Consider the following 55022-nt stretch of genomic DNA (forward strand, 5'->3'; position numbering starts at 1 on the left):
TTCGCCACTGCGTTTCGCCACTGATTAATCGCCTGTACGTAGACTTAGGCCCTTTTAACAGGAGGTATTATGCAACGCCAAGAGATGATAGATAAGTTACATAATCGCTTGCAAGACTGGAATCAAGAAATTGATAAACTCGAAGAAAAAGCGAATGTTGCTTCGGCAAATGCAAAAGCAGAGTACCGAGAGTCAATTGAGCATTTGCGCGCAAGAAAAGAGCAAGCGAAAACACGCATTAATGAGCTGCAGCATGCCAGTGACGATGCGTGGGACGACATTAAACAAGGCGCCGAACAGGCACTGACGTCTCTCAAAGATGCCTACGACTCAGCTAAACAAAAATTCTAGCGAATACGATAGGATTGAGACAATTCGCTCCAAAATCTTTGCCGCTCTCATCGGAGCGGCTTTTTTTTGCCTCTATGTTAAGGTAATAGCTCTATTTTACTGAAAAGGAGGGATTATGCAGGCTCGTGCGCTTTTTGTTGCGATATTGAGTGTTTTTGGTGCCATGTGCGCCATTCAATTTGGCGCATCCTTTGCCAAACAGCTTTTCCCTCTGGTGGGCCCTATTGGGACCACTGCCCTGCGTGTCGGCTTTTCTGCCCTCATTTTGTGGCTCGTCTTTCGCCCTTGGCGTCAGTGGCCACGCGCGCGACATTGGCGAGCGATAACGGTATATGGTGGCTGTCTTGGTGGCATGATGATGCTGCTTTATTTGTCTATCGAGACTATTCCGTTGGGGATTGCCGTCGCACTTGAGTTTACCGGTCCTTTATTGGTGGCTTTAATCTCTATTCGTCGCGCCAGAGACAGTCTTTGGATCGTGCTCGCCGTTGGCGGTGTTATTACTCTCCTCCCCGATTTGTCAGGCGTGGATGCCTTGGATCCAAAAGGGGTGGCTTACGCATTAGCGGCGGGCGGCTGCTGGGCTGGCTATATCCTATTTGGGCAAAAGGCAGGAAATTTAGCGCCAGGCGGCGGGACGGTTGCTCTGGGGATGAGCATTGCTGCCCTTTATCTCGTACCAGCGGGCTACATTGCGACTGACGGTGCGATTTTTCAATGGCAATTGATACCCTTGGGGATCGCTGTCGCCCTTGTCTCTAGTGCTATTCCTTATTCTCTGGAGATGATAGCGTTACGCAACATGCCCAAACAAACCTTCAGTGTGATGATGAGTTTAGAGCCTGCTGTTGCCGCCATGGCTGGGCTACTCGTGCTCGATGAACAACTGGCCCTGCGTCAATGGCTCGCGATTGGCATGGTGATCAGCGCATCACTAGGCAGCACGTTATCGGCTAAACGGCGTTAAAAGACAGTCGATCGAAAAGAGCGCCGACCATCGGCGCTCTTTTTTGTCATCCCATCGTGTTAGCAACACGGACTCACTTGAGTGCTAGCTTGCCTCGCTTAATGGCAGTGCGTGTACTTTAACGCGCTGCTGCTCGATGTATTGGCTAATCGCATCAGCCTGTTCTTCAGTCAGATACAAGCCTAATTTGGTGCGACGCCATAAGGCATCTTCCGCATGCTGAACAAACTCATATTGCACCAGATAGTTAATTTCCACCTGGTAAACCCCATCAGCAAACCGATGACCCATCTCCGCTTCACTGTGACAACCTCTCATTAGTTGATGTGTGCGGGTACCGTAGGTATCGACAAATCGCTGCGCCGTATGATGGCTTAACCACGGATAACGTTGTTTAATCGACAGGGCGAGCTCATCCCGTGTGCAGCTGAAATCACCACCGGGAAGCGCACCGCTAGCCGTCCAAGGCTGACCCATCTTGTCAAAGAATGGCTCGAGTTTGCGCATCGCAGACTCCGCCAGCTTACGATAAGTCGTGAGCTTACCGCCAAAGATGGAAACCAACGGCGCTTGATTGCCTTGTTGCTCCAACTCTATGGTGTAGTCGCGTGTCATCGCCTGTGGCGAGTCCGATTCATCATCACACAATGGTCGCACGCCACTGTAGCTCCAAACGACATCCTGAGGCTGAATTTGGTGAGTAAAGTGCTGATTGACGACATCAACTAAGTAATCAATCTCAGCCTCGTCAATTTTTGCTTCTCGGGGATCGGCTTTATGCTCCACATCCGTGGTACCAATCAATGAGAACTTGTCGAGATATGGGATCACGAAGACGATACGGCCATCATTATTCTGCAGAATATACGCTTGTGGGTCTTGATGAATACGTGGCACAACAATATGAGAGCCTTTGATCATTTTGATCCCACGCGGCGATTTTTCGTGGAGACTGTCATCGTAGAATTGCTTCACCCAAGGGCCAGTCGCGTTCACCAATGCCTTGGCTTTGCGCTCAAAGCGCTCACCGGTATGTGCGTCCTCTAGCGTCACTCGCCAAATCGTGTTTTCACGCTCTGCCGCGACCACTTGGCAGTAATTGCGCACCTCTCCCCCTTTTTCACGCGTATATTGCGCATTGAGTAAGGTTAAGCGCGCATCATCCACCCAAGCATCTGAGTACTCAAACCCGACTTTCATGTCTTTGTTCATGTAGCCAGTTTTACGCAAATCAACCTTGTGGCTGCTCGGTAATGTTGAGCGCTTACCAAGGTGGTCATATAAAAATAATCCACAACGGATCATCCAGGCTGGGCGCAGATACGAGCGATGCGGCAAACGGAAACGCATCGGAAACGCAATATGGGGCGCCTTGTTGATCAGTACCTCACGTTCGGCCAGTGCTTCCGAGACCAAACGGAACTCATAATGCTCGAGATAGCGCAATCCACCATGAATAAGCTTCGAGCTCGCGGATGAAGTGGCCGATGCGAAATCTTTGGCATCGTACAGACCCACATTGAGTCCACGACCCGCCGCATCAGCAGCGATACCGGCACCATTAATCCCGCCCCCAACCACGAGGATGTCGAGAAGTGCGTCTTGATGAGAATTATGCGTAGTCATTTTTAGCCGACCTTGTTCAAATATGAGCGAACGAACATTAACTGATGAGTATAACTGTATATCAACTTTCGTTTTCGGTCACTATATATGTTCGAAAAATTATTATTGACTGTGACAAGTGTAGAAGAAGTGTTAAGAAAAAGGCGTTCATGTGAACTAAAAAACCGTCTGGCGAGTAGCCCTATGCCTTTATAGGCGGAGAAAAAACGCAGTAAAAGAGAGGAACACGATCAATCGGCCGGCGACAGGGCAATATGAAAAAAGGCGCGAAAACGCGCCTTTCATTATAAAGAGTGATATCAGGCTTACACATCTTCTTCTTCATTATGCAGCTCAGCCCACGCTTGTGCGCATTTTACTGCCCGCTTCCAACCACGATAGCGGCGATTGCGTTTTTCTTCGTCTCGATGTGGTTCAAAGCTTCGGTCCAGTTTGGCTTTATCTTTTAGCTCATCCAGGCCATCCCAGAAACCGACCGCCATACCCGCAAGGTACGCCGCGCCTAACGCGGTGACTTCTGTCACTTCCGGACGATGCACGTCGGTGTCGAGCACATCGGCTTGGAACTGCATCAAGAAGTTATTGGCAACGGCGCCGCCATCAACACGTAACGCTTCAAGCTTAATACCTGAATCCGCCTGCATGGCATCCAATACATCACGCGTTTGATAGGCAATGCTTTCTAGGGTTGCGCGAATGATATGGTTAGAGTTCACACCACGGGTCAGCCCCACAATGGTACCGCGAGCGTAGGCATCCCAATAGGGTGCTCCCAAACCGGTAAACGCCGGGACAACATACACGCCATTCGATGTATCAACTTTGGTGGCAAAGTATTCAGAGTCATGGGCGTCTTCCACCACTTTTAGCTCGTCACGGAGCCATTGAATTGAGGCACCACCCATAAAGACCGCGCCCTCAAGCGCATAGGATGGTTCGCCCTGCGGGCCACAACCAATGGTAGTCAACAGGCCATGGCTCGATGTCACCTTCTCTTGCCCGGTGTTCATTAGCAAAAAGCAGCCCGTTCCATAGGTGTTTTTCGCTTGGCCGGCTTCAACACACATTTGTCCGAATAGGGCTGCTTGTTGGTCACCCGCAATCCCCGCGATAGGAATACGCGTACCGCCTTTACCACCGATGTTCGTTTGTCCATAGACTTCGGAAGAGCGGCGCACTTCAGGGAGCATTGAAGCAGGGATCCCAAGCTCATCGAGCATTTTTTGATCCCAGCACATATCATTGATATTGAACAGCATGGTGCGTGATGCGTTAGTATAATCAGTCACATGCACACGCCCTTGAGTCATCTTCCATACCAACCAGGTATCCACAGTACCGAATAGCAGTTTACCGGCTTCTGCGTCTTCGCGCGCACCTTCTACGTTGTCCAAGATCCATTTCACCTTGGTGCCAGAGAAGTAAGGGTCAAGGACTAACCCAGTATTATCACGCACATAAGACGCCAATCCACGCTCGCGCAAGTCATGACAGATGTCAGCAGTACGGCGGCATTGCCACACGATGGCATTGTAAACCGGTTTACCGGTTTCTTTGTTCCACACAACCGTGGTTTCACGTTGGTTAGTAATCCCGATCCCAGCAATCTCATCGCTACGAATGCCGGTTTTGCCCAGCACTTCCACCAGCGTTGAGCTTTGGGTGGCATAAATTTCCATTGGATCGTGCTCAACCCAACCTGCTTGCGGATAAATTTGCGTAAACTCGCGCTGAGATACACCGACGATATTGGCATCGTGATCCATAACCACTGCACGTGAGCTGGTGGTGCCTTGGTCGAGAGCAACAATATACTTGTTCGCTGACATAATACGGTTTCCTTCTATCTCTCTTATTTTAGTCTGTATCGCGACATTTCGCGCCATGTGTCATTGCACATTGCTCAATGTCGCGCATTGCTTTATTTCATGCTGAGCGCCATTGGACACAGTGCTAGGTTAGGCGTTGACTTCTCGCGTCTCCGTTTCAGCCAGCTCATCGTCGTCACATTGGTTAGGGATCGTACAGCCATGTCCTGCTTGGGGCAGATATGGGGCAATCGCTTTCGGATACAGCCAACCGCCAAAGCAGGCACCCAAAATAGGGGCAACAATAGGGACAATGAAGTACGGGATATCACGCGCGCCCGTCAGGGCATAGTCCCATCCAGCGAGGTAAGCAAACAGCTTCGGACCAAAGTCACGCGCTGGATTCATCGCAAACCCGGTCAATGGACCCAAAGAGCCACCAATGACGGCAATAAGAATACCGATTAGCAGCGGATTCATTGGACCACGAGCCGCACCATTGTTTTCATCACCCAGTGCGAGAATACCGAACATCAGTACCGCAGTGATCACAAACTCTACCGCCATGGCGCCCGTAAATGACAAGGCAGGATGCGCATAGGTCGAGAAGATCCCCGCCGTCGACAAGGCCTCAGGGCTACTGCGCACCATGTTGTTTGCCAGCTCAAACTCGACAAAAAGGTTACTATAAAGGCTATAGACGAGCGCAGCCGAGGCAAACGCGCCAAGCATTTGTGAAATGATGTATGGAACAACTTTACTCTTATCAAAGCCGTGGAACGCGGCGAGTGCAATGGTGACCGCGGGGTTAATGTGCGCGCCGGACACCCCTGCGGTACAGTAAATGGCGATGGCGACACCAAAGCCCCATACAATACTGATTTCCCACTGACCAAAGTCAGCGCCGGTGAGCACTAAAGCGGCCACGCAGCCCACACCAAAAAAAATGAGTAAGCCCGTGCCGATAAACTCGGACACGCACTCTCCTAATAGAGTCGACGATGCCTTTTTCATATGATTATCCTTGTCACTGTTAGTAGGGTTACACGTTCAAAACCACACTATCATTTTGCATAATCACAGCATCTCGAAAACAAACTCACAACAAAAATGAGCGTTCGAGCATAATTTTATGTCTCAATACTGACATTTTTGTTAACCACATCATCATTTGAGCAAGTTCGCGCACAAAGTGAACAAGTGGAGCTTGGGCAGCTTGGAAGGCAGGCGGCGCGTCGCTCGCCCCGCCTGTTGCGGCATTAGCCGGCTGGAGAGAATGTTTGCTATTTGTTAATTCATGGTTGCTTAGCGATACCGATGGTATCTAGATCAATCCCCTGCTCTTTCGCAAGCGATTCGAGTACGGGAAGTAAAGGACCCAATTGCTCATTGAGCGTCTCGCGCACCGTGTCGACCATGACTTGCGTCTGGCGCTCGATTTCGAGATTCACTTGATCCCCTTCCACCTTTCGCTCGAACGTTGTCATTCGACGTGTTTCAGGAATAAGCCAAACGTCAAACCAGCCTTGGTCTTTGTTCGCCTCTGCGATGGTCAAACTCGCACCATTGATGGCAATATAGCCTTTGGAAAAAACATAGCGCATCCATTCAGGCTGTACCGAAAAGCGCAAACGATAATTTTCTTCTTGTACCAGCACATCGGATAAGGTCGCACGGCAATCCACGTGTCCAGATAACGGATGTCCACCAATTTCAGCGCCATCTTTCGCGGCACGTTCAGCATTCACCGCATCCCCAGCTTTGATGCTTTTTAGTGTCGTAATCGCGAGACTTTGTACCATCACATCGAAGCGAACCAGCGTTTGTTCAAGCTGCTCAGTCACTGTCAAGCACACACCATCGATGGCGACACTGGCTCCTACCGCTAACCCCTCACAAAAACCATCCGGGAAACGAATATCGAATGTTCGAATACCTTGATGATCGCGGCAAACTTCAATATGTGCCACCGCTTGAATAATTCCGGTAAACATGGGCATATCCTATTGAGCATTTCCCAGTATCATACTGCTTGGCAACAAAAATGACCAATGCATAACTGATAATCAATCTCATTAACATTGCTAGTTACCCAGAGCTGGCGTATAGTGCGCGCTTTTATATGTCAGTGAAGTAGTATCAATATGCCATATCGCTCTCTACGTTTTTCCATTTTGGCAGCCTTTGCCGTTAGTGCCCAAACCGCCAGTGCGACCACAAACTCCTCTTCTAGCCGCATTGAAACTATAGAGATACAAGGTGAGCAATTAAACCACCCTATCACCCTCACCTCACCCGGAAAGTCGACGTTAGAGCTAGACGATATCCAACGTGAACAGGCGCATAATATCGGAGAATTGGTAATGAAGATGCCTGGCGTCTCACTCGACGCTGGCGCACGTCCAGGCAGTGAACGTATCAATGTGTGGGGCTTTTCGCATCCCTCGGCACTGTCTGTTCGGGTCGATGGTGCCCCCGTCGGCTTTCAACAGTATCGCTATGGTAGCTTTTTCATCGATCCTCAGTTACTACGATCCGTGCGCGTGGTAAGAGGCGATCATAATGTGCGTGCCAGTGTGGGGGCTTTTGGTGGCAGCTTTATCATGGAAACCAAAGAAGCGGCTGACTTTCTTGACCCTGATTCGTCGATTGGCGCGATGGCTCAAGCCGGCTTCAACAGTGTGAACCAACAATGGAAGCGCAGTGTGACCACTTATGGTGCTTCTGACGCTGGTTGGTCAGTGCTGTTGCACGGCTCTCGACGTGATGCCGATGATATCGAACTGGGCAACGGTGATGTCTTTACGTTCTCTGGCTACCGTCAACACAGTTTGCTGGGTAAGATTCGCTACCAGTCAAACGCGCACAATATGATGCTCAGCCACACCCGCTATGACGACCAAGGGAGAAAGCCGTGGGCGAATCGTCGCGGCACCATGCCTTCAATTAGTGATTACAAAATCAATAAATATGGTAGCTACGAAGCCGCATTATTCGCCACCTCAGTAGATAATCACTATCGCGAATATACCAGTACGTTGAATTATCACTATCAACCGTTTAACGACAATATCGACACCCGTGTCGTGATCGCGCATTCACAAAACCATCGCTATTGGGAGCGCCCAGATAGTACCTATCAGTCTTACATCACATCAGGCCAATACGGCCACCAAGTCTGGTTGTCCTATGAGCGTTGGTTTGCCGAGATCACCAATACCAGTTACCTCGGTGATCACGAAGTCATGATCGGGGCCCAGTATCAAGATCAAGACCGAGACTCACACGTCTACAACCATACGTATCGTAAAAAGCCATCGAAAAACAACGGCTACTACACACCCAACTTTGAACCATCGGGCGCGCAACAAACAGCCAGTGTGTTTGTACAAGATAAGTACTTTATTCCCCCAGATCTCGAACTCACCGCCTCACTTCGCTATAGCCATATTCGATCACAAGGTGTGCCAAACCCAGCGCCTGATTACAACGATCCATCAGTCGGCCATGATTACAGCGCTATCAGCCACCAAGGCTGGGAGCCCCGTGTTGCATTGACTTATGATGTCAGTGCATCAACACAGCTTAAAGCGGCTTATGCCTATGGAATGAAAGCGCCAACCATTGACGAGTTATATACGGTGCAATATGCCAAGGCCTCAAAACGGGCATCTTCAAGTCGCGACCTTTCCGTCACTCGTATCAATGCGTATCTGTTGGGCTTGTCTGATAAACGTCAAAATGTGTTAACTGCAGGCGATCATCTCGCCTCCGAAGTCACACTATTCTGGAATGATATTATTCATGATGTTGCCCAGCGCCGAGGTGTCAATGCGACCAAGCAAAAAGAGGGCTATTACACCAACTTGGACGGGCGCTATACCTACGGTTTCGACGCACAACTGCAATATCGTCTCGGCAAGTGGTCTGCCGATGCGTCTGTCTCTATGGTGCGAGGTAAACACAAAGGTTCGTTGCGCGATAGCACTGGCGACGACGAATACTGGTATGAAAACCCACCACTCAATGCCATGTTAGGAATTGGGCACCAATTAACGGATACCATCCAAATCGGGTGGCAAGGACAATACTGGGACGAACAGGACCGCGTTCCTAACGAGCCTTCTTTACACACAGCCAACGTAGCCAGTGACGCCTACTTTTTCCAAAACCTGTATGGAGAATGGAAACCCAGCGATGATTTCGTGCTTCACGCAACCATCGTCAATCTTACCGATCAGTATTACACGCCTTATCTGTCTGCCGGTGTGCCAGCCGCTGGCCGAGATATCCGCATTAATGCCACGATGCGTTTTTAACCAATCGGGAGAAGCCCAACTCGCAAAGCCGGACACACGTTCGGCTTTGTCCGTTCATGCTGGCACAATTACCCTTAAATATTTAAGGGTTTATTTTTGATGGAAATCACGTTATTGATACACATCACATTTCCTCCTCGACAGCTTCGGAGGCTAGTTAATGACGACCATTGCCGTATTTAGCGCCAAATCTTATGACAAGGCCGCCTTCTCCCATGTGAATGCTGCGTTTGATTATACGTTTGAGTTCCATGATTTCTTACTCACTGAAAAAACCGCCAAAATGGCGCAAGGTGCGCAAGCCATTTGTGCTTTCGTGAACGACGACCTTTCTCGACCTGTTTTAGAAATTCTGGCAGATTCAGGGGTTTATTTAGTTGCATTACGTTGCGCGGGGTACGATCGTGTCGATTTGGATGCTGCCAAGTCGTTGGGCATCACCGTGGTCCGTGTCCCCGCTTACTCGCCTGAGTCGGTCGCCGAGCATACGGTTGGCATGATGATGTGCCTCAACCGCCGTTTTCATAAAGCATACCAACGCACCCGAGACGCTAACTTTGAGCTGGATGGTTTAGTTGGGTTTAATTTCCATGGTAAGACAGCTGGGATCATCGGCACGGGCAAAATCGGTATTGCTACCATGCGCATTCTTAATGGGCTAGGCATGCGTATTCTCTGCCACGACCCCTATGAAAACCCCGAAGCCATTGCGCTTGGTGCTGAGTATGTCTCGAAAGAAACGCTGTATGCCCAAAGCGACATTGTTTCCCTGCATTGCCCAATGTCTCAAGATAACTATCACTTGCTTAGCGCCGACGCCTTTGCGCAAATGAAAGATGGCGTGATGATAATCAATACCAGCCGAGGCGAGCTACTCGACTCGGTTGCCGCCATTGAGGCACTTAAACAGGGGCGCATCGGATCGTTGGGACTCGATGTTTACGATAATGAGCGTGAACTGTTTTTCCAAGATAAATCGAATGATGTGATTGTCGATGATGTGTTCCGTCGCCTTTCAGCCTGTCACAACGTGCTGATCACCGGCCACCAAGCGTTCTTGACCAAAGAAGCACTGCACAATATCGCCGAGACGACTTTAACCAATATTCAAACCGTTCTGGGCGGGCAAACCTGTCAAAACCAGATCGCTGAAGTCGAAGATCGCAGCGATTAACCTCGCGTGTTTCACGGATTCACCCATATAACAGGCCTGGATATTCAGGCCTGTTTCCGCTCAATGATCACGGGATAACGTCAGTGCTACATGGCTTCCATAAAAATCTTGGCGATTTCGTCGTGTGTTGCTTGTTTCGGGTTAGTGAAGCCACACGCATCTTTCAACGCATTTTCAGTCAGCACATCAATATCTTCTTGTTTGGCACCTAATTCATTCAAGCCAGCTGGAATTCCTACGTCCGTTGAAAGCGACTGAATGGCTTGGATGGCGGCTTTCGCCCCCTCATCGGCCGTCATATTCTCCGTATCCACGCCCATTGCGGTGGCAACATCACGCAAACGCGCGGCGCAAACCTGCGCGTTATAGCGCTGAACATGAGGCAACAATACGGCATTGCACACGCCATGCGGCAAGTCATAAAAGCCACCAAGCTGGTGAGCCATCGCGTGAACATAACCCAGTGACGCATTATTAAATGCCATGCCCGCCATAAACTGGGCGTAGGCCATTTGCTCGCGCGCGTCGATGTTTTGTCCATCCGCCACAGCGGTGCGAAGATTCTCTTGGATTAACGTCATCGCTTTTAACGCCACTGCATCGGTAATGGGTGTCGCGGCGGTAGACACATAGGCTTCAATCGCGTGAGTGAGCGCATCCATACCTGTGGCCGCCGTTAATGAGGCGGGTTTAGCCAACATTAACTCAGGGTCGTTGACCGAAATGATAGGGGTGGTGTGCTTATCCACAATCGCCATTTTGATATGACGCGCTTCATCGGTGATGATACAAAAACGTGTCATTTCCGATGCCGTTCCTGCCGTTGTATTAATCGCGATAAGCGGCAACTGCGGTTTGGCAGATTGATCAACCCCCTCATAGTCGCCTATTTGCCCGCCATTAGTCGCCACCAGGGCAATCCCTTTAGCGCAATCGTGTGGTGAGCCACCACCGAGTGAAATCACGCAATCACACTGGCTCTCTTGCAACAAGGCCAGACCTTGCGCCACGTTATCAGTCGTCGGGTTCGGCTGTGTGCCATCATAGACCACACAATCGACCTGCCGGCTATCAAGCAGTGTGGCTATTTGTTTTACCACACCAATTTGACTCAATACCTTATCTGTCACGATCAGGGCTTTTTTGAATCCGTGTGACTGAATCGCGTCTGCCGCTTCTGCAAGGCACCCTGCCCCCATAAGGTTAACGGCTGGGATAAAGAAAGTGCTCGACATGATCGTTGGCTCCTTTTGTAGGGATAACAGGGTTGTCACAGAGACTGTGCTCCCCTTTTGATTTGATGCCTTTTTGTAACACGTGGTTTGTTCGTCACATTTTGATCCAGCGCAATTTGCTTGACAGGATGCAGAGCTAAAAAGGCAGAATTGAGAGTTGTGTCATCGGCGTGCTCAATATCGTTTAAAACGGCAGCAACAATTCATTTTTTTGACACTTTCTTGAAGAACACTGTCTAACGTGCGATAGGTTATGGTAGCTAACGCGTAAATAGAGAGAAGACAATGGGAAAAAAATACAAACTCACCGCTGTGGCAGTATTGACGGCATCTTTGGCGCTCACCGGGTGTGAATCGATGTCTAACACCCAAAAGGGCGCAGCCATTGGTGCCATCACCGGGGCTATCGCGGGTAAATCGACATCCAATCATAAGGATAAGCGCGCATTTATTGGGGCCGCGATTGGTGCCATCGGAGGGGCTGCGGTCGGCAACTACATGGATAAACAAGAGCAAGCTTTCCGTGAGGAACTGGCTGGTTCTGGCATCCAAGTGGTCCGTGAAGGGGATAATATTCGCTTGATTATGCCGTCAAACATCACGTTTGGGCTTGACCAAGACGCCATTGCTGCCGACTTTTATCCGACCCTCAATGCCGTCGCTAAAGTGATGCGTAAATACGATAAAACCTTTTTAAGCATTGAAGGGCACACGGATAACACCGGTGCCGCCTCTTACAACCAACGCTTGTCAGAGCGCCGTGCAATGAGTGTTAAGGGCTACCTTGCCAGCCAATCGATTGACAGCGCACGCCTGTATACCTCGGGATTTGGTGAAACCCGTCCTCTGGTCGCGAACAACAGCGCCTCAAACCGCGCCTTGAACCGTCGCGTCGAGATCCAAGTCGTTCCTAATACCCAGTAATCATGAGTCCGGCGCGTTCATCGTACGTGAGCGCGCCGAATAAACAGACTACAAAGCATCTAAGTTTTCGAGCAACGCTTCTGCATGACGTAAGATGCCATCACGCTGGGTCGGCGCCATTTTGTCCCAATTTCTATAAGGCATTGCTGTACGCGGGTTATGCGCAAATCGCTCGCGATGCCGATGCATAAAATGCCAATAAAGTGCGTTGAGCGGGCACGCTTTCTCGCCGGCTTTGTCCTTCACCGAATAATGACAATCACCGCAATAATCACTCATGCGATGAATATAGGCCCCACTGGCGGCATAAGGCTTAGTCGCCACAAGCCCGTTATCGGCAAACTGGGTCATCCCTCGGGTGTTAGGCATCTCAACCCACTCAATCGCGTCGATATAAATCAACAAATACCAATCATCTACCTCATCCGGCGCGACGCCCGCCAATAGGCAAAAGTTGCCCGTCACCATTAAGCGTTGGATATGATGCGCGTATGCGGTCTGCAAGGATTGCGTGACCGCCTGTGAGACACAACGCATTTTGGTATCGCCCGTCCAAAAAAAACGAGGAAGCGGCCGCTGCGCGGATAATGCGTTCTTGTTAGCGTAGGCAGGCATGTTTGTCCAATATACCCCGCGTATATACTCTCGCCAGCCTAGAATTTGACGCACAAACCCTTCAATTTGAGCAAGGTTAATCGCCTCCTCCGCTCGAAAGTGGCTAATCGCCGTTTCAATCACCTGCATTGGATGCAATAGCTTGGCATTTAACGCAAAGGATAGACGGCTGTGATAGAGGCTCCATTGGTGTTCGCTTTGCCCTGTCATAGCGTCTTGGAATTGACCAAACAGGGGCAGACAGTGACGACAAAAATGATCCAACAACGTTTTAGCCTGTGAACGGGTCACAGGCCAGAGCAAGTCTGGCGCAGGCTCTCCGATCGTCGCCACGTGATGCCGTTCAATACGCGCCAAAATATCGCGTACATCATTGCTAAATATTAAGGGGGTTGGAATAGCCGCTAAATCACTTTTCTTGAGTTTATTACGATTGTCTTGATCGAAGTTCCACCGCCCTCCCTCTGGAGATTCTCCCTCCATCAAAATGCCAAACTGCCGTCGCATATCGCGATAGAAATACTCCATTTTGCGATGTTTATTGGCAGTGAACTGCTTGGATATTTGATCGAACGGCAGTAAAAAGTGCTCGGTATCCACGCATGTCACTGTGACAGGCTGGGGTAAAGCCATCTCTTTTAATTGCTCGTCTAGCCGGTATTCGTCCGGGCGTTGATATTCAAACGTTTTGATCTGATAGTGCTCGCACAGATCAGCCACTAACGCCGGTAAGTTTTCGTAATTTTGCGTGTCATCCAAGGTTAGGTAGCAAACATGATGCCCCGCTTGACTCAGGGCATGGGAAAACGCTTCCATGCCAGCGAAGAAAGCGCACACCTTTTGGATATGATGTTTGACATAGGTTGCTTCTTGCTTGAGCTCGGCAACAAGATACAGCACATTTTCATCGGTCTTTTTGTACCATGAGTGGCTGGCGTTGAGTTGATCACCTAACACAAGACGCAACGTTGAGTACTGGCTATTGGTCACTGGCACCTCGGTATTTATCAAATAAGCTTTAAGCGATACGCAGCAAACCACATTTTCGATGATTAACCCTGGCGGGTGCTTGAATCTTAGGGAAAACCCTCTACATTAGAGCCAGTATTGATCACCCATGCGGCGGCGAGGCGAGGCGATGAGAGCATTCTTTGTCGGGCTTTTTTTACTCCCAATAGCAATGATAGTGGCTGAGCCAGCGCGTGCCATGAATGAACCGGCAAGCCAATTTGTTCAAGATCTTCGCTTTCATGGCTATATCGACAATTATGGCAATGTGAAACTTCGCTTTGCCCCGATTACCGCTTTACCGGCAGGTTTTAAGACCAAAGGTTACTTGGATATTGAAGCCAGTGATATCGTACGTCTCCCGCGTGGGCTTGATATTGGTGGTTACTTTAATGCCGCCAATACAGCAATTAGACAACTCCCAAGAATGAAAGTGGGGGGATATATCAACCTCACCAATACCGCCATTAACCGCCTTCCTCCTAATTTAGTCGTGCGGGGTGATTTAAGCCTCGTCAACACACCGCTTACGCAATTACCGCGCCGTTTGTTTGTGGAAGGAAATCTATACCTGACAAATTCACCCATTGAGCGCATTCCTGACGATATCTACGTAGGCGGAAATCTCTATATCCGCGGTACCAATATCCAGTCAGTCAGCCCCGATCTTCGTATTGAAGGCCAGGTGCTTCCTTCTTTAAATCAATGATCTCGCGCTCGGCGTTGATCGAATTAGTTGTCAATCCGTACGTTAATCCCGAGCCTAGTTTTTAAATTACAGTCAAAAAAACGGTCCACTATGATTATCTTACATCATCTAGAGCAATCGCGATCGCAGCGGATTGTCTGGTTATTAGAGTCGCTGGCGATTCCGTATCAGCTGGTACGTCACTACCGTGATCCAAAAACCAAACTTGCGCCTCGCGAACTGAAGAAGATACACAGTTTAGGGAAAGCACCCATCATCGAAGACGGCGATGTGGTGATTGCCGAGTCAGGGGCGATCATTGAATATCTTATCGACAAGTACGGCGATGGCACGCTAACCCCCAACACGGATAAAGAAAAGGGCCTGTACCGCTATTGGATGCATTATGCGGAAGGCTCCCTGATGCCGCCGTTGGTGATGTCTTTGATCTTTAGCAAGATCCCAGAATCACCGATGCCATTCTTTATTCGTCCCGTGGCAAAAAAGCTGATGAAAGGCGTCACTGAACAGTTTCTCGCCCCTCAGCTTCGCGATCATTTTGCGATGATTGATTCACATCTCGCCAAACACACCTGGCTGTGTGGAGATACGCTAACAGCGGCCGACATTCAGATGAGCTTTCCGTTACTAGCGGCGCGCAAGCAATTGGATGCTCAAAAGCACGCCAATATTCTTCGCTACCTTGAACACGTTGAGCAACAGCCTGGGTATCAAAATGCCTTGTGTGTTGTCGGCCCTCTACAAGCGTTATAAAACCACCCAACGCTTATGTGGGCAGCGTTGATGCTGCCTGCATCACCCAGCGTTGATAACCGGGTCGGTCACTCAATTGTTGATACCAACGGGAAACATTGGGTGGTAGCACCCAGTCGCTTTGCTGGCTAAGGCAATGGATTAAACTTCCCACGGCAATATCTGCCAACGTCATGCGATCTGAGGTGAGATACAGCTGGTCGTCGAGTGCATCATTGACTCTCTCTAACTCATAGCGGCATTGTTCCATCGCCCGTTGCTTCGCTTGCCCCTCATCGGAACCGTCAGGGGTAGAGGCAAACAAAGCGGCTTTGATGACTGGCTGGAAAGAAGACAAACACCAGTCCATCCAGCGCTCATAACAGGAACGTTGAAAGGCACAATCGGGATACCACATTTTATTGCCGTAACACGCGACGAGATAACGCAATATAGTGTGTGACTCCCAAACACTATTGGAACCATCTTCGAGCACGGGCACCTGGCGCATCGGACACCGCTGTGCGACCGCTTGCGCATCGTGCCGATTGTGGTGAATATCCACTTCTTCTAGCGCGATACTTAAATCTAACTCATCGATTAGCCACATCACTTTCTGAACATTAATCGATAGCGGGTGCCCATAAACTTTCATTTTGCTCTCCTTGTCACGCGATAAAGCAGTTCCTTGCTCGGCTGCACCTTCGAGGCTCGCACAATCCTTTTTCCATAGCAAGTAATCGGGTAGATCAGCCAAAAACCTCAAGACTTGACCAATAATGCACCACAACAGCAACAGGTTGCACCTCGTTATAAGCTTTTTGTGATGTTTCCTTCTGAAACGGATACGCCAAATTACGGTGGGCTTATCCAGCTATGTCACATTTCTTTCATCACGTATTGGCCTACCCGGGTATCAGCGTTAATCTATTGATTGTTAAGACTTATTAACAAAACACTCAACCAAGGAAGGATTATGAAAACAACGGTATTAGCCAGTGCGCTAGCACTCGCATTGAGCGGCTCGGCGCTTGCCGCGCAAGTCCCTGATGACGTCACCCTTGCCGAAAACCAAACGCTTATCTGGGGTGTCGCGGGGGAAGTACCCACGTTAGACCCTACCAAGTCCAGTGATACCGCCAGCAATAAAATCATCTCGGATTTGTTTGAAGGATTGATGGTACGCAATCCAAATGGCGACGTCGTACCTGGCCTCGCCAAAGACTGGGAGGTAAGCGAAGACGGGCTCACCTATACATTCCACCTTCGCAAAGCAAAATGGTCTGACGGTGAGCCCATCACCGCAGACGATGTAGTGTATACGCTACAGCGTGTGGTTGACCCGGTCACTGGCGCGCCTTATGCCTGGTACCTAGGGACTGCCAATATCCAAAATGCCAAAGCGATCACCGACGGTGAAAAATCCGCTGAGCAGCTTGGCGTCAAAGCCATCGACGATCACACGGTAGAATTTACCCTTGAGCGCCGCACGCCCTACTTCCCGAATATGCTCACCCACTCGTCCACCTATCCGGTGCCACAGCATGCATTGGAAGCTTTTGGTGATAGCTGGACCCGCCCAGATAACATGGTCAACTCAGGCGCTTACAATCTCACCAACTGGGTCATCAACGAACGAATTGATTTAGCCCGTAACCCACTTTATTGGAATAACGACGAAACGGTGATTGATAAAACCTCGTATGTCGCTTCCAGTGATGTCAACGCTGAATATAACCGCTACCGTACCGGTGAAATTGATATCACTTCTAGTTTTCCACTTGAGGCCTTTGATCAGATTAAAAAGGAACGCCCTAATGAACTGATCACTATGCCGTCTCTGGCGACTTACTATTATTTGTTCAACACAGAGAAAGCGCCCTTTGACGATGTGCGAGTCCGTAAGGCGTTGTCGTATGCGATTGATAGAAACATCATTACCGACATTATCCTCGGTCAGGGCCAGCTTCCGGCATATAGCGCCACACCGCCAGCCATCAACCATTTTGAGCCACCTAAGCTCGAGTGGGCGGAAATGAGCCAAGATGAACGCTATCAAAAAGCCAAAGCCTTGCTGGCAGAAGCCGGCTATACCCAAGATAACCCACTGGAATTTGAGCTGGTCTATAACACCATGGAGTCACACAAAAAACTGGCGTTAGCCGTGACGTCTATGTGGAAGCGTCATCTTCCTGTCAATGTCAATTTGGCCAATCAAGAGTGGAAAACTTTCTTACAAAAAGTCTTACAAAAAGACTTTGATGTCGCCCGCGACGGTTGGATAGGTGATTACAACGAAGCGTCCACGTTCCTGAGCTATTTCAGTAGTGATGGTATGAACAAAACCAGTTGGGGCAATGAAGATTATGACAAGGCACTTGATCAGGCTCTAACGGTCGCGGAGCCCGAGAAGCGAAAAGCGTACTACCAAGAGGCAGAGCGTATTTTCGCCCGTGACATGCCGGCGATCCCATTGTATTTCTATACCCGTAGCGTGATTAAGAGTCCGAAAGTGGGCGGGTATAACACCGATAACCCCAACAAGCTAAGGTATACACGTAACCTGTATATCACCAAAAATTGATCGCCTCTGAATAAAGGCAACCTATCAATGAGGCCAACGCCACGCTCTGACGCGTGGCGTTTTTATTCATACGCACAAACAAAAAAAGCGCCAGCCTTTCGGCTAGCGCTTCTTTTTAATTTGGCTCCCCCAACTGGACTCAACGGGGGCGCCCAGCCCAGTGACATATTCCGCGCAGCGGAACAGTTAAAAAAATTTGAGAGCCTTGATTGAAACGACTCTCCGCACGACAGACTAGATTCCAAGGTTATTCAAATTCGCGAGAACACTTTGGGAATTCGAACAAAAAAGCGCCAGCCTTTCGGCTAGCGCTTCTTTTCAATTTGGCTCCCCCAACTGGACTCGAACCAGTGACATACGGATTAACAGTCCGCCGTTCTACCAACTGAACTATGGGGGAATCGTCTTTTGCGACAACGAGCGAGATGATAGGCAATCCATTATCTCGGTGCAACCCTTTTTTCAATAAATCCCCACACACTCGGCTCGAATGGCTAAAAAGGCAACAAATCAGACGATTAAACTATCGTCTTTGCACTGACGTAGGTAAAAGTGCAAATATACAACCCAGTAGCTGACTTCGAGGACTCAGAGACATTGGATAAAGACGCACTCCCACTGTTTATTGCCGGCCCCATGCTAAGACGTACCACACAGCATGAAGTGACCTTATGGTCAGTGCTAACACAAAAGCCCGATGATGGTACCGTGTCCGTTTATCAGCACCACCAGATATTAGCATCCATGCCATTGTCAGCCGGGCATTGGTTTCGTATTGGCGAGCGCGCGTGGGTCGTGCTTCATCATCTCCGGTCAGCCCATGGGTTTCCCGTCGATAGCCCATTGTCATACGACATACAGATCAACCACAGTGGAATGGCAGACATCCAACCGGAGCTCTTGTATGACAACGAGCAAGCTCCCTCCTTTTGTATTCCCTCAAAAGCCACCCACATCGCGCATGGCTCATGCCGACACCCACACCACCACTGCGATGATGCCCTCGTCACTCTCGACCAACACTTGGCCACGACCCCCATGACACACTGGCCTAATATGTTGATTATGAGTGGGGATCAAATCTACGCAGATGACGTCGCCACGCCGATGCTGCAGCGTATTCGCCGGTTAATTGCCGTATTAGGCCTTAAAAATGAGTATTTCGAGGCCGCGCCCATTGTCGACTGCCGTGCCTTGGATACACACCCTGACAGCTATGTTCAACGCGGCAAGCTCCTCCCTAGCCAGCGCGCGGAAAAGGGCGGCCGTTTAGAGAGACTGTTTGGTCAACCACTGCCTATTTTTACATCCAAAACCGTCTCCAATCACTTGATAAGCTTTGCAGAACACGTCGCCATGTATTTGCTGGTTTGGGCGCCCGCTTCTTGGGCGCTAACAGACGGACCTCATCTTCATTCCCCTAGTCAACTGACCGACAGTCAACGCGAGCGCTATCAACAAGAAACACTCGCACTCAATGCGTTTCGTTCCGGTTTAACCGGCGTGCAGCGACTATTCGCACACCTATCAACCTATATGATCTTTGATGACCATGACATCACAGATGATTGGAATATCACCGTCGGTTGGGAGCACGCCGCGTATCTCAATCCCTTTTCTCGTCGTATTATCGGCAATGGCCTGATGGCTTACTGGTTGTGCCAAGGTTGGGGCAATGCGCCCGATAACTTTAACCAAGACTTTATCACTACCGCCCGCCAAAGCGCCTATCAGCCCATGAGTGTTTGCGATCTGGACACACAAACAGCGACGCATCAGGCCATGGTGGAGCAATGTCTACGCTTTGAACACTGGCATTACACGGTGCCAACGACGCCACATCTCGTTGTGTTAGATACACGCACTCGTCGCTGGCGATCCGAGTCACGAATGAATAAACCGTCGGGCCTGATGGACTGGGAAGCGCTGATGGATTTTCAACATGATCTGTTAAGGCATGATAGCGCGGTGATCGTCTCTGCCGCACCCATGTTCGGTGTTAAGTTTATTGAAGTATTGCAACGAGTCGCGACCTGGCTGGGCGCGCCGACTGTCGTCGATGCGGAAAACTGGATGGCACACCCAGGGAGTGCCAATACGCTACTCAGTATTTTTCGCCATCAACGGACACCCACCAATTATGTGATTTTATCTGGGGATGTGCATTACTCGTTTGCTTATGATATCCGAATCCGATTTCGCACCCATAGTCCGCGTTTGTGGCAAATAACTGCCAGTGGTTTCAAAAACCGCTTCCCCGAGCCACTGCTCAGCTTTTGCGAGTGGTGCGATCGCGTTTTATTCAGCCCACTGTCTCCACTGAATTGGCTCACGAAACGTAAGCGTATGCGCATTGACCGGCGCGACCCTGATACGCCAGGCCCGAAGCGTCTCGTCAATGCCAGCGCCGTGGGATTGGTCACCCTGAATGAAGATGGCTCTCCACGCACCATTAGCCTTCTGAAGACCGATGGTCAACGCGTCTCTTTTCCGGAAAAGACAAACACATAGACAGCTCGCCTGCTACATCACGGTGATTATCATCGATGAAATTTGGATAATCGCGGTAAGCAGGCCTAACCTTATTAAAGGTAGGCCGATAACAGGAGGTTTTATGCAAGGAGAAAACCACGCACTCGTTTTTGATTTCCCAGAGCACCGCGATCGTATCCATCATCTGAAACAATATGACCCAGCGTTTCAGCTCGATGCACAACGCTACCATCAACTCGATCATCATATTCGTGGTTTAGAGATGAACCAAATCCCTACCAGCGACGATGTTTTTACCGCCATGAAACGACAGCGCGCGCACCTCAAAGACCGTCTATACCAAAAACTACGCACGCACTAACAGGAGCTGACAATGCATATGTTGCATCGACTCTGCCTGTTGGTTCTTTGCCTAGGCATTGTAGGGGCGACCCACGCGAAAACCATCAACACGGAGGCAGTGAACCTTCGTGTTGAAACACTGAAGTCCGGTTTTTCTCACCCATGGGGGATCACTGAACTTCCGGATGGCGATCTGCTCATCACTGAGCGAAACGGTAACCTGAAGCGCTTAACCCCCAATGGCCTGGTCGTCTCCATTTTAGGTACCCCGAAAAACGTGTTTCAAGAGGGGCAAGGGGGGCTATTAGATATTGCTTTGGCGCCTGATTTTGCGACCAATCAGCGTTTATACCTCTCTTATGCCGCCGTCGACGAGCAAGGGCAGGCAGGTACTGAGGTAATGGTGGCCACACTGTCTAAGGATGTACTGATTGACAGTCGCGTTATCTTTAAAGCCCTTCCCAAGCGCAGTGGCGGGCGCCATTTTGGCAGTCGTTTATTAGTCACGCCTGAGTATTTGTATATTACCCTCGGTGACCGAGGACATCGTGATCGCGCTCAATTCGCTGATGATCATCTTGGCACTCTTGTGCGCCTTCATCATGACGGCACCGTGCCCGAGTCAAACCCTTTTGTCCAAACACCGAGTAAGCAATCGGAGGTCTTTAGCTTCGGGCACCGGAATATCCAAGGTATCGCGTTAGATAACAACGGCACCCGTATTTGGGCACATGAGCACGGCCCCCAAGGTGGCGATGAACTCAACGTAATCCTCGCCGGTGAAAACTATGGCTGGCCAACCATTACACATGGCGTTAACTATGGGCTAGGCACACAGATCGGAGAAGGCACATCCAAGCCTGGCATGCGCCAACCTGTCTATTACTGGGATCCCTCTATCGCACCATCAGGCATGACGATGGTGAACAGCCAGCAGTTTCCGATGTGGCAGGGGGATTTACTGCTCGGGTCGTTAAAGTTTGGCTTGCTAGTAAGGCTAGAGCTGGAGAACGGCCAAGTCAGGCATGAAGAGCGAATGTTAGAGGGTCAGTTTGGCCGCATTCGCGATGTGATCCAAGCACGTGATGGCAGTTTACTCATCCTCACCGATAGAAGAAACGGCAGTATACTGCGTGTCACACCATTACCTCAGTCTTAGATAGAAAGGCTGGAGGTAAGCTCGCCGTCATTGTGAGGTATTGACAGACGATAAAGCTCACCATCGTAGTCTAAATTGGTGACTAACCACGCGCTTCGTGACTTAGAACGGTCGTCGAATTTAAGCCCACAATGATAACGCTCACCTTTAAGGCGGTGACTCAATATCACGCCGCTCATTGTCAACGCTTGGCTGGCAGGGATACCTGTCAGGCTAAGCGCTGCATTTTGCTCCTCATCAATCTGCAAGCCAATCGCACGGTAAGAAAACAAGCACCCGCCCACAGAGAGATCGTGTATCGTCACGGGCACGCTGGCTTTACCGTCTATATTTAACGCTGCAGAGAGCTCGACATTAAAACGCTTGTCTTGGCGCAAAGGCGTGGCGCTCGCACCGTCACGCACAAGCTCGACACATAAAAGGGTATGGTGAGCTTCCATCAAGCCTTGTACTTTTCCACCAAATCGAATCAGCGATCCATCGGCAGAAACACCATGAAGACGTAAACTATAACCCGCCCCAAAGTACTGCTTTTTCTGTTGGCTCGACAGTTTAGGCAGTTGCAGATAACAAAAACGTTGTCCATCACTGCCAATCAACAACCCATTAAATCGGAACAAAGCTTTAGTAGGCGTCTGAATGTGAACACGCACCAAGGTTGCCACCCCCAACTTAAGTACCGCGTGAGTCACAGCTAAAGCGATGGCTTCTTGGTTTTTTTCTATCGCATTAAGTTGCTCTTTTCTTGGCATAATGGCGTTCGTTATCGTCCGCTAATAGGGATTTCAGTGTTTTTATTAAGATCGGTTGCGTTGAGTATAGATCGCCCTATTCGCCCATGTTACTTTTTCGATACATAAAGCACTCATCTATCAAGGACACATCATGAAAGGGACGCTAAAGCGGCTACTGATAGGCTCAATACTGGCCTGCTCCCCCCTTGCCCAAGCCAGCGATGACGCGGCATGTGGCAAGGTCTCTATCGCGGATATGAATTGGAACTCAGCCACACTCATGGCACATGTTGATCAATTTATCTTAGCCCATGGGTATGGGTGTGATGCTTCTCTTGTCCCAGGCGACACCATGCCTACTGGCGTCTCAATGACAGAAAAAGGCGAGCCTGATATTGCCCCAGAGTTTTGGACAAACTCACACAAAGCTATGTTGGATAAAGGCGTGCAAGAGGGACGGTTAAGGTATGCAGGCGATGCATTCTCACAAGGTGGCAACGAAGGCTTTTGGGTACCCAAATACATGGTCGATCAACACCCCGAGTTAGCGACCATTGAAGGTATCAAAGCGCATCCAGAGCTGTTCCCTCACCCTGAAGACCCTGACAAAGCCGCCTTTATGGGCTGCCCGGCGGGGTGGACATGTCAAATCTCAGCCCAGCACATTTTTAACGCCCTTGAATTGGACAAAGCCGGCTTTGAAATTGTCGACCCAGGCTCTGCGGCAGGCTTAGCCGGTACCATCGCACGAGCCAATGAGCGAAAAAACCCTTGGTTTGGTTATTATTGGGCGCCGACCCCTGTGATGGGAAAGTATGAAATGGTTGAAGTCGATTTGGGTGCCGATGTCAATTTAGCGCACTACAAACAATGTATCACCCAAGCGGACTGCCGTTCACCCCAGGTCACCGCATTTCCCACCTCTCCCGTGCACTCACTAACCACAGCATCATTTGCTGAGCAAGCGCCCGCGGCATTTAACTATATCAGCCGCCGTGAATACGATAACCAAGTAATGAGTGACATGCTGGCTTGGATGGATACCTACCAGGCAGACGGTGAAATAGCCGCAGACGAGTTTCTTCGCCGCTACCCTGCCGTTTGGCATCAATGGGTTGATGCACAAACCGCGCAACGTGTCGAAGACGCGCTGCGATAATGGTAGCGCATACACGGTGGGAAACGTAAACAGACATGACTTGCCGAGCGTCAAACATGACCTCGGCAAGCATAAAAGTGTGTTACTCGATCACGCCAAGCTCACGGAGGCGTTCCATCAAATAGCTGTTAGCCGTATGGCGCTCAGACAGTACAACATCTGGCTTAGGGTGCAAAAATAGCGGCAGCGAGATACGCGCTTTGGTTTTATCCGCACCTTCCGGGTTCACGACACGGTGAGTGGTAGAAGGGAAATAACCGCCGGATGCTTCTTGAAGCATATCACCAATATTGACGATTAAATTACCAAAATCACAAGGGACATCTAACCAGCTCCCATCTTTCGCTTTCACTTGCAAGCCAGGCTCATTGGCAGCAGGCAATATTGTCAGCAAATTAATGTCTTCATGAGCAGCCGCTCGAATCGCCCCAAGCTCTTCATCACCCTTTAACGGCGGGTAGTGTAAGACACGCAATAAGGTCTGTTGGCTACCATTAATCATGCTGGAGAGTGGTTGCGAGAAGTGTTGGCTTATATCTGATGGGGATTGGCGCTCGACCCACGAGAGCAAGGTTTCCGCTAAATGTGTAGCATGCTCGTAATACGACTGTAAATTGCCTCTCAAGGCGTCTGGACACTGTCCCCATGGGTAATAATGAAAGAACTCTTTCAGATCACGCTTGGTATGGCCTTTCGCGGTCTCTGCGACTTTTGAGGGAAAAAAGCCGTCTTGCGTGTCGGGCTTATAGGTAAAGCGGTGCTTGTCTTCGGTATTAAAAAAACCTTCCCATTGCTGATAGATATCGGCGACCCATTGTTGCTGTAATGGGTGATTTTTTAATACACCAAAACCTGTTTCACGTAGGGATTTAACAAACGCCTGCTCTGCATCAGGCGCAGTAAAGTCAATGGCTTGCAGTGTCATAATGCTCTCGTAATCGTTTGCTTTTTATCATGAGGTAAGTGAAACAATAGTTTAACAGGCAGGTTAACGGGTACAATGCCATCCTGTTTTTAGAGAGAAACGCTTTGTTTCTATAAGGGCACAATCTAACCTCAAGATAGGCAAACGTGTATCACGTGTTACACTCTATGCCGTTGTCAACGCATGGAGGTTATATGGGCGTTATTCGTTGGATCCTAGGTAAAATTATTCTGGTTGTAGAGTCATTGACCCAACCTAAATCCCCTCAATTAAACGCAGCGCAAAAGCAGGCGATGGACACATTGGCACAGCAGGTCACTCTATATCAATTCGCGGCCTGCCCCTTTTGTGTAAAAGTGCGCCAGGCAAGCCGAAAACTCGGCTTACCGCTTCAGACCAAAGACGCGAAGCGCAACATGGATGCCAGAAAAGAGCTTGAACAAGGGGGAGGGCGAATCAAAGTACCCTGTTTGCGTATCCAACAGGCAAACGGCGAGGCGCGCTGGATGTACGAATCGGATGATATTATTGCCTACTTAAACAAACAGGCGACACCAATTATCGAAAAATAATTAGACACCCGCCAAGCTAGCGTCTATGTTTTTAGTGACAAGACTCCTTCGCTTGCCCCTTGTTGCCCGACCGGCTTATGCCTTTTATCGGGCTTTGCTAAACTGCCCTAGCCCTATGCGTGGGCAGTTTTCTTTTTCAATTCAACAATAAATCTCGTGACTGTGTCTGATCGATTTACACGATCCACCCACCCTTACTACGGGAGAAATGGACCCTTTCCCATTTTCCTTCGGAGCGTATATCATGGCGGTCACCGCTCTGTCTTGAGTTAGGTTCAATCACAAACTAGCTTTAAAAAGATGGAGATAATAAGGAGTGTGACATGACAACGTACGATCCCAGATATACTATCCGCAAAAGCCGTTATACCGACCAACTCATTTTGCTAGCGTTGTTGTGTCTCATGCTGGTCAGTCATGCTGTCGAAGCAAGACCGATTTTGACCATTTATGGTGATGTCGCCAAGCAATCCTTTACTCGTGAGGAGCTGATGCAGCTGGCTGACCGCACAATTGAAACGGAAACCCCTTGGACGGAAGGTCAGCAGGTTTTTCTCGGTGTGTCAGCACAAAAACTGTTAAAAACGTATGACAAGCAAGGCCATGAATTGAAAGTTCACGCCCTCAATGATTATTGGTCCAAAATGCCGACTGACGAGATTAATAAGTACAACCCTGTTTTCGCCATCAAGAAAAACGGCGAGTGGATGCCTATTCGCGACAAAGGGCCGATTTGGGTTATCTACCCATTATCCGAATTTAATCAGTACGATAATGAGATTTTACACAGCCGTATGGTGTGGCAAGTTAACCATATCGAAATATTAGAAAAAGAATAACAACAGCCCTATTGGCTCAACCACGGTTTTTGCCTACTCCACGAGCTTCCCGACTCAACCACAAGCAGCTAGGCAAAACACAGCAGTAAAGGAATATATTGATATGGTAAAGCGCCCTCTAATCGGTTTCATCATTTTTGCATTTACCACGTTAGCCTTCGCGGCCTCAGCGCTTTACCAGTTTCATAATGCCTACGCACGACAGGCACTGCATACCCAATTGTCAGCATGGGCTTTAGCACAAATGGAGCTCGAAACCTTAGAGTTTCGTAATGAGCTCGCCTTGTACCTCGCCACGGCCTCAGACAAACAGTCCCTTGTCCTGTCTTATGACATCCTATGGAGTCGTTATGACACGTTTTTAAGCAGCCAAGAGGCTGCGCCCATGCGTCGAACGTTTGATGCCCAGCCCGTGGTACAACGTGCTTTTCGTTTAATTCAGCAACATGAGCAAGCGGTATTGAACGGTGACCGGCAGCGACTTTCTGGCCTTCTTCATGAAATGGATATTGTGCTGCCTCAGGTACGAAATCTGATGGTCAATAATTTTACCGGGCCGGCAGCTATCGAACAGCGTGAATTTTTACAAGACCAAATAAAAACCATGTACGCGGCCATCATTATACTGATGTCGTTATTGATTTTTTTCGCCTTTCGCCTCTATCGCAATAGTAGCAAACAGCAAAAAATGGCATGGCACGATAGTCTCACTGGCCTACCCAATCGCAATTACCTTTTGGAGTATCTCTACAAAGCAGCACATAAAAAACAAATACATACCTTATTGCTGATCGATGTTCGTCGTTTTAAAGACATCAATGACCTGATGGGATACGAACAAGGCGATGTCGCGCTAACACAGTTAGCCAATGAATTAAAAAGCATGTGTTTGCCTTACGGTTATCCTTGCGCGCGGATCAGCAGTAATGAGTTTGCGGTTCTCGCATACACCGACAATCGTCAGCTGAGCTTCTTTACTCAGCCTTTGTGCAACGCGCTGCGAAGCGCGATCGACAGTGTCTACCCAGGCCATCGATTAGCGGTGGCTATTGGCGTCGCAAAGAGCCTCGATTTGGATGACAATGTCATTAGAAATCATCGTCAGTTTGCCAATCAACTGTTAAACAACGCGGACCTTGCACTGATGAAAGCCAAACGAGCGCCTGTGACGCAAGACAGTGTTGATATATTTAAAGCGGAGTACGAACAAGAAGCGAAGCAACGTCGTCAATTACGCGATGAGCTCAAGGCTCACCTTGACGACCCTTATCAAGAGACACTCTATGTATTGTTTCAACCCATGGTGGCAGCGACGTCAAGACGCCTTGGCTGTGAGTGTCTGATTCGCTGGGACCATGCTGAGTTTGGTCCCATTGATCCAGAGCTCATCGTCAATGTCGCCGAAGAGTCAGGCCTGGGTCGGAGATTAGGCGCCTGGCTTTTGCGTCAAGTTTATCTGGCATTAAATACCGAATGGCAAACCATTAATGACCGCATTGATATTGCGATTAACCTGTCTGACTCGTTTTTCAACGAGTCCTTGATTGCCGATGTAATCACTGTATTTGCCGATCACCCAGAACAACGTAAACAACTGATTTTTGAGGTCACAGAGACAATGACCATCGACGATATTGGTCGCTTCAATCTGCTGATGAATCAACTGCGCGACGTCGGTATTCGGATAGCGCTGGATGATTTCGGCACGGGTTGGTCATCCATGTCGGTACTCAGCCACCTTAGTTTTGATAAAGTCAAAATTGATCGCTCATTTGTCACCGGCATGGCCAATACACCGCGCCAGCATGTGTTAGTCGATACCATTTGTCATATGGCCCATCAGCTCGATATTCGCGTGGTCGCCGAAGGCGTCGAAACACAAGAACAACTCACCAGCCTAAAACAGATGGGCGTTGACGAATTCCAAGGCTACTTCTTCGCCAAACCGCTATCCGCACTGGACTTTTATGCTTTCTGCATCGATCACTTAAATCATAAAGACAAGTTATTGATGAATGATTAATCAAACACTTCTTCTATATCGACCACTTTTGAGCGGTTAACCGTAATTTTCCAACGCTGATACACCGTCGGCTGCCCTTTTAACCGCTGACAACTAATAAGGTTGAATTGATGCCGCTTTTCAACCGAATCTTTGAGTACTTGGCCTTCATTAAGCCGATATAAGCGCTGACTACCACGGTCCATAAGGCGAGAAAAAGAGCGGAAATCAAATTTCCACACGTCACGAGTGGTGTCATAACCCGACAAAAAACGGGTTGTCTCTAACTGTGTTTTCACTTTAAGACGCACTACCGCCTCTTCCCTTTGACGCAGTTTGCCACGACGCAATTTCTTCACTTCATCGGGTAGGGCAGCAAAATCCATATAATCTAGCCACTCTAACTGCCGACCTATTTGTCGATTGGATGTGGGGTCAATAAAACGTTTTCGCCACTTGGGACGTCCTTTACGAATCCAGCGCCACAACGCGTCACGTAAATCATCTTTAAAGATCTCTCGCAATGCATACACACCCGCCATGGCCAACACGAACGATAGGGTGATTTCGCCTAAATATTGACGTGCACGGACAATAACAGTGGTGACAAACAACATCACAAACGCCGTCGCGGACGCTTTAGCCAGTTTGTTAAGGTTTTTACCTAGCGCCTGCGGCACTTGGCGAATCGTCACGGGAAACTCAATCAAGCGGCGCGCCAAGCGCATCTTATTGACCATACGAGTGGGATCGCGCCGTGCTTTATCCGAGTTATAACGGTTAACGAGGCGGTGTGCCTCTTCAGCTTGGCACAATTCAATCAATTGCTGGCGTACCCCCTTGTAGACGTTTCCACGCGGCATATGGGCTAATAACGACAGAAAACGTTGCTCCGTCAACCAAGATAAATAGTTGTCTATATTATGGTAATACTTGAGTAGCTTGGTATTTTGCGGTTTGTAGCGCCGGAGTCGCCGTAAAATCTCCACCGCCATCTCTATCGTATCTTCTAACTGCTCTAACGCTTGTTCATCCTCTAGCCCAGAAACGGATTCAAAAAAATCGTGCGTCGCTTTTTCGAGCGATAAGGCATACTGATACGCATAGAGACTTAAGCTCACTCGATATTGTTCGGTTGGCAGTTTGTCACGACTGGCTAGGCGAGCATGTACCAAGGGCAGATGATAACGAGACGTAAAATACGTTCGACTATTGGCGAGGACACGGTAGTAAAACTCATCTTCAGAAAGCACATGCTTACCAAACTTAAGCTCACCAGGGACGAAGAGATAAAACTCGACCTCTTGGGCACTGACTTCCTCATTGAGCACAGCCACCCTGACTGATAAGCCCTCATGTTTGTCTACTGTGATCACGACTGCTCTCCTGTGAACGCCAATAAATTTGCTACCAAGCCGATCCCCCATAATACGCGTACGACCAAGGTGTTACGAGTATCGCACATTTACCGCAACACAAGTGAAAAACCGCCATATCGCGTCAATCAAACTGGTCGTTTTTTGCTCAATCGATCGTCTTGGGGTTGCTCTCCACGACTCACGCGTACTGCCGCCATTGCCTACAAAGAAATTAACGGGGTTATCCACAGGTACAGTAGATAACTTTACAATCCAAGCGCTAAATATAGTTCAGAGCGCACCATATCTAGTATGCATATGACAGCATCCTGTTCCATAGACGAAACTAGCCTCGAAGTCGCTTAGGCCAGTCGAGAAAGCAAAGCTGTGCATGCGTATTCGCAACCTCTGTCCAGTGCTCGACGGGATACTGCACCACCGCCACACCTGAGGTCGGCAAGTTATCCTTGGTCATCCCCACTCCATGTAAGTAATTGTTTAGTGCAGGGTTGTGGCCAATAATCATCGCCACATCTTGTTCTAACTCGAGTGCTTGGATGGTATGAATGATTGCCGATGCATGCTCACTGTATAACGTTTCCTCTAAAACAATGGGCGGCTTATCGGTCAGCGTTTGTGCCACCAGCACTGCCGTATCTTTCGCGCGTTGCGCTGTGCTGGTCACAATCGTTTGTGGCTGGTGCAACCAAGCATTCAAGCGCTCCGCCATTTGCGGCGCTTGCCGAAATCCTCTCGGATTGAGCGGACGTTCGTGATCATCGAGGCTCGGATCATCCCAACTCGATTTTGCGTGGCGCATCAAAAATACCGTTTTCATCGTCACTCCCTCAATGTTCAATAAAAAAAGCGAGCCACGGCTCGCTTTTTGTTTTCACTGGTGCCTAGGCGGTTTAACTCGCCACGACTTGGCGCAAACGCTCCTGCACCACATTGACCAAAAGGTCGGGCTGGAATTTAGAGATAAACTGATTACAGCCCACTTTTTCAACCATTGCCTCATTGAAGCTACCGCTTAGTGAGGTGTTCAGTGCAATGTACAAATCACTCATCCGACTATCAGAGCGCACTTCGTGCGTCAGTTTATAACCGTCCATTTCCGGCATTTCCGCATCAGTGATCATAAGCAAAATTTCGTCACTCACGTTTTTGCCTTCATCGCACCAACTCTTGAGCAAATTCAGTGCTTCAGCACCATTTTTCTTGATGATGCACTCAACGCCAAACTGCGACAAGGTTTCACTAACCTGCGCGCGCGCCGTGGATGAGTCATCGACAACCAGTACTCGCTGCCCTGTCATATAAGGGGTCAGTTGCGGGTCGAGGACATCTTCAGAAACGCCAACTTCATACGCAACGATCTCAGCCAGCACTTTTTCCACATCCACAATTTCCACTAAACGCGTTTGACCATCAAAGTCTTGGCGAGTAATGGCCGTTAAGTAATTATTGCGTCCAGAGCTGGAAGGCGGCTCCATGATCTCATCCCAGCCCATGTTTTTGATATTGATCACCTGCCCAACGAGGAACGCTTGGATGGTGCGGTTATATTCAGTCACGATAACGTTACATTCATCCGACATGCCTATCGAGCCCATGCCGATAGACTGACGTAGGTCAATCACCGGAATAGATTTGCCGCGAATCATGGCAACGCCACGGATGTTCGGATGGGAGCCAGGCATTTGGTTGAGCTTTGGCACTTTGATGACTTCACGTACTTTAAACACGTTGATGGCAAAAGGTTGGGTAGAGCCAAGGTAAAACATTAAAAGCTCGAGGCGGTTTTCACCCACCAATCGTGTCCGCGAATCTACCGAATCTAAAATATTGGTCATAGTCTACTCAACCGTCGTGTTACTGCTCATTCGCATTTATCCGGACACGTAAATCCTTGCTAACGTGCCTCAATGTTGGGGCTTTTGTGTCGCGTTGCACTGAGACTTTCAAGTACCGAGACAAAAAGCGTGTTCTTTCTTATTTTAGGTAAGATACAGCCACAGGCAACCTCTTTGCAGAAGGTGACGCCTAAATGACTGGCTCACTTAGCCTATATCTTTCGCTATCTTAGCAAAAACCGTGACCTAAAAGCGTGGTATACACCACGTTTAAATGAGACTATCAATAAGTTTCAAATGTGAGACAATGGCAGGCAAAAGTTTTATCTTTTCACCCATTAGCCCTATCCTTGGGGTAAGAATAGGTGTTTAGAGACAACACTGTTACCCTAATCAGAAGACTGACGATAACACGCAGAGTGATGCTATGAAGAGCAAAGCGAATCAAGCACAAGGCATGTTGATGTTCCGCCTCACCGCCACCCAATCTTTCGCGATTGGCACGTTGAAGGTACGAGAAATCATTCCTTTTCAGCCGCTCACGGATTTGCCGGGATCTCACCCAACGGTGATCGGAACCACTAGCTTCCGTGGCATCGCAACCCCTGTCATTGATATGGCAAAAGCGATTGGCTACAAACCCGTGGCCAAGTCAGAATGGGAGTCTTGCTACATTATCGTGACCGATTGTCAGCGCCGGGTGATGGGTTTTTTGGTCCGTGGAATCGACAAGATTAGCGAGTGCGATTGGCGTTCTATTTCAGAGCCACCGGAAACCTTAGGAACACGCGCGTTTCTTACCGGCGTGATGAACATCGACGACAAGTTGGTGCAACTGCTTGATGTTGAATACATTATGGAGCACATTTTCCCCTCTGATCCTGACAAGCTGCACCCCATCTTAGCCGACGTCGATCGTGAGAAACTCAAACCCATGAATATCCTCTTGGTCGATGACTCATTGACGGCGAGACGGCAATTATCAGAGGCGCTTGATAGTATAAACATCCCCTACTTTGTCACCAATAACGGCCTAGAAGCGCTGCAAATGATGAAAAATGCCGCCTCAGCCGGCAAGCCATTTGATATTATTGTTAGCGATATCGAAATGCCTGGGATTGATGGCTATGAGCTAGCCTTTGAAATCCGCAGCGACGATAAACTGGCGGAAGCTTACTTGATATTACACACCTCGCTATCAAGTGATATCAGTGTCGACCGTGCCAAACAAGTCGGGGCGCACGAAGCACTGACGAAATTCGATGCCACTGAGCTAGTGCAAGCCATGTTGCGCGGCGCGATGATGAAAACATCCGGTTCATCGGTCAAGCTCGAGGGCAGCCCAACCGACTACTGAGCGTGATTACCACGTTATCGGTGAGCCTTGATATGTGTCATGACACTGTCAATGCTCACCTGTTATCGTTGCCACCATCAATCAGCGAAGAAGGTAGGGTGACGGTTTAGCCAGCTAATGAGGTTGTTGATAAACTGGCCTCACAGTGTCTTTTCTTCACCCGCCTTTTTCATTCAAGTGTTTAAAAACTCCTCACTTCAAGCGCGAAAAGACTGGGTTTGCGGCAGCGCTTGTGGTTTAATTTTTTCATACTTCAAAAGATAGAAGGCGACTACTATGACCAGCGTATACGAGATCGTTAAGCACTCACGACAAAAGAACAAACTGAAGCGCGAAATCCAGGACAACGACAAGAAAATCCGCGACAACCAAAAGCGGGTGGTGCTGTTAGAAAACTTGCTCGACTACATCCAGCCAGAGATGTCCTATGAAGAGATCGTGGAGATCATCAAAAACATGAAAGGCGATTACGAAGATCGCGTTGATGACCACATCATCAAAAATGCGGAAATTTCTAAGCAGCGCCGTGAAATCAGCCGCACTATCAAAGAACTAACTAAACAAAGCAAGGGCGGCAAATAAGCCCACATTAAGGAATGTCTCGTCCTAAAATAGGTTGACAGTTCTTAGGCCAGCTCCAGTAGCTGGCTTTTTTGATGGATTTCTTCATAGCTTCCAGATGTTACCCCTCTTCAGTCATTCCCTACCGCGTTAGCTTGTGCCAAACGATTTGTCGACGTACGGATATCACTAGACACAGGCTTATTTAGTCACTGCGTTTTTATACTCTTTTTTCAAGAGGCTAGATTACATGCATCAATCCAACTATCTATGTATTGACAATCAGGTTACATATCAATAATCATAATGATATCCATTATCATTTGATACTGGAAAAAGGTAGTGACGTAGACGTATCTGCAGGGAGGCAGCCTCACTATGCCCTGCAGGGTTGTAACGTATAAGGATAATTATGAACACCAAAAAAGCAGTCAGCTTTTCGCTCTCACCGCTGGCGTTAGTGATCAGTGCCCATCTCGCCCACGCCGCCCCTTCTGCGGCCAATACCGAAACCATCATTGTCACCGGCAGTAAAATTCAAACCACGATCGCCGATTCAGCCAGCACCAACTGGGTGATCACCAATGAAGAATTAACCCGTGAAATTCAAGGCGGTGAGTCATTAAAAGGGGCACTAGGAAAGCTGATCCCAAGCTTTGACTTTGGCAGCACCAACGCACGTACCAACGCCTCACAGAATTTACGTGGCCGCAGCGCGCAAATCATGATTGATGGCGTGGCATTGAATGCCGCTCGCACCATTAGCCGCCAACTGGATAGTATCGACCCCTTTAATGTCGCCCGTGTTGAGGTACTGTCAGGCGCGACCTCCATTTATGGCGCGGGCGCAACCGGCGGTATTATCAATATCATCACCAAACGAGGTGAAGCAGGCGATGCGCAACTCGAGGTGCAGACTGGCGTCACCACTGGGTTTAACAACAGCGAAGACCTGACCAAGAAAGCCGCAGTCGCGGTATCCGGCGGCAGTGAAACCTTGCAAGGGCGCTTATCCGTGGCGTATGAAGGTAAAGGTGCGGCCTACGACGGCAATGGCGATCCTATTTTGCCCGATGTCACCCAAACTGATACCCAATTCAATGACAGCATTGATGTAATGGGTAACTTAGATTACAGCCCTGACGACGAACAGCACCTTTCCCTGACTGCACAATACTATAACAGTCAGCAAGATACGGATTATGGGATTGATTACGGGCCTAAAACATCCGTTCCTGTAGGCAATATCTATCCGGATTACGCTGGATATGGCGATGTAGAATTATATGCTGGCTTGATAGACTCATCTTATTTGAAGCGCTCGGACGGATTAGTGTTAAGCGAGCAGCCTTTTACCGAAAGGTTGATGCTTAACACTCAATATAGTCACGCTAATGTCGCTGGTCACTCCCTTTTGGCTCAAGTCTATTACCGCGAAGAGACATTCGGGAACTTTCCCTTTCCAATGATTTCCGAGTCATTCAAGCAAAAAGTTGATTACGCTCTTTCTGGTGATATATCAGCTCCCACACTAGCATTCGGTGCCTCAGAGCAGAGCAATGACGTACTAGGCGGAAAGCTGCTGCTACAAAAAGACTTTACTCAGGCCACACTGAACTATGGTGTGGACTATTCGCATGAGACCTTTAGTGCGTTTCAACGTATCTACGACCCATCAGTTAGTGCAACGAGCCAAGGGTTGAGCTTTAAGCACAAAGCAAATATCGATCGTTATCCTGACTTCACCACACAAAATATCGGGGTCTTCAGCCAAATTGATTGGGCAATCACAGATAAAACTAACTTGTTCGCTGGCATTCGCTATCAAAATACTGAGTATGATGGTGATAGTTTTGTCAGTGTATATAAGCAACTCGCTACCCTGCTAGACGGAAAACCGCAGGCAGAAGCTATCCCTGGCGGTAAAGCGGATAAAGATATCTGGCTCTTTAATGCCGGAATTAAATATGACCTTACTGACAAGCAACAAGTATGGGCAAACTTTAGCCAAGGCTTCAATATGCCCGATCCCAGTAAGTTTTACGGCTACGGCTCATACTCTGGCTCTGCTTTAGATGATTACGTTAGCGTCAGTAATGTAGGCCTCGATGGTCAAAAAATAGACTCTTACGAGCTAGGGTGGCGCCTAAGCAATGCATCATTTAACACTCAGTTATCTGCGTACTATTCACTTTCTGACAAAACCTACAAATACTCCAATACACAGCTCGAGCTAGATAACAATGAACAACGTATTTATGGCTTAGAAGGTCAAGTCAACTACTATATTTCTGATAATTGGTACTCTCGCTTGCAAGGCCATCTTGTCGAAAGTGAGGAAAAAGATAAAGGCACATGGAAAGACCTGAGTATCTACACCGCCAGCCCATCAACGGCGATGGCAGCGATCGGATACGATAACTTCGATTGGGGCACTGAGCTTAACCTGCAACATGTTGGTGACTTATCAGATAAAGAGGGTGATCGCCTCGAGGGCTATGAACTTGTCGGTCTCAATGGTTACTACACCTTGCCAGTCGGTCAAATTAACTTTGGTATCCAAAATCTACTGGATAAAGATTACCTAACTATTTGGAGTCAAAAGGCACAAAAAGTCTATAGCCCAAGTATTCCAGCGGATCTAGTCACCTATCAAGGCGTTGGCCGCACCTTTAGCTTAAGCTACAGCGCCACGTTCTAATTATGTTCCTTTTCGCGCCCAGTCCTCGCTGGGCGCCTGGACGTTGCAGCTTCCCGATTTTCCCACCAATACCCTCACCCACTGACACCCCGTCGTCTGTCATTAAGGACGACAGCTCGCTGTGGATATCGCTGCCGTTTCGTCCCAAATAAGAAAAGCGCGTGGTGTGATTACAATGTGATTTCATTGGCTTAATCACGCTTCATTGCGTGGCAAGGGATGAAGTCAGTAACTACACTGTCTGGTAGTTCATCAATCACATTGCGAGAAAGAATGAATGAAAGTCATTTTGCTGTCTTTTTTACTCAGCATTACCCTCGTTAGCCACGCTCACGCAAGAGACATTACCTTTGGTATCGTGCCACAGCAATCTGCAATTACATTGGCTAACAACTGGGGTCCAATTTTAAAGTACGTCTCTCAACAATCGGGGTACAACCTTGTCTTTCGTACTGCCAAAGACATTCCCGAATTCGAAGGACGTGTGCTCACCGGTGAATATGATGTCGCTTACATGAATCCTTACCACTATACGGTTTTCCATCAAAAACCTGGCTACCAAGCATTTGCGAAGCAAAAAGATAAGCGGATTCACGGTATTTTAGTCGTCAAAAAAGACGCGTCCATTTCCTCACTTGAAGCGCTCGATGGCAAGCGCTTAGCGTTTCCTTCACCGGCCGCGTTTGCCGCCAGTGTGGTGCCTCGTGCCGCGCTGAAAAATCAAGGCATAAACATTACACCGCAATATGTCTCGTCTCATGACTCCGTTTATTTAAACGTTGCGCGAGATTTCTTTATTGCCGGTGGTGGCATTGAACGGACGTTTAATAATACCGATCCCGAGGTTAGCAAACAGTTACGAGTATTATGGAAAACCCCTGGCTACACACCTCATGCGTTCGCATTTCATCCCGACCTTGACCCTCAAGTCGCCAATGCGATTAAAGCGGCCTTTCTCTCCCTCAATAACAGTGAAAAGGGCCAAACGCTGCTGGGAAATATCAGTTTTAAAGGGATAGAGCCAGCGCAGAACGAGGATTGGGACGATGTAAGAGCGTTAAACATTACGCTGTTGCAACACTTATTGAGTGACTAGCCCATGTCCTTACGATTAAAGACCATCTTAGGTGTCGCCCTGATTGAGGCGATCCTGTTGGCGATTCTGCTGACATTGACTCTCAACTATTTAGAAACCACCAACTACCAAGGGCTCAACCAACGTGCCAGTTCAACAACCCAGTTATTCGCTTCCACGGTAAAAAATGCGGTGTTATCGTTCGATCTCGCCACTGTTGACTCCTTTACTCAAGAGCTACTCCATAACAGCGATATTATGTATGTCGCGGTTGTAGGCGATAACGGAAGCGTCCTATCATCAGCCGGGGACCTTCCTGATTCTTTCAATACAGACATTCTTGAGATGAATGCACAGTCCGTCACGGATGGACTGTATGATGTACGCGCGACCATTTCTGAGTCGAACATTGAGTTTGGATCGGTCTGGATTGGCTTTGACTTAACAGGCCTATTGAGCCAGATACAAGATGCCAAAAACTGGAGCATGCTCATTGTGCTGGGCGAGATGCTGTTAGTGGCCTTATTCTCTTATCTATTGGGGAGCTATCTCACCCAGCGCTTATCAGAGCTTAAAAACGCCGCCGATACTATCGCCAGTGGCAAAAGAAACGTTCACATTTCAACCCACGGCAAAGATGAACTGGCCAGTGTGGCTACCGCGTTTACCAATATGATTCAAGCATTGCGTGATTCCGAAAACAAAACCGAGACCTACCAAAAGCGGTTAGAGGAAGCGAATCAATCGCTGGAAACCAAGGTGGCGCGACGTACCGCTGACCTGGTGCAATCGAATGAACAGCTACGCGAGATAAATCATCAACTCAAGCAAACGCAGGAGAAGCTGGTCGAAAGCGAGAAAATGGCCTCGATTGGGACCATGGCGGCAGGAGTTGCTCATGAGATCAATAACCCCATCGGCGTGGTGAAAAGTAACCTTCAAATGTGTCAAGAGTATCTCGAGACCTATCAAAAGTGGACAGATATTGCCGAGCGAGTTGTTCACCAATCAGAGCCAATTGAGACCCTCACTCGCTGGAAACAACGTCACTTCGTGGATGACATCTACGATGATTTCAGTGATAGCCTTGCCGATGCTAACGACTGTGTGCAGCGCGTGATCAATATTGTTTCCGCCTTACAGCAGTACTCCAGTTATAATCAACAAACACGCCAACACTTTCAAAGCGTTGAAATCTTTGCGGTGATTGATGAGGCGCTGAATACCCTGTCTCCACCCAAGAATATCAACATATCTATTGCTGCCAGTATCTATCAACTTCCTCCAGTGATGGGCCGCCATGACGAACTGGTCATGCTGTTTAAAGAAGTGCTCAAAAATGCACTTCAAGCTTGTGAACGCGGTCATGCAACGATGACACATCATATTGACGTAGCCGGTATGGAGAATGACGATTTGTGCACCATCACGGTGAAAGACTCAGGACCAGGGCTACCTCAAGATGACAGCCACCGTGTTTACGATCCCTTCTTCACCACCTTGCCCGTTGGACAAGGTATGGGGCTCGGGTTGACCTATGCCTATGATATTGTTCGCCATCATCAAGGGACGATACAGCTTACTTCAACCGCGGACGGCACCACAGCGACCATCGCACTCGTGCGTCAGGTCACTCATGCAGCGGCGAATAATGCTTAATCACTGCCGCTATGCTTGAGAGGGTATGTTGTTGTGTTTAAAAGTCGCTAAAAACTCCAGGAGATGATCACGGCTAAGCGGCGCACCAATGCCATAGCCCTGTACTCGCGTGCATCCTTTTTCTCTCAAAAAGTCAATTTGGTTTTGATTTTCGACCCACTCAGCGACCACCTCTACATTCATTAGCGCCGCACTCTGGCTAATCGATGACAAGATCACTTCGTCCATTTCACTCTGGCCGATATTACGAACAAAGCGACCATCAATTTTTATCACGTCAAAAGGTAAATCACACATGGATTCAAAGCCAGCAAAGCCGGTACCAAAATCATCTAACGCACAGGAAATACCGAGTGATTTCAAACAATCCATTTGTTGGTGGGCATGCGTAAAGTTATGGATCCTGTCGGTTTCGACCAGTTCAACCTCCAGTTGCGGGACATCGTCTGGATAGTCAGGCAAAAGGCGCTGAATCACGCCTACCACAAAACCCGTCTCCAACTGCCGAGCGGTCACATTGACACTGATTGTCTTGAGAATGTCTGCCTGGCGTAATAAACGAATCGCTTCCAGCGCTTGTTCAAACATCGCGGTGGTTAACACGTCTTCGAGCTGGTATTGACTTAGCAAAGGCAAAAACGCCGCAGGACTTTGATAACCACCCGATTCGAGTCGACGTCTCACCAGTGCTTCAAAGCCATCAATTTCGTCAGTCACAATATTCAATTGTGGTTGAAAAAATGCCTCGAAGTGTTTGGCTTCAATATCGCGAATCAAAGTACGCAACGTTGCGTCGTCTTGATGCCCATCAGGACAAGGAAGCCAATAGTGCGCATCATAAAGCGGTATTTTTTTCGCTTTACGCGCCTGAATCGTCTCGAAGGATATCTCCTGCCAAGAGCGAAGCGCGCTGACCATCAATCGTGTAGGTAGTGATTTCTCCTCACTGGCACGGTTCAAGCTCTCAATCAACGCATTTAACAAACAATGACCTGTCGAGGAGTACGCCAACAACCCCACAAACTTATCTGCGATGCGGTACCAGTGAAATTCCGTTATTTGATGAAGGTGTTCACTGACATGCTGTAACTGATGATTCCCCGCCATCACCGACTGGGTTTCATTAATCGTGCTGGTTCCTTGGCTATCAATAATCACCACCAACCACGGCGTTTTAACATCCACCGCCATAGCTTGAATGCGCTGATTAAGGGCGTCTTGCGAAAGGCATCTCGTCAGCGTGTCGTGCGGCAAAGACGCTTGTTTATTGCTCAAGATCGTTTTAACCGTATCGCACAACACCTCGCGATCCCAAGGTTTGCTAACGTATTGGCTCAATGCGCCGGCATTGATGGCCCGGGAAACACCCGGCAAATCGGCTTGTCCGGATAACATGATGGTGGCAATATCAGGATAACGTTGATGAATGTTAATCAGTAATTCCGCACCGTCCATGTGCGGCATCCGGTAATCGGAAATCACGAGGCCAATGTGATGTTCAGATAAAATAGCAAGCGCCTGCTGCCCCGACTCTGCGGTATGAATATGCGCCACAAAACGACGCAGTTCTCGCTTTAGCGCACGTAGGATATGCGGCTCATCATCAACCAATAGAATTTCCGTGTACGCCATCATGGGCTGCGCCCTCCTTTCATCACCTCATGGACTGGCGAAGAAATACCCTCAGCCTGATTTCCCGAGCAAGGCAACACAATCGTAAACGTCGTCCCTTTTCCTTGCTCACTGGTTACTGTGATTTGGCCACCGTGAGCGACAACAATATCGCGCGAGACGGACAAGCCAAGCCCCGTCCCCTGCCCGACCGGTTTGGTGGTATAAAATGGCTCGAAAATAGTCGCCAGCGCCTCTTCTGGGATCCCTTGGCCGTTATCTTTGATTTCAATAATCAGATGCTCTTCATCGAGGGGGGCGACAGAAATCTTTATGTTTCCCTCGCCCTCAATCGCGTGTGCGGCATTAATGAGTAGATTGAGAAAAACTTGATTCAACTGCATGGGCTGACAAAGGATATCAGGTGTCTGAGGCGAGTAGTTTCTCTCTATTTCAATCGCATACTTAATCTCGTTATGGATGATTTTCAGTGTCGAGTCGATACCGCGGCGAATATCAGTGGTCGCCCATTCACCATTGTCAACGTGTGAAAATTCTTTGAGATCTTTGACAATCGTCATCACTCGCGTGATCCCTTCTAACGACTCTTCAATCAGATCGCTGGCATCTTCGAGTAAATAACTCAATTGAATATCGTCTTTTAGCACCTGTCGGTCTGCCAGTAAGGCCCTATTGTCGGTGCTCTCTATCTTTTCGTCCAAACAACGGACATAGGCGGTAAATTTATCTAGATAGTCGTATAGCGTGCGAATGTTGGAGGAGATAAAAGCGATAGGGTTATTAATTTCATGGGCAATTCCCGCCGATATTTGCCCAATCGACGCCATTTTCTCTGACTGAAGCAGTTGACTCTGTAACTGCTTGAGTTCTGAAACGACCTCTTGATATGCCTCAGTGCTTCGTTTGAGTCGCTCAGTATCTGGGATAGAGGGAAGAGCCTCTCGCGTAGGGGCCGCCAACGCTGTCGGGCGATAAAAACAAATGGCGACCTGTGTGACCTCGCCATGCACTGACAGAATGGGAAGAAACTCGACGTCTTGCCATATGTATGCCGCATCAACATCCCCGCATATATCTATAATGACAGCGCCGGATGACTGTAATGGCGCTTGCGTCGAGAAAACCGTGTCGATGTTTTGTTGTAAAAATTGATGATGAGCAGGAAGACGCGCTAACAGCGCGTCTCCAACGAGGGCGTCGTTTGCTGCGTTGAGGCTGCGAAGAAAGCAGGTATTGGCGTCAACACGATAGTCACGATCGATAAGACATACCGCGATAGAGAGCCCATTTAAAATCGCGGGTGAAATCTTGTTATCCTCCACGTTCCCCTTCCATGTTTATGCCACATGCACAGCAAACCACAGCGTCATAGATTGTTATCCGGCACATTCAAATCGTCTCCTTATACGACTGAGTAAAAAAAGCGCCGATATTGGCCGACCAAGACTGTAAAAGCTTGGCTTTATCAATATCGTTCGCATTAATCCACTGCCGGCAGTAATGCAATAGCGCGCCATCCTTGGTTCGCTCACTTTCAGGGGATAACGGGATGGCGCCGCTTGCCAACACAATCTCTGCAAGCTCAAAATCATAGCCCCACAAAATAATGATATAACTCGAGACGACAAGCGCAGTATCAAAACGGGCAGGTAAATCGCAAATGGGATTGTTGCTACTTTCACGACAGCCAAGCTCTCGCGCCATCAGTTCCCCTAACGAAGACAACACTGATGCGAGATACAAACGCTCTGCATGCGCTTTGTCATACCCAAGGAATAGTCCCAGCGACTTACTCACATTAGCCAGTTCAATATGTTCATCCACCACGGCATAGTGCTCTTTGGTGGACAAGTGCTTAAAGGCATTATGTCCCACCATAGTGGCAGCAATTGACTCGACCGATTGAATGCCCAGTCGATTAATCGCTGTTTCTATTGACCAAGTCCGGTTTCGAAAGCCCAAATAAGCAGAATTAGCAAGCTGTAAAAGTCGGGCAACTAGGGGAGGCTCTTCGCTGACCACTCGTGCAATTTGTTCCATGTCTGAATGGGGATCATTAATCGTGGCACGTAAACGGCGCACGCAGTCAGGCAAGACGGGAAAGTCCTCAATACCGACTAACCGGTTACGCGTTTCAGCATCAATTGGCAACTTATAGAGGCGCTCAACACTATTGAGTACATTATCAAAGTCATCTTCAGAGAAGGGTTTGGGTAGGACGAAGTGCACACTAGGCGTCGCGAGTTCGGTAATTTTTTGGCGCGTATCCCCTGTTATCAGGGCACGTATCGTACCAGGAAAGCGCGCTCGAACCTGCTCTAATAACGCATCCCCCTTTAGCTTGGGCATCAGTAGATCACTGATCACCAGAGAAGGGGACTGATCATCTAACAGGCCTTTCTCCCAATGGGTAGGATTCTTAATCAAGCTGATAGCCCAACTCGGTTTCAAGCGGCGAATCACCCGACCAATCGCCTTTAATGTGAGCGCGTCATCGTCAACGTAGATGACATGGAAACGCGGCCTACTCATGCTTCCCTCGTATTCTCATCGTTGTCCTCAAACGACCCAGCGCTATCGTTAGGCAGTAAGTGAGAGAGTAATCAACGCTGCGGCTTATCTCAGTGGAACCTTATCCAAAGTGAGATACCCAGCAATCCTTTCAGTAAGCGTAGTCCAAAATCCCAGACTGTCTTGGCATACGGGACGAAATTAGCGGTGTCTGGATAACGTTAATAGGGGGAGGGAGGGAAAGCGGGCTCAACATGGTTGAGCCCTGTAACAATGCACTCTATCAAGCGCTGAAATTACTCAAATTCAAACTGTACCATGACCGGATAGTGGTCAGAGAGTTCATGGTAGTAACCATCATGATAGGTTTGTCCAGCCGCTTGCGGCCACTCGCCTTCAAGGTAGTCCCAATACCAATCATCGTTGGCGGTTAATTGCACCACCTTCATCTCAGGTTGATTGGCAGGCACTGCATGGTCACGGCTCCACAAAATATAATCTAGCGTCGTGTTGTAGTTAAGGTCATATTCAAAGTGATAAGCGTTCGCTTTCGTAAACCAATTATGCTTGGCGGAAAAAGACGTTACCTCAGGCTCGGTGAACCACAATGCGCCATTTAATGCCACTTTCATGTCGTTAATTTCATCTTGGCGACTCCACTCTACGTTCATGTCACCACCAATAATCACAGGCTCGTCAGCGGGAATCGCCGCCTTGTCGATGAAGTCTTTGATTTCGCTAAGCTGACCAAGGCGCACTTGGTGCTCCTCATCAGACATGCCATCGTGCGTTGCCTGTAAATGGGTGCCAATTAAGTGAAAGGCTTCACCTTCTTTATCGATCTCAACGTAGGCAAAGCCTTTGTTGGCTTGATAGTCCCAGCTACCTTTCAAGCTTTGATGATAAACGTGCGCCTTTTGAGTCAAAATGGGGTATTTAGAAAGGATAGTCACGCCGCCACGCACGACAAATAAAGAATTGGAACAATCTCCAGTCAGCGCATCCCAACCTTCCCCACTGCAGTCTTGTCCGACATTGGGTGTTTGATAGGGGTATAAGCTCGCCAGTTGATTCATCGCTTGCTCGGCTTCCGCGTTAAAGGCCTCACTGATCAAAATCACATCAGGCTGCGTGTCCATATCGGCAATCGCTTGCGGCAGACGGGCGGCACGCTCAGCTTGATCCCAGTCTTGTAGGTTACTTAGTTGCATAATGTTATACGCCATGACGTTGAGCTGACCCGCATGCGCACTGAGACTAAGCAGCAACGCAGCTGCCGTTGAGAGCAGTTTATTGATTTTCATGTTTCCTCTTTTCGTTTTGCTTTCTAATTGTTTTAGGTGTTTCGCCCACCAAAAGATTAGAAGCCTAACGAAAATGGCATGAGCCGCCCCAGGATTTGTTTACTTTTTCTGATATTTTTGTAACTAAGCTCACGTTCCTTGTATTACGTCATTAATGCGTCACTAAGTAAGTTTGCGAGGTAAAGGTATGTTTTCTCAACATGGTCGCGAGCTCATGCTGCCTGACCGGTTTGGCAATATAATCATCCATACCCGCGGCTAAACACGCTTCCTTGTCTTCCGTTGTCGCATTCGCGGTCAGTGCAATAATGGGGGTTCGATTAAAGCGCGATTCTTGTGCCCGAATGTGTTCAGCGGCTTGGTAACCGTCCATCACAGGCATCTGACAATCCATAAAAATCGCATCAAAAGGTTGGCTTTTCCACAGTGCCAGCGCCTGCTCACCATCGGCAGCCGAGCGAACATGTATCCCTAGCTGGGTCAACATCGCCTCAGTCACTCGTTGATTAACTTTGGAATCTTCCACGACCAAGACATGCAACCCAGCCAGCGATGTGCCTTTTCCGGTAGATCGTACGACCCCCAGTGTCGGTTGGCGCTGTTGTAAGATGCGCACCAAATGCGCTTTTAAGTCATTAAATTGGTAGGGACGGCCTAAGTAACCCTCTATGCCTGAGCGTTCAATCCGCGGCTTATCCAATGCATCGGGCGCCGCCGTTAACATCATAATCGCAGGGCTTTTATCTCCAAACGTGGTAATGATTTGTTCAGCCAAGCGAAAACCGTCCATTTTGGGCATCACTTTATCGAGTAAAATCACTTTAAATGGATAGTGGCTATCAAGGCGTTCGCGAATTAAAGGAATCACGTCATCCGGATGCATGCAGCATGTGACTTGGCAACCAAGGTTGCTCAATTGTGCCGTGGTGATGCGCATGTTTAAACGACTATCGTCTACCAATAACATCGGGGCGCCAGCGAAAAGATACGCCTCAACTGGTGTGGCTAAAGGAATATCCGCACAATCAAAACGCGCGGTGAAGGTAAACACACTGCCCACATTCACTTCACTGTTGAGGGTAATTCGCCCCCCCATTAAATTGACAATTTGCTGTGAGATGGCGAGCCCAAGCCCGGTACCTCGGGCGGTTGCTGTTAAGGAGTCACCTTGTTCGAACTTACCAAAAATACGGCTTTGTTCTTCAACGGGAATGCCAGGCCCGGTATCACTCACTTCAAAACGAAGCACACTGGCCGTATCCTCGTCACTCACCTGCTTGATAGAGACAACCACTTCCCCACGCTCAGTAAACTTGATTGCATTACCCACCAAATTAATCATCACTTGGCGTAATCGTGGTGCATCACCTATCAACAAAGGGGAAATATCAGCATCTATTTCGCAGCGAAAAGCGAGCTGCTTTTCCTTCGCTCGGAGAATGAACAGATTCTCAAGATCTTTCCCCAACTCAAATATATTGAGCTCTAATGGTTCCAGTTCTAACTTACCTGCTTCAATTTTAGAGAAGTCGAGGATGTCGTTAATGATATCTAATAACGACATCGACGATGTTTCCAACATCTCGACAAACTCTTGTTGCTCGTTGTTTAAGCGAGTGCTTTTTAACAGCGAGGCCATCCCAATAATGCCGTTCATTGGAGTACGGATTTCATGGCTCATGTTGGCCAAAAACTCACTTTTCTTTTGGCTAGCCTTTTCAGCGTCGTGCTTCGCGTCCTCCAACTGAGCCAGTTGTTGCCCTAGCGCCGTGATCATAGCGTTATAACGCGTTTCAAAACCTCGCCAATGATGGAATTGGGGGGGGACCTGAATCGGCGTGGGTACGCCATTATCCCACTGGTTGACCTGCTGGTGTAGCGCCACTAACGGCCTTTCTAAGTGGCGACGCACAATCCATATCGAGCTTAAGATCCCCAATCCTGAAACAGCCAACCATCCAAGAAAAACCCACTGAGCACTATCGCCAAAGTAGGCATTTAACGCCGTATAATTTGACGCCACCTCAAGTTGCCCAAGGGTATACTCGTTTCCCTCGTCTCTTGCAATTAACGACCAACGCTTTTGCAACGATTGTGCAGCAGGCTCCACGCCACGCTCAATTAACGAGCCATCGGCATCATATACATGGATATAATCAATCTCAGGTTGGGCGATGAGCTGCTCTATCCGTTGCTCAAACGCTTGCGTTTCCACACGCCATAGATGTCCAGTCATTGCACTGAGATCTCTGTTGCCCACCTCTTGCAAGGCGCGATCGACATCTGCTTTATGCGTTTGGTAATCGCCCAGCAGGAGAAGCGCCGCAAATAACGCTGTCAGTACGGTCCAGCTTAAGGCTAGCTTGGTAATGATTCCCGCAGAAAGAGAGGGGCGAGTCAGGGGGCTGCCTACCTTCATAATCACCTTTTATCGAAAAAGCTTCTCTGCTAATCATAGAGTCTAATCTTATTTTGGACGAGAAATGTCCTAGTTAGTGGGCGAAAAAGAACAAAAAAGGCGCTCACAAAGGAGCGCCAATAACATAGGGTGTCTACAAATAACGACAGCCTATCGACTTGAGTCAGTTTATCCGGATAACCCGTATCGCAGCCTCAAGCGAGTTTGTTATGTACCGTTTCGGTTAGTCCAATACACCACGACGCATTTGATCCAGCTCGATAGACTCGAACAAGGCTTTAAAATTACCTTCGCCAAAGCCTTGGTTACCCTTACGTTGGATGATTTCGAAGAAAACCGGTCCAATAACAGTATTGGTAAAGATTTGCAGTAAGATACCGCTGTCGACGTCACCATCAATCAATACACGGGTATCACGCAACTCATCGATGCTTTCTTCATGGCCATTGACACGCTCGTTGATTTTCTCATAGTAGGTGTCCGGCGTATCCATGAACGCCATGCCTCGTTGGCGTAACGTCCGCACCGTTTGGTAGATGTTGTCGGTGGTCATGGCGATATGCTGGATCCCCTCACCGTTATACTCTTTCAAATATTCTGCAATCTGTGACTTGTCATCACTTGACTCATTGATAGGAATACGGATTTTTCCGCAAGGTGCGGTCAGCGCTCGCGACTTCAGCCCGGTCTTTTTGCCTTCAATGTCAAAAAATCGGATCTCTTTGAAGTTGGCAATACGCTCGTAAAAGTCAGCCCATACATCCATGTTGCCAATATCGACGTTGTGGGTCAGGTGATCGATAACTTTCAATCCTGCATCCGCTTCTTTCAGGCGCGATTGCCAGTCTGGATAAAAGTCAAAATCGACTTCATAAATACTTTGGTCACCATAGCGGTCGACAAAGTAAAGCAATGAATCACCAATGCCGTATACCGCAGGAATGCTGAGCTCCATTGGACCAATGTTTGGCTCAACCACTTTGGCGCCTTGTTTGGCCGCATACGCAATCGCGTGTACCGCATCTTTCACTCGAAACGCCATGGCGTTGACACTCGCACCGTGCTGCTTAGCAAAGCCTTGCGCTTGTGATTCGGGCTCACCGTTTACGATAAAGTTGGTGTCTCCCTGACGATACAGCCAAACGTCTTTGTGCTTGTGTTTGGCAATTTCCGCAAAACCCATCAACGAGAACAAATTCTTAAGTGCATCGATACCCGCTTGATCGGGCGCTGTGTATTCAACGAACTCAAACCCATCTGTGCCCAATGGATTAATCGTTTTGACAGGTGCTTGCATGGTTGACGTCATAATCGCTTCCTCCTTGTGTGTAACATTAGAGATAGCATTAGACGGTGACTGGGACTAGAGAAGACAAGCGGACAGCTGGTTAATCAAATGTTAACCAATAGTGTCACTTATGCTGAACAGTGAGAGGAAAGCGTCGCTAACCGCGTTTTTTTAAGGGTTTAAGCCAATAACAAGTGTAAAGAATAGCAACCAAAACGCCATTACATTTTACATTTTTGCAACGCGAGATGAAAACCATACAGCGAAAACACAAACGCCGCCCAAAGGCGGCGACCAAAAAGCAGGCGGGTGGGCGTATTAAACCTTGAGGCTGTAACTGTTTTGCTGGCCGTTGGGTGTGATGGTTTTTTGCACCTGATCCATCAGCGCTTGTTGCTGCTGGTTGTAGGCATCCGCTCGCGTTTTCTGCGCTTCTTGTTCCGCCACACGATCAATGAGGGCTTGATAATCACGCTTATCCTCACGCTGCTCGCCCGATGCTGCGGCTTCTTTTTGCTCTTCTCGCTCTTTACGGATCAGCTCGGCACGCTCTTGCACGCTCATCGAGTTATTGAGACCGCCATTGACCTGATCATCTTGACGATCGCGCTGACGCTGCATGTATTGCTGCGCTAAAGGTTGCGAATTGATTGACGTCGGCATAGGTCCTCTCTCGAACAAGGTGACAACTTGATTAAATTTTAGCCCATACGCCCACAAATTGATATCTCAATTTACTATAGAGGATGTCACCACTGGCCTAGTTGTTGCACGTTATCTGACGTTGGCCGCGAGATACCAACGTAGAAGCAGGGGCTTAGGTGACCCAACGCCCAAGAAAAGCACGATGAATATAATGAGGAGAAACACCATGCTGACCGGTAAACACTGTGTCATTACAGGTGCCGCACAAGGGATCGGCCGCGCCATCGTTGAAACCTTTGTCGAACAAGGCGCTACCAAGATTTATGCATTAGATAGGAATATTGACAACATGCAAGACTGGCAAGCACATCGGGTTATCGTTCCCGTTGCGCTGGATGTCTGCGATCAAGAGGCTGTCGCGAATTGGGTGCAGAGCTTGCACCAACAACACGCAGTTATCGATGTGCTGGTGAACAATGCTGGCATCACTCGTGACAACCTGCTGACCAAAATGAGCGAAAGTGACTGGGACGCGGTCATTGACGTCAATCTAAAGGGCGTTTTTACCATGACACAAGCCATCGCGCCACTGATGATGGCGCAAGAGAAAGGCGCGATTGTGAGCTTGTCTTCGGTCGTCGGCACCGACGGCAATATTGGTCAAACCAACTATGCCGCCTCAAAAGGTGGCGTGATTGCAATGACAAAGACTTGGTCAAAAGAACTCGCTCGTCACGGTGCGCAAATACGCGCCAATTGTGTCGCGCCCGGTTTTATTGAAACGCCCATGACGGAAAATTTACCCGATAAAGTCATTGAGATGATGAAAGGGAAAACACCCTTGGGCCGCATGGGTACCGCGCAGGATATCGCCAACGCGATTAGTTTTCTTGCCAGCGATAACGCGAGCTTTATCACAGGTCAAACGCTTAAAGTCGATGGAGGGTTAGTCATATAATGGAAGGACACTTCCGGCCATTATGAGGCAACAATGACTCCAACACTTCTTATCACAGGCGCGAACCGTGGGATTGGCCTGGCGCTCACTGAGCTGTATCTCGAGCACGGTTGGCAGGTGATTGCCTGCTGCCGCTTCCCCGGCTCTGCGCCTCACTTGATGACACTAAAAAACCGTTACTCAACACTCACCACCTACGGATTAGATGTCACGGATCATACGGCAATACAGCAACTTGCATTACAGCTTATCGACACGCCTATCCATTTACTGATCAACAATGCAGGTCTATATGGCCCCAAAGGGTATCAATTCGGTGACGTGGATACAGCGGCCTGGCGCGAGGTGCTGGAAGTCAATACCATCGCTCCCCTGGTTATCGCTGAACATTTCACCCCGCATCTTGAAAAGGCAAGCCAAAGTGGCCATACACCCATTTTCGCTTTCCTATCCTCAAAAGTCGGGAGCATGAGTGATAACCAATCAGGCGGTGGGTATATTTATCGAAGTTCAAAAGCCGCGCTCAACGCGGTGATCAAAAGTCTATCTATTGACCTGCGAAGTAAAGGCATTCGTTCGATTGCTCTCCACCCCGGTTGGGTACAAACGCAAATGGGTGGACCCAATGCCCTTATCAATACTGCCACATCGGCCCAAGGGTTGAAGCATGTGCTCGATACCCTAACGGACAGTCAAAACGGCAACTTTATTGATTATCAAGGCCAAGAAATTGGTTGGTAAGGAGCGAGGCGGTGATTGCGCCGCCTCGTTAATTAGATAGGGAAGAACGTCATCGACGCCATGCTGTGTACCACCTGATTAATATTACGGTTAGTACTGTCCGCCACCATAATGGCCATCATGTCTTGAATAATAATCATCTGGCCCAACAAGCGCTCGTAACTATAATTGGGCACACCATTTTTGCCCATGCCATTACTCAGCAACAGCAGTTGACCGTGTTCGTCCTTTTGATTGTTTAAAAGCCAGGCAATTTTTTCTAGGTTTCGAGCACTGTTATAGAGTTTTTGTTGGTCAATATCATCGAGCAAAAAAAACTCAAGTTGATGATTATAGCTCGCACTGATCATGCCGGTAACACCCGCCATGAGCGCAAACACGCGGTCGCCCTCAAATTCACTTGAAAAGGCTAAAGGCAGCAGCGCGATGCCATCCATTCCTCCCAGCTCTCGAAAGCCATTGTCGGGGCGTTCTGCCGTCATCAACTGCGCCACGCGTTTTTCAATCGTCATGCCGGGCACTTTTTTGAGCTCGCGCGGGTTACGCTTGTACAGTTTCACGATGAGGGCTTCGCTAAGATCACGAATCTCAGCGATGTGAATATCGGTAATTAAATCCATGTCTGACTTGGCGAGATTTTTAATATCAAATGGCCGACCAAGCTTCTGCGCACACCCTGTGAGGCTAAGCAATAATACGCTCACCCATACCCAGCGCATCATAACAACATCCTTGCATCCTCTAACTCGGCGCTAGCATAACGATTTACGCCCGCTCGGTGCACTCTTAGAAAAAATCTTGTATGGAATATCACACTTTTAGCGTATAACTGGCGCTGCAATCATCAATCCACCTTGAACCTTTTTGAGCCAATATGTCCCCCATTGGCGGCAGGCAACGCCAAGAAGCGATCGTCATCACAGCATCGCGACACAATCAGCGGCAATAACGCGCTCTTCATCAGTGGGGATAACCCACACGCCAATCTTACTGTCCGATGCAGATATACACGTTTGATTGGCTTGATTGGCCGAGGCGTCCAAGCGCATACCTAGCCAATCACACTGTGCCACCACACGCTCGCGTACAGGTGCAGCATGCTCGCCAATCCCAGCGGTGAACACCAGATGTTCGACACCGCCCATTGCCGCACAGAGGCTGCCGATTTCTCGCGCAATCCGATAACAATAGTGCGCTATCGCCTGCTTAGCTCTTGGTTTATCGCTGCGTAATAAGGTGCGCATATCACTGCTGATACCCGATAAACCTAACAGCCCAGACTCTTTATATAAGAGCGTGCTGACGTCGTCTGCAGTCATGCCTTCTTCGGTGATCAGATGCAGCACTAATCCCGCATCAATGGCGCCACTTCGCGTTCCCATTGGTAACCCCTCAAGCGCGGTAAAGCCCATGGTGGAAGCCACACTTTGTCGTGATTGGATAGCACACAAACTCGCGCCATTACCAAGATGCGCAACAATCACTTTGGCGTCGCAATCAAAATCCGGGATCACCTCGGGTAAGCAACGCGAGATAAAGTCGTAAGACAAGCCATGAAAACCATAACGTTGAAAGCCCCTGTCATACATTGCGTAAGGAAGCGCAAACTGGCGCGCCTCCTTGGGCTGCTGGGCATGAAAGGCGGTATCGAAACAGGCAATTTGGCGCATGTTGGGTAATCGGGTTTGTAGTGCTTTAATCGGGGCAAGGCTATAAGGCTGATGAAGCGGCGCCAGCGAGGTTAATGCCTCCWACAGCTTGACGCTGCGCGCATCAAGAGGCGTTGCTTGCTGAAAGTACGTACCACCATGAACCACGCGGTGACCGACGGCAATCAGATTATCAAGAAAGCCTCGCGGTTCGAGCCACGCCAATAGCGAAACAATCGCGGCATGGTGATCCGCTGCGTTGGCGGGCGGGATAGAAAGCCCATCCGCGCCGCTATCAACGGACACCGCGTAACCTTGGGTCCCCAAACCGGAAAATTGTCCACCCATTAACCGATTAACACCCTGCCAACGCGTTTCCTCAACCGGATCCGCATTGACGTCAAACAGCGCGAATTTCAAACTCGACGAGCCGCTGTTAATGACCAGTATGTTCGCCATTGTCGCCTACTTATACTTATCCAGTGCTTTACGTTGATGCTCCGCAAGCAACAACGCCAGCGCACTCGATGCAATGCGGGTCAATGCATCATCGGCACGGCTGGTCAGCATAATGGGCACACGCGCCCCCACCACCACACCCGCGCCGGTGGCATCTGCGAGGTAGCTCAGCTGTTTCATCAGCATATTGGCAGCCTCAAGATCAGGGGCCACCAGGATATCCGCACACCCTGCAACCGGGGAGTTAATCCCTTTGGTCACGCGAGAGTCTTCGGAGACGGCACTGTCAAACGCCAGCGGTCCATCTAAGATACCGCCCGTTATTTGACCACGCTCCGCCATTTTACACAGTGCCGCGGCATCAAGGGTCGCATTCAATTTAGGGTTAATGGTTTCCACGGCCGACAAAATCGCCACCCGTGGATGACTGTTGCCAATCGCATGAGCCAGTTCGATGGCATTTTGAATAATATCGCGCTTTTGAGCCAACCCTGGATAGATATTAATGGCGGCATCAGTAATAAATAGCGGGCGCGGATAGGTCGGCACATCAAAGGCCATCACATGACTGAGGCAACGCTCAGTTCTCAACCCTCCTTCCCGTTTAACCACTTCATGTAGCAATTCGTCGGTATGCAGTGCGCCTTTCATCAGCGCCTCTATCTCCCCCGCACGTGCCATAGCCACCGCTTTTTCCGCCGCCGCGTGACTATGGCGGACATCAACAATGTCAAAGTCGCGGATATCCAGTTCAGCTTTATCCGCCGCCGCCATTATTTTGTCACGAGGCCCGACGAGGGTAGGAATAATGAGCTGTTGCTTCGCCGACTCCACCGCGCCGCGGATCGAGCTGTCGTCAACGGGGTGCACCACCGCGGTATGCATGGGATCMGGGTGATCGGCCGCGGTTAAAATCGCATGCAACTGCCCGCGCTCAGATAAGCGCACTTCTGGTAATACCGTGCGTTGACGCCGAACTTTTTTAGTGGGCGCCAGTACGCGTGCTTCCCCTTCAATCACGGTATCACCGCGTTGGTTTTCACACCGGCAAGCAAACACAATGTGGTGACGCTTTTCGTCCATTTTATCGACACGAACAGCGACGCGCAGCACATCGCCTAGCATGACGGGGGCTTTGAACGCGAGTGTTTGTCCGAGGTAGACAGTGCCAGGACCGGGCAGCTTTGTCCCCAATACGGTAGAAATCAATGCTCCGCCCCACATACCGTGCGCAATCACTTCCTGAAAGCGACTGCTTTTGGCAAAGTCATCATCCACATGGGCAGGATTGACATCCCCCGACATAATCGCAAAAAGCTTAATGTCCTCCATGGTGAGGCGCTTTTCTAAAAACGCTTCATCGCCTAATGAAATCTCATCGTACGTCTTATTCTCGATGACTTCCTCGTTATTCGTCCCTGACATGGTGGGCTCCTCAATAATCGATCAAGTCAAAAAAGTATGTGTTCGCCTCGTTGCGCTTAAAACCTAAGGTGATGACCGGCATCAACGTAGTGGGTGAGTCCCGTCAACACTTGCCCAGCATCGGCGCTAAGGTAAACCACGGCATGACCAACATCTTGCACTGTTGCCAAACGTCGAAGGGGCGAGCGCGTTTCTCCATCCACGGCCAAGGCTTCAAATTCTTTTAACCCCGACGCAGCGCGCGTTCTGATCGGGCCGGGGGAAATAGCATGCACCCGGATCCCTTTTGGTCCTAATTCTGCTGCCAAGTAACGGGTGGTCGACTCAAGCGCTGCTTTAACAGGCCCCATTAGATTATAATTATCGACTGCTTTCTCCGCCCCATAGTAGGACATGTTAAACAGCGTGCCGCCATCAGACATCAGTGGCTCTGCGCGTTTCGCCATGCGGATAAACGAGTGACAAGAGATATCCATCGCCAGCGAGAACCCCTCTCGTGAGCAATCGACCACGCGACCGTGTAAATCTTCCAAAGGCGCGAAGGCAATGGAATGCACAACAAAATCGACCCGTCCCCATTTCTCCTTGGCGCGAGCGAATAGTGCGTCGAGTTGTTGATCGTCCTGTACATCACACAGCATGAGTTCTGGATCGCCCATGGACGCTTTGAGCGGGGTCACAAACCGCTCTGCCTTCGGTGTGCCATAGGTGACCAGCACATCGGCACCCGCTTGGCTTAGCGCTTGAGCACACCCAAACGCAATGCTGTTTTCATTGGCCAGTCCGGCGACAATACCGACTTTACCTGCAAGTGAAAAAGGATGTTCCACAATACTCTCCCTTAAATTGGATAGCGAAAGTGTTAATCGCTCAGAGGGCTGAGTGATTACACTAAAAAAGACATCATCCACTTTAGGGCAACCGCAAACCCTTAACGTAGACTTAAATCAGCGTTAAGTGCAAAAGTATAGAAGAAAAAAGGCCGAGTGACGTGCTAGATAAAAAGACAATTCAGACTGCTGACAAAGGTCTAGCTTTCGAGCTAGACCTTTGATCTAATAGGAGTGTCGCAATAGGGATGCTCCGGTATGCTTCAAGAACCTTCTCCACACCAATATGAACTTGAAATGGTGACGATGGAACAACT

General features: G+C 49.0%; 45 protein-coding genes and 1 tRNA gene. 22 read left to right on the plus strand and 24 right to left on the minus strand.

Going from position 1 to position 55022, the window contains the following annotated elements; genetic code table 11:
* Positions 1-69: 69 nt before the first annotated feature.
* The gene (locus BZG73_RS07560) at positions 70-351 is read left to right on the plus strand and encodes a sll1863 family stress response protein (RefSeq protein WP_046075679.1); all 282 of its coding nucleotides are present in this window, start codon (positions 70-72) and stop codon (positions 349-351) included.
* 115 nt (positions 352-466) lie between these two features.
* Entirely contained in the window at positions 467-1318 is an 852-nt protein-coding gene (locus BZG73_RS07565) for an EamA family transporter (RefSeq protein WP_077578461.1), read from the plus strand.
* An 84-nt stretch (positions 1319-1402) separates the two neighbouring features.
* Here the strand turns inward: BZG73_RS07565 and glpD are convergent, their stop codons facing one another.
* The 4 genes from glpD to BZG73_RS07585 form a co-directional block, all read right to left on the minus strand.
* Positions 1403-2944, minus strand: coding sequence for a glycerol-3-phosphate dehydrogenase (glpD, locus tag BZG73_RS07570; protein WP_077638371.1), 1542 nt, complete (start codon positions 2942-2944; stop codon positions 1403-1405).
* A 305-nt stretch (positions 2945-3249) separates the two neighbouring features.
* Complete coding sequence (gene glpK, locus BZG73_RS07575; protein WP_077578463.1) at positions 3250-4773, minus strand: glycerol kinase GlpK; 1524 nt, start codon at positions 4771-4773, stop codon at positions 3250-3252.
* A gap of 129 nt (positions 4774-4902) precedes the next feature.
* Positions 4903-5766: an MIP/aquaporin family protein gene (locus BZG73_RS07580; RefSeq protein WP_077578464.1), complete on the minus strand. Its 864-nt coding sequence runs from the start codon at positions 5764-5766 to the stop codon at positions 4903-4905.
* A gap of 281 nt (positions 5767-6047) precedes the next feature.
* Complete coding sequence (locus tag BZG73_RS07585) at positions 6048-6746, minus strand: riboflavin synthase subunit alpha (protein WP_077668006.1); 699 nt, start codon at positions 6744-6746, stop codon at positions 6048-6050.
* Between the two features lie 150 nt (positions 6747-6896).
* Between BZG73_RS07585 and BZG73_RS07590 the strand changes: the two genes are divergently transcribed.
* The gene (locus tag BZG73_RS07590; RefSeq protein ID WP_077668007.1) at positions 6897-9071 is read left to right on the plus strand and encodes a TonB-dependent receptor domain-containing protein; all 2175 of its coding nucleotides are present in this window, start codon (positions 6897-6899) and stop codon (positions 9069-9071) included.
* A gap of 160 nt (positions 9072-9231) precedes the next feature.
* On the plus strand, positions 9232-10245 hold the full coding sequence (locus BZG73_RS07595; RefSeq protein ID WP_077606719.1) for a 2-hydroxyacid dehydrogenase: 1014 nt from the start codon (positions 9232-9234) through the stop codon (positions 10243-10245).
* An 86-nt stretch (positions 10246-10331) separates the two neighbouring features.
* Here the strand turns inward: BZG73_RS07595 and yiaY are convergent, their stop codons facing one another.
* Complete coding sequence (yiaY, locus tag BZG73_RS07600) at positions 10332-11480, minus strand: L-threonine dehydrogenase (protein WP_077668008.1); 1149 nt, start codon at positions 11478-11480, stop codon at positions 10332-10334.
* A 285-nt stretch (positions 11481-11765) separates the two neighbouring features.
* Between yiaY and BZG73_RS07605 the strand changes: the two genes are divergently transcribed.
* On the plus strand, positions 11766-12404 hold the full coding sequence (locus BZG73_RS07605) for an OmpA family protein (RefSeq protein WP_046075670.1): 639 nt from the start codon (positions 11766-11768) through the stop codon (positions 12402-12404).
* Positions 12405-12452: 48 nt separating this feature from the next.
* Here the strand turns inward: BZG73_RS07605 and BZG73_RS07610 are convergent, their stop codons facing one another.
* Entirely contained in the window at positions 12453-14009 is a 1557-nt protein-coding gene (locus tag BZG73_RS07610) for a cryptochrome/photolyase family protein (RefSeq protein WP_235606036.1), read from the minus strand.
* 148 nt (positions 14010-14157) lie between these two features.
* Here BZG73_RS07610 and BZG73_RS07615 point away from each other — a divergent pair, with 148 nt between their 5' ends.
* Positions 14158-14736: a hypothetical protein gene (locus tag BZG73_RS07615; protein WP_235606037.1), complete on the plus strand. Its 579-nt coding sequence runs from the start codon at positions 14158-14160 to the stop codon at positions 14734-14736.
* A 90-nt stretch (positions 14737-14826) separates the two neighbouring features.
* Positions 14827-15489 carry a glutathione S-transferase gene (locus BZG73_RS07620; protein ID WP_077578469.1) on the plus strand — a complete coding sequence of 221 codons (663 nt, stop codon included), beginning with the start codon at positions 14827-14829 and terminating at the stop codon, positions 15487-15489.
* A gap of 13 nt (positions 15490-15502) precedes the next feature.
* Here the strand turns inward: BZG73_RS07620 and BZG73_RS07625 are convergent, their stop codons facing one another.
* Positions 15503-16123, minus strand: a complete 621-nt coding sequence (locus tag BZG73_RS07625) for a glutathione S-transferase family protein (protein ID WP_077668009.1) — start codon at positions 16121-16123, stop codon at positions 15503-15505.
* A 321-nt stretch (positions 16124-16444) separates the two neighbouring features.
* On the opposite strand from BZG73_RS07625, the gene BZG73_RS07630 reads away from it, so the two are divergent.
* Positions 16445-18052 (plus strand): peptide ABC transporter substrate-binding protein, encoded by a 1608-nt coding sequence (locus BZG73_RS07630; protein WP_046075665.1) that lies wholly within the window; start codon positions 16445-16447, stop codon positions 18050-18052.
* 324 nt (positions 18053-18376) lie between these two features.
* Here the strand turns inward: BZG73_RS07630 and BZG73_RS07640 are convergent.
* Positions 18377-18452 (minus strand) — tRNA-Asn (locus tag BZG73_RS07640).
* 236 nt (positions 18453-18688) lie between these two features.
* Here BZG73_RS07640 and BZG73_RS07645 point away from each other — a divergent pair.
* The 3 genes from BZG73_RS07645 (at position 18689) to BZG73_RS07655 (ending at position 22046) form a co-directional block, all read left to right on the plus strand.
* Positions 18689-20563 (plus strand): alkaline phosphatase D family protein, encoded by a 1875-nt coding sequence (locus BZG73_RS07645; protein WP_077668025.1) that lies wholly within the window; start codon positions 18689-18691, stop codon positions 20561-20563.
* 103 nt (positions 20564-20666) lie between these two features.
* Positions 20667-20906, plus strand: coding sequence for a YdcH family protein (locus tag BZG73_RS07650; RefSeq protein WP_046075664.1), 240 nt, complete (start codon positions 20667-20669; stop codon positions 20904-20906).
* A 12-nt stretch (positions 20907-20918) separates the two neighbouring features.
* Positions 20919-22046 carry a PQQ-dependent sugar dehydrogenase gene (locus BZG73_RS07655; protein WP_077668011.1) on the plus strand — a complete coding sequence of 376 codons (1128 nt, stop codon included), beginning with the start codon at positions 20919-20921 and terminating at the stop codon, positions 22044-22046.
* Here the strand turns inward: BZG73_RS07655 and BZG73_RS07660 are convergent.
* On the minus strand, positions 22043-22798 hold the full coding sequence (locus tag BZG73_RS07660; protein WP_046075662.1) for a PilZ domain-containing protein: 756 nt from the start codon (positions 22796-22798) through the stop codon (positions 22043-22045). The two genes, BZG73_RS07655 and BZG73_RS07660, sit on opposite strands and share 4 nt — an antisense overlap.
* Positions 22799-22931: 133 nt before the next feature.
* Here BZG73_RS07660 and BZG73_RS07665 point away from each other — a divergent pair, with 133 nt between their 5' ends.
* Positions 22932-23939: an ABC transporter substrate-binding protein gene (locus BZG73_RS07665; RefSeq protein WP_077668012.1), complete on the plus strand. Its 1008-nt coding sequence runs from the start codon at positions 22932-22934 to the stop codon at positions 23937-23939.
* An 82-nt stretch (positions 23940-24021) separates the two neighbouring features.
* On the opposite strand, the gene BZG73_RS07670 is transcribed toward BZG73_RS07665, so the two are convergent.
* Positions 24022-24864, minus strand: a complete 843-nt coding sequence (locus BZG73_RS07670) for a 2OG-Fe(II) oxygenase family protein (RefSeq protein WP_046075660.1) — start codon at positions 24862-24864, stop codon at positions 24022-24024.
* A gap of 194 nt (positions 24865-25058) precedes the next feature.
* On the opposite strand from BZG73_RS07670, the gene BZG73_RS07675 reads away from it, so the two are divergent.
* The 3 genes from BZG73_RS07675 to BZG73_RS07685 all read left to right on the plus strand — a co-directional run bounded on the left by BZG73_RS07675 (position 25059) and on the right by BZG73_RS07685 (position 28298).
* Positions 25059-25436, plus strand: coding sequence for a glutaredoxin family protein (locus tag BZG73_RS07675; RefSeq protein ID WP_046075659.1), 378 nt, complete (start codon positions 25059-25061; stop codon positions 25434-25436).
* Positions 25437-25759: 323 nt separating this feature from the next.
* Positions 25760-26275 carry an oxidoreductase gene (locus tag BZG73_RS07680; RefSeq protein ID WP_162274050.1) on the plus strand — a complete coding sequence of 172 codons (516 nt, stop codon included), beginning with the start codon at positions 25760-25762 and terminating at the stop codon, positions 26273-26275.
* Between the two features lie 103 nt (positions 26276-26378).
* Complete coding sequence (locus BZG73_RS07685; RefSeq protein ID WP_077578475.1) at positions 26379-28298, plus strand: putative bifunctional diguanylate cyclase/phosphodiesterase; 1920 nt, start codon at positions 26379-26381, stop codon at positions 28296-28298.
* On the opposite strand, the gene BZG73_RS07690 is transcribed toward BZG73_RS07685, so the two are convergent.
* The 3 genes from BZG73_RS07690 to BZG73_RS07700 form a co-directional block, all read right to left on the minus strand.
* Positions 28295-29653 carry a hypothetical protein gene (locus BZG73_RS07690; protein WP_046075657.1) on the minus strand — a complete coding sequence of 453 codons (1359 nt, stop codon included), beginning with the start codon at positions 29651-29653 and terminating at the stop codon, positions 28295-28297. The genes BZG73_RS07685 and BZG73_RS07690 overlap by 4 nt on opposite strands.
* 328 nt (positions 29654-29981) lie before the next feature.
* Entirely contained in the window at positions 29982-30473 is a 492-nt protein-coding gene (locus tag BZG73_RS07695; protein WP_046075656.1) for a SixA phosphatase family protein, read from the minus strand.
* A gap of 73 nt (positions 30474-30546) precedes the next feature.
* Positions 30547-31491, minus strand: a complete 945-nt coding sequence (locus tag BZG73_RS07700; protein ID WP_046075655.1) for a chemotaxis protein CheV — start codon at positions 31489-31491, stop codon at positions 30547-30549.
* 427 nt (positions 31492-31918) lie between these two features.
* Between BZG73_RS07700 and BZG73_RS07705 the strand changes: the two genes are divergently transcribed.
* The 5 genes from BZG73_RS07705 (at position 31919) to BZG73_RS07725 (ending at position 38844) form a co-directional block, all read left to right on the plus strand.
* On the plus strand, positions 31919-32848 hold the full coding sequence (locus BZG73_RS07705; RefSeq protein WP_046075654.1) for a chemotaxis protein CheV: 930 nt from the start codon (positions 31919-31921) through the stop codon (positions 32846-32848).
* 276 nt (positions 32849-33124) lie between these two features.
* Complete coding sequence (locus BZG73_RS07710; RefSeq protein ID WP_046075653.1) at positions 33125-33430, plus strand: DUF496 family protein; 306 nt, start codon at positions 33125-33127, stop codon at positions 33428-33430.
* Positions 33431-33821: 391 nt separating this feature from the next.
* A complete protein-coding gene (locus tag BZG73_RS07715) occupies positions 33822-36110 on the plus strand; it encodes a TonB-dependent receptor (RefSeq protein ID WP_077668013.1) in 2289 nt (762 codons plus the stop codon).
* A gap of 277 nt (positions 36111-36387) precedes the next feature.
* Entirely contained in the window at positions 36388-37206 is an 819-nt protein-coding gene (locus BZG73_RS07720) for a phosphate/phosphite/phosphonate ABC transporter substrate-binding protein (protein WP_046075651.1), read from the plus strand.
* A gap of 3 nt (positions 37207-37209) precedes the next feature.
* Positions 37210-38844: a HAMP domain-containing sensor histidine kinase gene (locus tag BZG73_RS07725; protein ID WP_077668014.1), complete on the plus strand. Its 1635-nt coding sequence runs from the start codon at positions 37210-37212 to the stop codon at positions 38842-38844.
* A 9-nt stretch (positions 38845-38853) separates the two neighbouring features.
* Here the strand turns inward: BZG73_RS07725 and BZG73_RS07730 are convergent, their stop codons facing one another.
* The 7 genes from BZG73_RS07730 to BZG73_RS07760 form a co-directional block, all read right to left on the minus strand.
* Positions 38854-40479, minus strand: coding sequence for an EAL domain-containing response regulator (locus BZG73_RS07730; protein WP_077668015.1), 1626 nt, complete (start codon positions 40477-40479; stop codon positions 38854-38856).
* A complete protein-coding gene (locus tag BZG73_RS07735) occupies positions 40476-41798 on the minus strand; it encodes a sensor histidine kinase (protein ID WP_077668016.1) in 1323 nt (440 codons plus the stop codon). The genes BZG73_RS07730 and BZG73_RS07735 overlap by 4 nt, the downstream gene beginning before the upstream one ends.
* Before the next feature lie 67 nt (positions 41799-41865).
* The gene (locus tag BZG73_RS07740; protein WP_077578482.1) at positions 41866-43008 is read right to left on the minus strand and encodes an HDOD domain-containing protein; all 1143 of its coding nucleotides are present in this window, start codon (positions 43006-43008) and stop codon (positions 41866-41868) included.
* Positions 43009-43283: 275 nt separating this feature from the next.
* Positions 43284-44291 (minus strand): sphingomyelin phosphodiesterase, encoded by a 1008-nt coding sequence (locus BZG73_RS07745; RefSeq protein WP_077668017.1) that lies wholly within the window; start codon positions 44289-44291, stop codon positions 43284-43286.
* 151 nt (positions 44292-44442) lie between these two features.
* Positions 44443-46710, minus strand: coding sequence for a response regulator (locus BZG73_RS07750; RefSeq protein ID WP_077606702.1), 2268 nt, complete (start codon positions 46708-46710; stop codon positions 44443-44445).
* Positions 46711-46933: 223 nt separating this feature from the next.
* Positions 46934-48019, minus strand: a complete 1086-nt coding sequence (gene hppD / locus BZG73_RS07755; RefSeq protein ID WP_046075645.1) for a 4-hydroxyphenylpyruvate dioxygenase — start codon at positions 48017-48019, stop codon at positions 46934-46936.
* Positions 48020-48316: 297 nt separating this feature from the next.
* Positions 48317-48661, minus strand: coding sequence for a hypothetical protein (locus BZG73_RS07760; protein WP_046075644.1), 345 nt, complete (start codon positions 48659-48661; stop codon positions 48317-48319).
* A 208-nt stretch (positions 48662-48869) separates the two neighbouring features.
* Between BZG73_RS07760 and fabG the strand changes: the two genes are divergently transcribed.
* On the plus strand, positions 48870-49601 hold the full coding sequence (gene fabG, locus BZG73_RS07765; protein ID WP_077578485.1) for a 3-oxoacyl-ACP reductase FabG: 732 nt from the start codon (positions 48870-48872) through the stop codon (positions 49599-49601).
* Positions 49602-49634: 33 nt separating this feature from the next.
* Entirely contained in the window at positions 49635-50342 is a 708-nt protein-coding gene (locus BZG73_RS07770; protein ID WP_046075642.1) for an SDR family oxidoreductase, read from the plus strand.
* 32 nt (positions 50343-50374) lie between these two features.
* Here the strand turns inward: BZG73_RS07770 and BZG73_RS07775 are convergent, their stop codons facing one another.
* The 4 genes from BZG73_RS07775 to fabI all read right to left on the minus strand — a co-directional run bounded on the left by BZG73_RS07775 (position 50375) and on the right by fabI (position 54705).
* Complete coding sequence (locus tag BZG73_RS07775) at positions 50375-51064, minus strand: hypothetical protein (protein ID WP_046075641.1); 690 nt, start codon at positions 51062-51064, stop codon at positions 50375-50377.
* Between the two features lie 195 nt (positions 51065-51259).
* Complete coding sequence (locus tag BZG73_RS07780) at positions 51260-52450, minus strand: acetate/propionate family kinase (protein WP_077668018.1); 1191 nt, start codon at positions 52448-52450, stop codon at positions 51260-51262.
* A gap of 6 nt (positions 52451-52456) precedes the next feature.
* The gene (locus tag BZG73_RS07785) at positions 52457-53875 is read right to left on the minus strand and encodes a bifunctional enoyl-CoA hydratase/phosphate acetyltransferase (protein WP_077668019.1); all 1419 of its coding nucleotides are present in this window, start codon (positions 53873-53875) and stop codon (positions 52457-52459) included.
* A gap of 56 nt (positions 53876-53931) precedes the next feature.
* A complete protein-coding gene (fabI, locus tag BZG73_RS07790; protein ID WP_046075638.1) occupies positions 53932-54705 on the minus strand; it encodes an enoyl-ACP reductase FabI in 774 nt (257 codons plus the stop codon).
* Positions 54706-55022 lie beyond the last annotated feature (317 nt).

Source organism: Salinivibrio siamensis (genome assembly GCF_001996005.1).
Classification (GTDB): domain Bacteria; phylum Pseudomonadota; class Gammaproteobacteria; order Enterobacterales; family Vibrionaceae; genus Salinivibrio; species Salinivibrio siamensis.

What these genes read in the sequence shown, in the direction of transcription:
- BZG73_RS07730 (WP_077668015.1), bottom strand. Translation starts at nt 40,479, where the DNA reads ATGATGGCGTACACGGAAATTCTATTGGTTGATGATGAGCCGCATATC.
- BZG73_RS07620 (WP_077578469.1), top strand. Translation starts at nt 14,827, where the DNA reads ATGATTATCTTACATCATCTAGAGCAATCGCGATCGCAGCGGATTGTC.
- BZG73_RS07700 (WP_046075655.1), bottom strand. Translation starts at nt 31,491, where the DNA reads ATGACCAATATTTTAGATTCGGTAGATTCGCGGACACGATTGGTGGGT.
- glpK (WP_077578463.1), bottom strand. Translation starts at nt 4,773, where the DNA reads ATGTCAGCGAACAAGTATATTGTTGCTCTCGACCAAGGCACCACCAGC.
- BZG73_RS07760 (WP_046075644.1), bottom strand. Translation starts at nt 48,661, where the DNA reads ATGCCGACGTCAATCAATTCGCAACCTTTAGCGCAGCAATACATGCAG.
- hppD (WP_046075645.1), bottom strand. Translation starts at nt 48,019, where the DNA reads ATGACGTCAACCATGCAAGCACCTGTCAAAACGATTAATCCATTGGGC.
- BZG73_RS07670 (WP_046075660.1), bottom strand. Translation starts at nt 24,864, where the DNA reads ATGACACTGCAAGCCATTGACTTTACTGCGCCTGATGCAGAGCAGGCG.
- BZG73_RS07605 (WP_046075670.1), top strand. Translation starts at nt 11,766, where the DNA reads ATGGGAAAAAAATACAAACTCACCGCTGTGGCAGTATTGACGGCATCT.
- BZG73_RS07705 (WP_046075654.1), top strand. Translation starts at nt 31,919, where the DNA reads ATGAAGAGCAAAGCGAATCAAGCACAAGGCATGTTGATGTTCCGCCTC.
- BZG73_RS07580 (WP_077578464.1), bottom strand. Translation starts at nt 5,766, where the DNA reads ATGAAAAAGGCATCGTCGACTCTATTAGGAGAGTGCGTGTCCGAGTTT.
- BZG73_RS07775 (WP_046075641.1), bottom strand. Translation starts at nt 51,064, where the DNA reads ATGATGCGCTGGGTATGGGTGAGCGTATTATTGCTTAGCCTCACAGGG.
- BZG73_RS07645 (WP_077668025.1), top strand. Translation starts at nt 18,689, where the DNA reads ATGCTAAGACGTACCACACAGCATGAAGTGACCTTATGGTCAGTGCTA.
- BZG73_RS07585 (WP_077668006.1), bottom strand. Translation starts at nt 6,746, where the DNA reads ATGTTTACCGGAATTATTCAAGCGGTGGCACATATTGAAGTTTGCCGC.
- BZG73_RS07665 (WP_077668012.1), top strand. Translation starts at nt 22,932, where the DNA reads ATGAAAGGGACGCTAAAGCGGCTACTGATAGGCTCAATACTGGCCTGC.
- BZG73_RS07745 (WP_077668017.1), bottom strand. Translation starts at nt 44,291, where the DNA reads ATGAAAATCAATAAACTGCTCTCAACGGCAGCTGCGTTGCTGCTTAGT.
- BZG73_RS07750 (WP_077606702.1), bottom strand. Translation starts at nt 46,710, where the DNA reads ATGAAGGTAGGCAGCCCCCTGACTCGCCCCTCTCTTTCTGCGGGAATC.
- BZG73_RS07715 (WP_077668013.1), top strand. Translation starts at nt 33,822, where the DNA reads ATGAACACCAAAAAAGCAGTCAGCTTTTCGCTCTCACCGCTGGCGTTA.
- BZG73_RS07710 (WP_046075653.1), top strand. Translation starts at nt 33,125, where the DNA reads ATGACCAGCGTATACGAGATCGTTAAGCACTCACGACAAAAGAACAAA.
- BZG73_RS07625 (WP_077668009.1), bottom strand. Translation starts at nt 16,123, where the DNA reads ATGAAAGTTTATGGGCACCCGCTATCGATTAATGTTCAGAAAGTGATG.
- BZG73_RS07740 (WP_077578482.1), bottom strand. Translation starts at nt 43,008, where the DNA reads ATGAGTAGGCCGCGTTTCCATGTCATCTACGTTGACGATGACGCGCTC.
- BZG73_RS07560 (WP_046075679.1), top strand. Translation starts at nt 70, where the DNA reads ATGCAACGCCAAGAGATGATAGATAAGTTACATAATCGCTTGCAAGAC.
- yiaY (WP_077668008.1), bottom strand. Translation starts at nt 11,480, where the DNA reads ATGTCGAGCACTTTCTTTATCCCAGCCGTTAACCTTATGGGGGCAGGG.
- BZG73_RS07720 (WP_046075651.1), top strand. Translation starts at nt 36,388, where the DNA reads ATGAAAGTCATTTTGCTGTCTTTTTTACTCAGCATTACCCTCGTTAGC.
- glpD (WP_077638371.1), bottom strand. Translation starts at nt 2,944, where the DNA reads ATGACTACGCATAATTCTCATCAAGACGCACTTCTCGACATCCTCGTG.
- fabG (WP_077578485.1), top strand. Translation starts at nt 48,870, where the DNA reads ATGCTGACCGGTAAACACTGTGTCATTACAGGTGCCGCACAAGGGATC.
- BZG73_RS07630 (WP_046075665.1), top strand. Translation starts at nt 16,445, where the DNA reads ATGAAAACAACGGTATTAGCCAGTGCGCTAGCACTCGCATTGAGCGGC.
- BZG73_RS07680 (WP_162274050.1), top strand. Translation starts at nt 25,760, where the DNA reads ATGACAACGTACGATCCCAGATATACTATCCGCAAAAGCCGTTATACC.
- BZG73_RS07655 (WP_077668011.1), top strand. Translation starts at nt 20,919, where the DNA reads ATGCATATGTTGCATCGACTCTGCCTGTTGGTTCTTTGCCTAGGCATT.
- BZG73_RS07590 (WP_077668007.1), top strand. Translation starts at nt 6,897, where the DNA reads ATGCCATATCGCTCTCTACGTTTTTCCATTTTGGCAGCCTTTGCCGTT.
- BZG73_RS07685 (WP_077578475.1), top strand. Translation starts at nt 26,379, where the DNA reads ATGGTAAAGCGCCCTCTAATCGGTTTCATCATTTTTGCATTTACCACG.
- BZG73_RS07595 (WP_077606719.1), top strand. Translation starts at nt 9,232, where the DNA reads ATGACGACCATTGCCGTATTTAGCGCCAAATCTTATGACAAGGCCGCC.
- BZG73_RS07650 (WP_046075664.1), top strand. Translation starts at nt 20,667, where the DNA reads ATGCAAGGAGAAAACCACGCACTCGTTTTTGATTTCCCAGAGCACCGC.
- BZG73_RS07565 (WP_077578461.1), top strand. Translation starts at nt 467, where the DNA reads ATGCAGGCTCGTGCGCTTTTTGTTGCGATATTGAGTGTTTTTGGTGCC.
- BZG73_RS07675 (WP_046075659.1), top strand. Translation starts at nt 25,059, where the DNA reads ATGGGCGTTATTCGTTGGATCCTAGGTAAAATTATTCTGGTTGTAGAG.
- BZG73_RS07615 (WP_235606037.1), top strand. Translation starts at nt 14,158, where the DNA reads ATGAGAGCATTCTTTGTCGGGCTTTTTTTACTCCCAATAGCAATGATA.
- BZG73_RS07770 (WP_046075642.1), top strand. Translation starts at nt 49,635, where the DNA reads ATGACTCCAACACTTCTTATCACAGGCGCGAACCGTGGGATTGGCCTG.
- BZG73_RS07660 (WP_046075662.1), bottom strand. Translation starts at nt 22,798, where the DNA reads ATGCCAAGAAAAGAGCAACTTAATGCGATAGAAAAAAACCAAGAAGCC.
- BZG73_RS07695 (WP_046075656.1), bottom strand. Translation starts at nt 30,473, where the DNA reads ATGAAAACGGTATTTTTGATGCGCCACGCAAAATCGAGTTGGGATGAT.
- BZG73_RS07725 (WP_077668014.1), top strand. Translation starts at nt 37,210, where the DNA reads ATGTCCTTACGATTAAAGACCATCTTAGGTGTCGCCCTGATTGAGGCG.